This window comes from Pseudomonas sp. ADAK13 (assembly GCF_012935715.1).
GTDB lineage: Bacteria > Pseudomonadota > Gammaproteobacteria > Pseudomonadales > Pseudomonadaceae > Aquipseudomonas.
Genome location: NZ_CP052860.1, coordinates 6272501 through 6327870 on the forward strand (window position 1 = coordinate 6272501; position 55370 = coordinate 6327870).

Genomic DNA, 55370 nt, shown 5'->3' on the forward strand with positions numbered 1-55370 from the left:
AACAGTGACTGGGACGCCCAGGGTGACCGGCAAATCGAGTTCAAGATCCACTCTGCGATTTGCTATGACGAAAGCGGCGTCCGGATGGATCTTGAGCGGCACCTGCTTTACCTGCTGGCCCGACAGTACGGCTCGCAAATCGAGAGCGCACTGTGGATCGAGATCGACGCGCTAAAGCGCCGGCAACGGTGGGCTGCATGAGCGAACACCACGACGTGGCAATCGGAATGCTTGAAGGGTACCTCAGGGCGATGAGTGATCCGCTTTGCAACCCTTCCGCAGTCAAGGCTTCGTCCAGCACCGCGATTCTGATCCTGCGCACGCTGGGCATCATCAGCGCGCAGGAAGACGCCAACTACACCGAGTGCCTGCGCCGTGATTACGAGCGCCGGCAAGGGAGAGCCGCATGACCACCGCACCGGTTAAATCACTGATCGACGAGCAGCTCGACGACGTTGAGTCCAAGCTGATCATGCTGGGCTTCGGCCTCCCCTTCAATGAAGTGATCGGCCAGCCGCGCGAGCGTGCTGTGGCCACCCTGCCAAAGCGCCTTGCAGCAACCATGAAGGGCGGGCGGATCGCGGTGCGGGTTCGGCCGTGACCACCCACCAGCGCACCCGGCGCCTACTCATCTGGCGCGGCTCTTTCTCTGCCCTCTCCGTCTGTACCTTCCTGATGTTGCTCAGCGCCCTCGCTGATCGAATCACTCAATAACCAGCACCTCACAGCGCCCCGCAAGGATGGCGCGGGAGTATCGCCATGCTCGCAGCAATTGCAGATCGCATCCGTTCCAAGTCCTACGAACTTCCGCTCTCCCGCGACTACGTCCGCCACTGGGGTCTGAAAGAGGCTATCCGGGAGCTGGTACAGAACGCCCTGGACAGTGAATCGCCTTTCGAATACGCCTTTGCCGAAGGTCAACTGTTCATCACCAGCCGCTTCGCAAGGCTGGAAGCCAGCACGCTGGTGCTGGGCAGCACGTCCAAGGCCGACCGATCCGACGCCATCGGCAGCTTCGGCGAAGGCTACAAGATCGCCCTGCTGGTGCTGACCCGCAACGGCTACGACGTGAAGGTTTGGAACGGAAACAAGCAGTGGGTACCTGAGTTCCGGCATAGCGACCAGTTCGACGCAGAGGTGCTGTGCATCAACGAGACGCCGGCGCATCGGCAGAATCAGGGCGTTGAGTTCGTTGTCTCCGGCCTCACCGAGGAAGATGAAACCGAAATCCGCAGCATGTGCCTGCGCATGCAGCCGCCTATGAGCGACGTGATCGGCACCAAGTACGGCCATATCCTGCCATCCCGGCCCGGAAAGCTTTACGTCGGCACGCTGTTTGTTTGCGACACCGACCTGACCTATGGCTACGACATCCTCCCCGAATACCTGCAGCTTGAGCGTGACCGCCAGACGGTCAGCGGTTGGGACTTGAAACAGGTATCCAAAAACGCCTGGATCGACACCGGGCGGCTGGATGAGGTGGCGGAGAAGATCGAGGCAGGAATTCCCGACGTTGAATACGTCGAGTACGGCAGCACCGAACTGGTGAGAGAGGCCTGCTACAGGCTGTTCCAGCAGAAGCACCCGGGCGCCATTGCCGTTCAATCCCAGGAAGAGCTGAACACCCTGGTCAAGCAGGGAATGACCAACACCGTAGTGGTGAGCCGGACATTCCACTCGCAAGTGGCCAACTCGACCTCATACAAACAGCAGGTCGCCCACGTCGTGGCTATCCAGACGCCTAAAGCTGCACTGGAAGAATGGTACCGCGACAACAAAAAATACATGAGCAGGCTGCCAGCGGCTTCCTTCAAGGAGCTGGTCAAGCGTGCTGACGGTTGGAGGAATAAGTGATGTCTGAGAACACGCGAATTTGGGACCAGGTCAACACAACAGACCCTGACGCTACCAAAAAATACACTGGGGCAGGTGGCTTTAAGGGCACCGCGATCAGGCCAACCTACCTCATGCGTAAGGCAACAGAAATTTTCGGACCATGCGGTGAGGGTTGGGGCTGGAATGTCCTTGAGGATCGATTTGACGAAGGTGCACCACTTCAGGCGCCCACAAAAGAGTGGCCAGAAGCTCCAATGATCTGCGCGAAGCTGCACACCGTAAAAATCGAACTTTGGTACCTGGGCAACGCCGGGCAAAAATGCACGGTTCAGCACTACGGCCATACGCCATTTATCTACCTGCAGCAGGGAAAAATTCTTACTGACTGGGACGCAGCGAAAAAATCGCTGACGGACGCCATCGGTAAATGCCTGCAGCCGTTGGGGTTCGCCGCCGACATCTACATGGGCATGTTCGACGATCCGACCTACGTCGACACCATCACCGAAGAGTTCAAGCTTGAAAAAGCCGAGGACAAGGACGCCGAGATACTTCGCCAGAAACAAGAGCGTGTCGACTGGCTCGCCTCAGCGGTCGAAACCATCGGCAAGGCCGTCACGACTCACGAACTCAAGCTTCTGAACGTGAAATACATCCGCGAGGCAACTCGTCGCAACGAACCCACCTTCATCGCGCGAATCACTCGAGCATTCGAGGAGCGCAAAGCTGTGCTTGAGAAAGGCACGGAGGCCGCAGCATGACTCAACTCTACGCACTCACCGGTAAGCTCGCCGAACTCCAGGCCATGGCCGACACCGATGACGAGGGCTTGAAAGAGGCCCTGCAGTACGCCATGGACGAGATCCAGGGCGACTTCAACATCAAGGCCGACAACATCGTCATGCTGCGCCGGAATATCGAGAGCGACGTCACTGCTATCGACAACGAGATTGAGCGCCTGGCCGAACTGAAGCGAGTCAAATCCAACAGCGTCTCGCAGATCAGTGACTACCTGCGCCGCAACATGGAAGCCGCCAACATCAAGTCGATCAAGCGCCCGTTGTTCACCATCACCTTGGCCATGGGCAGTGAGCGGGTGATCGTTGATAACGAAGACGCAGTTCCGGACGAATTGACCTCTGTGAAATCAAGTATTACGCCAGACAAAAAGGCCATCGCCGCCAAGCTCAAGGAAATCCGCGATCATAACGAGGCGGTGCGTAAGCGAATGGCCGCCGGCGAGGACGCCGAACACGAACTGCTCGAAGAGCCCAAATGGGCGCACCTTGAACGCGGTGATAGCTCGATACGGATCAAGTGAGGCCATCATGATCAGCAACCACCTCAGCCTGGTCGAGGTACTTCGCCCGGCCTCGGATGAACTGGCGGCCCAGGTCGCCCAGTTCCTGGCCGGCGGCGGCCAGATCGAAGAAGCGGCACCCATCGGCTACAAACCGAAGCCCATCACCTACAGCAATCAGATGCCGCCGGCGCCGAAGCCTTTTGTTCGGCGGCGGGTTGAAGCGGCTCCCCTGCCCCTGCACTCGAAAGATATTCGCCAGCAGGAACGCGACGAACTCGCTGAGCGCATCCGGGAACTGGGAGCCACTCACACGCAGACGGAAGCATCGGTTGCCCTGGGCCTGAGCCGGCGCACCCTCTACAGCTTCGCGAAGGAGTACGGCATCACCTTCAAGAAGCCAACCCGGGGCGGCGCCAACGGCGCAGTTCGAAGCGAACAGGTTCAGGCCCGCGACGCGAAGTACGCCGAGCGGATTCGCGCCTTCCTGGTACTGGGCATCACCCGGCGCCAGTGCTGCGGCAAACTGGCGATCGGCAACAAGGCCTTCGAGCGGATCATCGCCGCCCACGGCATCGACTACCCCAAAGCGCAACGTGGCAGCACTTCATGCGCCGCGTAGCCCGCATCCAACAACGTAAACGTCAAACCTGGCTCGCACTGCCGGCCAGCGGAATAGAAGAGGTAGGCCATGGCCAAGAGTGGACAAGAGCGATCGGCGAAGGCCGCCGAGAAGCGGATCGAGTACGACGAGAAGGAACTGCGGCACCGGGTCAGGCTCGGCACCCGGAAGAAGCTTGAAGAACTGATGGCTTGGAACGGCATCACGGAAATCAACGAGGCTGTACAGAACCTGATTCTGAACGCTCACGCGCTCGGCCCCACCCTTTCCTACCAAGCAATGGAAAGTCCGCGCCACAAAGTGCAGATAAGTGAAAACGTGGCGCGGATGTTTCGGGAAGCAAGTGTGGCAGCGTTGAGGCGCGAACCTGGAGACGAAAACATTACGTCTATTATTTTTCAGGGAACACCGTAGCGGCCATTTTTGGGTGTATATAAACGCTATCGAGCAAATTATCTACGACATCCATTGCCAGATTCAGTTGCTCGGATGTGCTAGGCCTAGCTTCATGAGCTGAATCGTTACCCATTGAGCGAAGTTTGTGGAGAATATCGGAGCCCGCAGGCGCTAACACTCCCATGCGTACTAGGTCGTCAATTTTCTTATAAAGATTCCCGCCTTCAGCATTCTTATCTTTGCATATCATCTCTATGAGGACACGGACCCCGAGACCGGCCAATATTTTCTGCCCTCCGTTGAGTGCTTGAATCAACTCTTCGTAAGCAGCACGAACCTTGACAGGTAAATGTTGTATACCTTTAAGTCTAAACCTACCTGCAGTTCTGCTCGGATACACATCGATTACACTGTAATAAACAACCTCATCTATTTCAGGATCATAATCCGCCGAATTAGAATCTGTGTACTCTTTCCTAAACGATAAGTCATCGCAATTCAAACACTGAACAATTTCATATTCTGTAAGTGCCGTGTCGTAATCGTCTTCAACTTTTCTACGAACAGATTGAACGACATTATGTTTTTGCTCAATCTTGCAAACTTCACAGATTAGGCGAACCGTTGCTCCTTTGGTTTCACCTTCAATATACGTTCTCTTGTACATATCTGATCTCGATCTGTTATCCGGCTCCATGCCGGCTCCCAGTAATACCCCACCCCAAACCAAATTGCCACCATCCGGTAACGGAGGGCGGCGCCTGACTGGAGATAATCCATGGACGACCAGTTCTATCTGCAAGACAGTCGCAGTCACGTCGGTGATGGCCTTACCTTCCACGGGAAAGCTCACCGCGGCTACTACACCGATCTGGACAAGTGCGAGCTGTACACCAAAGAGAAGGCCTGCGGCCACCGTGACACTGACATCCCATGGCCGAAGCAGTACATCGACGAACGTGCCCACTATGGCGTCGACTGCCAGTTGATGGACGAGCAAGCCAGCAATGCCATGCTGGAGCCAGGGTGCCGCGTCTATATGCAAGTGCCAGGCAGTTGGAACGGCAATGACGTCTACTGGATGGGCTGGAACAAGGGTCAAGTCACTGCGGACCTAGGCCGCGCCTGCAACCTCAACTTGGAGCAGTCGCGGATTGAGTTCGCTGCTGAACTGTCGGCCGGAACGCAAAAGCTCTGGTCCGCTGACTACATCGAATCCATACGCCGCCGACTGGTTTGGCGCCAGGACGTTGATCTCAAACAGGCACTGCGCGGCACCGGTATAAAGTTGCCTAAACCGAAAAAACCACGGGAAGAGGTTTTCAACTGTGGCGGTTGCGGCCGGTTCATCAGCTACATGCAGCGCTACCGGGAAGATTGCCAGAACTGCGACAAGAACAACGCACCTTAAAAATTGTTACCACCTTATCCCAGCGGATGAACGAGGCCACTTTTAGGTGGATTTTGCATTGCGATAAGCGCTGCCAGCGCCTGCTCCATACGGTTTAGAGAGCCCTCAATAGGATGAACTGCTCCCTCATTCACTACAAATCCCTTCGTGAGCAGCAGGACGGCATGAATAGCCACTTCTACACCTGTACCTGCCAAGAAAACTTGGGTGTAAATATCGGCGTCAAAGTTTTGGCTAGCTAGAACTTGCTTAATATTCTGCTGACACAGAACAAGATCTCCGCTCATCGCAGCGACTAATTCAGCGTCCGTTTTACTTGACTCAAATAATTCATGTACTGATCTAACCCTTTCAGTGGAATCATTCAGAACAGCAATTGCACGCACAAGCGCGCCACGACGCATCTCGAAACCATCTCTTCTTCTAATTCTCGAGTCACGGCTTGCGATAAGTATCGCGACAAATATTGCTGCGATAGATCCAGCAGCCTGTACCCAAGAGGCTAGGCCTGGGTGACTTTCAATCCAGCAAGAAACAGCTTCCCAACTCATAACCCACTCCCCTGTAGATCCCGGAACTATACCGGCGAGGAGCCATCATGCCCATTACCTATGGAAGCGTGTGCAGTGGCATCGAAGCCGCGACACAGGCCTGGCACCCGCTGGGCATGCGCGCCGCCTGGTTCGCCGAGATTGAGCCGTTCCCATCGGCTGTCCTGGCCCACCACTACCCCGACGTGCCGAACCACGGCGACATGACCAAGCTGGCCGCCCTGGTGCTGGCCGGCAAGATCCCAGCGCCGGATGTGCTGGTCGGCGGCACACCATGCCAGGCCTTCTCGGTCGCCGGTATGCGCGAAGGGCTCACCGACCCGCGCGGCGCCCTCACCATCAAATACGTGGAGCTTGCAGATGCAGTTGACTATGTTCGCGCCGGCCAGCGAAAGCCCGCCAGCGTCATCGTCTGGGAGAACGTCCCAGGCGTCCTCAGCGACAAAGGGAACGCCTTCGGATGCTTTCTTGGCGCGCTTGCTGGGGAAGACTGCGAGCTGCAGCCTCCAGGGAAGAAATGGCAGGACGCTGGTTGTGTGTATGGACCCAAAAGAACAATCGCGTGGCGGGTTCTGGACGCCCAATATTTCGGCCTGGCCCAACGACGCCGTCGTGTGTTCGTTATCGCAAGTGCTCGAGACGGGTTCGATCCCGCCGAGGTACTTTTTGAGCGAGAAGGCGTGCGCCGGGATACTCCGCCGCGCCGAGGCCAGGGGCAGGACGTTACCGGAACAGCTCCTTTCGGCCCTGCGCTCCAGTGCGGATGTGGATCCATCTTCGCTGAATCACTAGGCCAGTACGACTGCCCGAACTGCGAAGGCGATGAAGGGCCGGCGGTATCAATGTTCGGAGGGATACCGACGTTCGCCGGTCACGGTCTGGAAGGATCAGTTGAGCGATCCGCCACGCTTACGGCGAAGGACAGCCGACTTGATATTGAAAGCGAGACGTTCTTCGTACACGGCGTCGATGTTCGCAACGGCGCGCTGACTGGCGAGCTCACCCACACGCTCCAAGCGGGCTACCACGCACCAGATCCGGGAGGCACACCACATATCCTCTCGGGCTCCAGGATTCGGCGCTCTACTCCTCGCGAGTGCGAACGCCTGCAGGGCATGGCCGACGACTACACCCTGATCCCATGGCGCGGCAAGCCTGCCAGCGAGTGCCCGGACGGTCCCCGCTACAAGGCGATCGGCAACAGCAAGGCTGTCACCGTGGTTCGCTGGATCGGCAGGCGCATCCTCATGCTGATTCAGCCGTAGATCGCTGTTGATGTCGTGATTCTTGGTACTGGATCGGTAACTCGGTTCACAGCCAGCCACTGCCTCGTTTTCTGCACATCAAACTTCTGGCCCTTGTTTTCCATGGTCACAAACAGAGTGTCAGCTACGCGGTAACGCCCACAACCATCCGCACAGTTTCTTTCGTGAAAGTCGCCGATTGGCTGAACGGTTTCAGCCGCGGCGCCGCAAATCAAACAAGCCATTTTCTGATCCTCCTTGTGAATGACCAACCAACTTTAGCTGGTCTCTCCAGATCCACCACTCCACCGCCCGGGCATGGCCCGGCAAGGACTCCCTATGCCTACAGAAAACAAAGTCGTCGCGCCGCTGCAGGTTGAGCGCTCGACAGTCACGAAGCTGGTCATCACCGGTGCACCGAATCTCGACCCGATCACCGTCTTCCTCGAGGACCTGGCCCCACGCAAGGGCAAGATCACCGTCAGTTGCTGGGGCGAGAGCTGGACGGCCTACTGGGGCGGCATGTGGGACGGCCTCACCATCGGGCAGTTCTTTTGCCGCCTTGATGAGGGCTACATCATCGGTTACTTCCAGCCAATGCTCGGGTCTCAGAGATTTTCCAATGACGCGCTACTGGCCTTGGCCAAGAAATCTGTTATCGACCGGCGCCGGGCACGCAGTGGGTATTGGGAGTTTGGCGATCGCTTGGATCAGGATGATGCACGCGATCTTTTCGACCAGATCGACGAACTGCGCTGTGTTGAGTCGATTTCGGTAGGGCACCAACAGGGCGAGCTTTTGACCGACTTGTTCGGATCAGAGTGGTGGCACCTGGTTGACGATAAAGCCGTCGAGCCGAATCCCGACTGGAATTACCTGTGCCGAATTATCGCAGCGGTGCAGCAGGCCCTCGGACAGGAACAGCAGCAGGTGGCCGCATAAAGCCCAGCTAGCTCATCGCCCCTATGATCGGAATGCCCAGCATCAAGGTAAGGTAAACCCTCCAGAGCGGTGCTATTGAAGATAGAGCTTTCACACCCGATGATCTGAATCAAACGTCTAATAGCCTGTTTAATCCGCTGTGCCCGGATTGGTCAGGTCAGTCCTTGGACGTTTTTGCGGCACATGGTCCGGGTGACTCGCATCAGAACTTTTATTTATTTTATTAAATACGTTAATTATTGAATTTGTTGACACCATGACGAGCGTAATCTGAGTGTAGAAGCGCTGGCTATTGGCATATGCAATCCGATCATTCATATTTTCACAATCGACAAGCCACTTTTGAATATCGAACATCGAATCCCTGATAGTGCAAACTGAGTCAATCAGTGCTGGCTCAGGCAAATCTAATATACTGATATCTTCGAAACTTTTTCTCAGGCCCGGCACAAGACTTGCACCTGTCAGTTCTTGTTCTTGCGGATTGTAATTGATCATCCCTTCACAAATACGAAACGCTCTTTCTGAAAGCACCTGCAAAGCTTTAACGGCCACCACGTCTTTTCTGTGAGCAGCAGCCTGCTGTTGTCTCGCTTGACTACTTGCAATTCTGACTGCTACTAAAATGGCAAGAACAGAACCAACGGCCTGAACCCAAGATGGCCAATCTGGACTGAACCCACGATCAAGATAGACAAGAAACAACGCAACGACAGCACCAAGTAAGTAATTGATTATTGATGCTAAAAACTTAAAAACACTTGACCCCACTTCGCCCTCCAGAATTCCCGTTCAGCAATCATGCTCCAAAAACAATTATACCCGATAAAACAAAATCGTTTTTCAACGCAACGTTCACAACGCTCATATCAAAGGAGAAGTCGATGCATGAGGTAAAAGAACGCCCAATTCTGTTCTCGGCACCGATGGTACGCGCCATCCTGGAGGGCCGGAAGACGGTCACGCGGCGGGCAGTTAAAGGCTCCGGCCTAAACTTCCTCGCCGACTTCACGCCTGAATACGTCGCCCTGCCAGAGAATCACTTCTGCCCCCACGGCAAGCCCGGCGACCGGCTGTGGGTGCGAGAAGCGTGGGCGCGGGTCGGTATTGCCCAGGCACCGGATCAGCAGTGGGTGGTTTATCGCGAGAGCGACAACCGAACCGACTACGGCGGTCCATGGACACCCAGCATCCACATGCCCCGCTGGGCCAGCCGCATCCTGCTGGAGATCACCGACGTACGCGTCGAGCGGTTGCAGGACATCAGCGAAGCCCAGGCACTGGCCGAGGGAATCTACAGCGACCCGGCGGTGAACGGGATGTACACCGCCGACGGCGACAACTACACCAGCAAGCAAGATGGGCCGGGTCGGGCGTTCGCGGATCTGTGGAAGTCCACCGGCGGCGACTGGGTCGCCAACCCATGGGTCTGGGTTGTCGAGTTCAAGCGGGTGACGCCATGATCGCCACCCTCGGTGACTGGCGGACGACGTTACGGAAGCTGACTATCAACCCAGCGCTCTGCCGCTGACATTGCTTCGTCCAGGGCGGCCGGGTAATCAGCCCACGGCCCTGCCAGCTCAGCCGCGACTTCACCCATTCCGTGCGTGTCCGCGGGCTCGATGATTGTCGCCGATGCAGGCACCCGGTCGTTAGGTCTTTTCCAGACGAACTTGAGGAAGACCGTGTGACCTCGGTACTCATGAGCGATCGGCACATCCAGATTATGTGACACGCGTCCTCCCACAGGCGCAACGAATTGAACACCTGTTGTACACCCATCCAAAGGGTCGAGATACCCGAGCAAAAAGCCATTACTCCATTCCCCTACATGCCTGCCGGTGAGCGGCGGGCGAGGTATCGACATGCCTGCAAACAGCGAATACAGCATGACCCGCAGTGATGCCACGGACCTGGCAGGCATTGCCCAGTTCGACCTGGCAATGCGGCGAGAGGCGCTGACCAGCTATCTCCAGCGCAATGGCTCGCAGCGCCTTGTTGAGCTCACGGCCCAACTGATCGGCATGGCCAATTCGGTCGCGGAGAACTGCGCTGAGATGAGCGACCAGGTGCTGATCGTGGAATGCGGCGTTCACCCTGACAAATTCACCAGCGTGAACCTGCCCACCATCATCGGCGCCTGCCAAGGCGTAATGATCGCCAGCAAGTGCGACCCGGCGGGTGCGTGCCATGGGTGCGCGTACCGCTTGGGATCTATCGCCAACCAGTCACCCATCACCACATGCGATGCGGAGTTCATGGCGCACGACCGGAAAGGCTTCATGTGCCATGCCCACCTGGACGCTGAAGGCGAACCCATCAAGGTGTGCGTCGGGCACGCAAGAGCAGCAAAACCCTAACCAACCTTCTGCCGCCCAGCGCGGCAAGGACACCACATGTTCGCAATCAAACTCACCCTCATACTGCTGGGCGCTTTGCTGTACCTGGTCGGTAGCGGCTGCTGGTTCTTCTGGATCGCTCCTCGCCTTCTGGCGGACGGCGAAACGGCCGACATCCTCTACGCCTTCGCCGGCACCTGCGGCTGGATGCTGATCACCTTCGGCTTGGTCATTCACATCATCAAGACAGCGCGGCCCACGGCGGCCGGCGGGAGGTAGCTATGGACGGAATTCACTTCCTGTCGCATGACGAGGTTTGCACGCTCACCGGCGCGAAAACGAAAGCTGGCCAAGTGCAAGTTCTCAAAAGAAACGGCATTCGCCACACCATCAAACGCAGCGGGTGGCCTTGCGTCATCGCATCGGCACTCACCGGTGAAGCTACAGGTGTAATAGAAAAGCCGAAATGGCAACCGCGGCTGGTGGGGTAAATGGGACGAAAACCTACCCGGCCGGGGAGTATTCCCCGGCTACGCGAAAGGAAGCGCGGCGACACGACGTATTACCTTTACGACACAGGCGGGACGCCACGCAAAGAAATACCATTGGGCAAGGACTATGGGCTGGCAATTTTGGAGTATGCAAAGCTTGAAAAGAGCCGCGTGTCCCAGGCCATGGCGCAGGACGTACTTACTTTCGCCTATGTCGCTGAAAAATACATGCTGGAAGTTGTTCCAACAAAAGCGCCGGCGACGCAGAAAGACAACGCCAGAGAGCTGAAGCAGTTACTTGCCTTTTTCAATGACCCACCTGCCCCGCTGGAAGCTATTGAGCCCCAGCACGTTGCCCAATACTTGAGACATCGAGGAAAGACCGCACCTGTTCGTGCAAATCGCGAGAAAGCGTTGCTCAGCTCGATCTGGAACTTCGCCAGGACCAGCGGCTACACGTCCTTGGCCAATCCCTGCGCCGGTGTTAAAGGCAATAAGGAAAGCGGACGTGACATCTACGTCGAAGATGAAATGCTCGCGATGGTGTATTTGCACGCAGACCAGCCGCTAAAAGACGCGCTCGATCTGTTCTACCTGACAGGTCAGCGTATCGCTGACACCCTCAAAATGGATGAGCGCGATATCAGGGAAGATCGCCTGGCTGTGCAGCAAGGAAAAACCAAAGCCAAGCGACGAATTGAAATCGTTGGGGAGTTGAAGGTTGTGATCGACCGAATACTGGCCAGGAAAGACAGCCATAAAATCCGTTCCAGCAAGCTCATCGTAATGGACAACGGGCAGCCCATGACCAGCAGTATGTTACGGGGGAGATTTGATGCTGCGAGAGAAGCTGCCGGCGTAAAAAAGGCAGACTTTCAAATGAGGGACCTGCGCGCAAAGGCTGGTACCGATAAGGCGGAATCAAGCGGGGATATTCTGCAAGCCAGAGATCAGCTTGGGCACACAACCGTGGTGATGACAGAGAACTACATCCGCAAACGCATCGGCAAAAAAGTTACGCCGACGAAGTGAATTGCGGAAAGGAGAAGAATATTGCGGAAAAAAACAAAGAGCCAGCCAAGTCCTAAAACCCCGCAAACCCTTGAATATGATGGTGCCCGAAGCCGGAATCGAACCGGCACGCCCTTACGAGCGGGGGATTTTAAGTCCCATGCGTCTACCAGTTTCGCCATTCGGGCGGTAGCGCTATACAGCGTGCCAAGCAGCGTCTAAAGCCGCTGAGCGTTGCAGCAGGCTAGGGAATATATAGATCCAGCCCCCTCGATGCAAGGTCGGGGGCGGCCTTTTTCAAACAAACAAGCTGCACCCCGGCAAACAAAAAAGCTCGCCAGATCAGTGATCTACAGATTTAGTCGGCGGTAGCGGGCAATGGTGAGGCGCACCGGTTCGCCACGTCCGGCACTCGCCCCCAGGCGTACTACGAAAAATAAGTCATTACCGCAATAACCACCGAAACCCAAACCAGGGTCATCAAAAACGACAGCGCAGCCAACGTTTTGCCCATTTGCCTACTCGCCCCGATGAAAATTGCTTCAGTGAGTCGCCCTTATACCTTCCCCGGGTACTCCGTGGTGCTATCCAGCGCCGCGTGAGAATAGCCAAACCTGGCACGTTCTGCCTAAGCAAACTCAACCAGCCCGCAAGGCCGCCAGTTTCAGCCCGAAGCCGATCAGGAAGACGCCCGCCAACTTTTGCAGCCCTTGGGAGACCTTGGCATTGGCGCGCAGTTTCGCCGCGAAAAAGCCGGTCAGCGTTACCACAATCAGGCCGTACAGCAAGGTCAACGTCGCCACCGTGGCGCCCATCAAGGCGAAGGTCTGAAGGCCAGGGTTGGCCGCCGGGTCAATGAACAACGGGAAAAAAGCCATGTAGAACACGATGGTTTTCGGGTTGAGCAGCGCGATGGTTGCGCCCTGGCGCAGGTAGTGCCGCGGCTTGATGTCGAGGATCGGTGCCGCGCCAGGCTTGGCGAACAGCAAGCTCACACCCAGCCACATCAGGTACGCCGCCCCCAGCCATTGCACGGCGTGAAACGCTACCGGGTGGGTCTGCAGAATCGCCGCCACGCCGGCCACAGCCAGCCACATCAGTACCTGGTCGCCGAGGATCACGCCAAAGGTCGCCGCCATACCGGCGCGGAATCCGCCCTTGCCCGTCGACGTAATCAGCGCCAGGTTTCCCGGGCCCGGAATCAGCAACAGGATGATAAAAGCGAGCACAAACGAGCCGTAATCAGTCACACCCAACATGGGATTACCTCAATGGAAAAATGAACGGGATAGGCCCGCACCCTCTTTCATAACGCCACTGAGCCGCTGTTTATTCCCTGATACCCGAAAATCGCCCTCCCCGGCTTTACAGCTCCTGCGGCTCCCGGAGCCATCTGATACGCTTTTTTCTTGTGCATCTGCCCCTGTATCGAAATTCTCCCAGCCCTGACAATACTCCCACTCCCGACACGCCCGTGGAGCCCGACAGGAAACGTCCTGCCGGCCCGTTCATTTCGGAGGCCTTATGGCTAAGATGGCATTTTTCCTGTTCGGTTTTCTTGCACTGACCATCGCGATTGGTCTGCTTGCCACCATCTCACCGGTCTAGGGTTCACCGTCAGCGTACTCAGCGAAACGTAACCATCTCAAAGTCCGCTGACGTTCCCGCCGACTGCCTTGCCAGTTCACTGATCGCTATCGTGCGTACCTGTGCCCCTTCGTTCCACGGGTTGGTGTAGCTCAGCATGCCCGTCGCCGGGTTGATCTGGATGATCGCAAAGGCGTGCCCGTCGCCTCTGGACCAATCCCCATTGCGCGCCGGCTTGCCGCCGAACACCACCGCCGCCTGGCTGCCCACGGCACTGGCGTTTTTCAGCAGGAAGTCGGTGATGCCCTGGGGGGTGTTTTCGGCATCGGCCAGGCGCTGGTGATCGCCGTATTGGCCCGCCAGCAGTTCCATGACTTTATTGGTGGGCAATGCGCCCTTGGCCGGGTCGAGCTTGAAGTACTGGAACATCGCGCCGACCACTGCAGCGGCAGGTGGATCGCCCTTGCCGTATTGGTCCAGGTCGCCCGCCTGTAAATGGTAGACCGTGGTGGGGTCGCCCGGCAGGCTGACATTGAAGCTGCCATCGGCGTTTCTGGTAACGCCCTTGTGCAGGATCGCCGCCCCCGTGCGCGTATTGGCGAACGCCCTGACTACCGAGATGCCGACGCAATCACCTTCGCTGGTCTGATTCAGGTGGGTGCCGACCGGCTCTGCGATCAACGCCCCGCCCTGCGTTGGCTTCCACGGGCCGGCGTCGATCACGCTGCCCTTGGCATCGCGGCGCAGTGCATTGATGCTGCCATCGGCGCTGTAGCTGCCGTCACTCAGGGACACGACGATGTTTTTTACATCAGTACGCAGGTTCTCCCGCGCGCCGCCGTCCCGCTTCATCGCGTCCTGAAACGCCTGTGCTGCAACGATGATGCGCTGGCGTGTGGCGTCGTCCGGTCGGGCGCCACGGCTTTGGTCCAGGGCCTCGAGCAGTTGATGGTAGGTGGTTTCAATAGCGCGAATGCCAACCTGGGGAGCGGCAACGGCTGTGCCGGCAGACGCCATCGCGAGGGCAAACGTGAGGAACGAAAAACGCAGGTGTTTCTGATAACGACCAGGGATTGGGAGCACGGTCGGGCATCTCGGATAAGGAAGTTTGGAAGCGATACGTCGAACCACCCTCCCGTTCAATCGCTTCGTGCCACAACGTCCCGTAGCAGGCCTGAAAACAACGGCGAGCATGCAATAAGCCGCCAAAAAACGTCAATGGCGGCCTGTGGCTATGCCCGGCAGTGCTTCAGCCGGCAAAAAACATCGGATACAACGACAGCACCAACAACCCCGCCATGGACCAATTGAACAGCCTCAACCAGCGTGGCTCGCGCAGCACATTGCGCAAGCCGCTGCCGCACCCGGCCCATACACAAACGCTGGGCAGGTTCACCAGGGCAAACACCGCTGCAATCAACAGCACGTTGGTGACATAACCCTCGGCAGGCGTGTAGGTGGTGATCGCGCCCAACGCCATGACCCAGGCCTTGGGGTTGACCCACTGGAACGCCGCTGCGCCGAGAAAGGTCATGGGTTTGCGCTTGTCATCGGTGTCATCGGACATCGCGCTGGAGGTCGCAATCTTCCAGGCCAGGTACAGCAAATACGCCGCCCCCACATAACGCAATACGGTATAGGCCCAAGGCAGCGCCTTGAACACTTCGCCGAGCCCAAGGCCCACGGCGATCACCAACAACATGAAGCCAATACTGATGCCCAGTGCATGGGGAATCGAACGGATAAAACCGAAGTTCACCCCGGACGCCAACAACATCGTGTTATTGGGACCGGGCGTGATCGAGGAAACGAAGGCGAACAGCGCAAAGGCTGACAACAGGCTTGAAGACATGAACATGGCGCGACATCCAAACGAAATACAGTGGCCACGACAGTAGAACGTTGCGCCTGTGTGCGCCCCGTACAGCTACGGGGAGATACAGGCATACACTTTTTGTCAGGCCTGAGCGTTCAAAAACTCCCGATAGCGCGCCACCGTTTGCGCAGTTTGCTCGACCATCGGCAAGTGGCCCACACCGTCCATACATTCCAGCCGGGCATGGGCAATGCCCTGGGTCCACGTTTGAGCACTGGCGATTGGCGCCATCCGGTCCTCGCGGCCCCACAGCAGCAAGGTGGGAACCTGCACATCCTTGAGCCAGGGTTCCAGTCGCGGGCTGCCGGAAAAATCCGAGAAAATTTCCGCAAGCGCATCGCGTCGCTCGATATAGGCCTGTGCTTCAGCGGCCAGCAGCACTTCCGGTATCCACGGCGCAGATGCCATGGTCATCGAGAAAAACCGGTCGAATTGTGCCCGCGAGTGAATCAGGAAAGGGTTGTCGCCCTGGTTCACCAACTCTTCCACTTCATTGGGCTGGGGCAAGAGCACGCCGACCGGGCCGATCAACGCCAGTGACACCACACGCTCGGGGTGATGTGCGGCCAGCCAGGTGGCGACATAACCGCCCATCGAGCTGCCGACCACATGGACGGCATCGATCCGGCAAGCATCCAACAGTTCGATCAACCTCTGCGCCTGGGCCGCGATGCTGTAGTCCGCGCCGTGCTCGAAAGGGTTTTTGCCATGCCCGGCAAGGTCAGGGATGACAACGCGATAGTCAGCGGTGAAGTGCCGGGCAAAGCCGAACCACACGCCTTTGTCGGCGCTGAAACCGTGGATCAATAACAGCGGCGGCGCACTGACAGGGCCACCTTGATAGGTTGCCAACGTCATACGCTGAATGGACACCAGCACCTCTTTCAGCCGAGCACGCCTCGCTTCCACCGTCGCAATGAGCGTAAACAACAGGTTCCCGACCCGTGGGTAGGTCCACCACACCCACACTGCAGCCACCACCAGCAAGACGACGATCACGAGCATCAAAGCTTCTCCGAACATGGAAACGACATACACGATTCCAGACTGCGTACGACGAGAAGAATTACAGCATGCCTATGAATACCTTCCAACAAACGGTCGATGGTTCGTGTTTCGTCGACCGGTGACCGCCCCGCCGCCGTTAACTGTCAGACAACGAGGAAGTGATTTGCGCAATCGCGTCCTGATCCATCTGGTCCAACGTGCGGTAGTGGTTGATGATCAACGTTTCCTTGTCGCTCAAGTCGTCCTGGCTGATAACCGCCCGTTCCCCCGTCAGCACGTAAAGCACGTCCACGCCCTTGCCCCGGATGGCGATCAGGTAATCGGACTTGGGCAGCCGCGCACCACTTTCATAGTGCACCTGGGCATTGGCGGCGACACCGCCAATCGCGCCGAATTCCTGCTGGGAGAGCCCGAGCGCCTTGCGTTCTTCTTTCAGGCGGGCGCCGAGCCGATCGTCCATGGTGGGTACCTCAATAAGCGTGTTTAACACCCACCATACGCTTATGTGCAGGAGCAGGGTCCATTCATTCGGATAGGAGCCTATAAGGCCTCCCCTTGCATCGCTCTGCCTCATTCCTCAGGATAGTGTTCTTGAGCTCAACATCGGCAAGGAAGCAGCAGGTTACCGAGGCCGAACCCACATGACGCTCCATGAAGATAATCCGTTGGAGATACAGGCGTGCGCGCGCCAGAAGCATCTATGGTTCTGGGTGCCTGTCGGTTTTTTAATTGTTTTTTTAACGATTACATCGATGATTTTTCTGGGGGCAAACCCACCTGAGTGGATGTTTGTTGCGCTCAGCTTTGGCTGGGTGATCGTTGCGTTGACGCTGCTGATGAAACTATCGGGTGCGCGCTGCGCCAAGTAAGGTGCGCCATCACTCAACCTGGGGCCGGAACCCACAACGTGAAACAACGCACATTTATGGAATTCCAATATTGAAGGTCAAAAATTGACCAAATAATATCGGGCTCCACCCGAGCGCTCACTTCTATACGGATATTGTTCTGCGCCTGCTCGGGCTCCCACACGTGCGCAGGCAATTAAACATTGAGGTTTGCCATGCGTCTTTCCACACTCGCGCCAGCCACCGCCCTGCTCAGCCTGCTCACCCTGCCCGTCCATGCCGCCGATCTGTCTGCCCTCACGGGAGCCCTGTCGTCTGCCTTGGGTGGCGCCAGTAACAGCAACATCAACACCGTCAACGCCAATACCGCCTCCTGCCAGCAACAGGTCCGTGATCTGCAGGCCAATATCAATGCGGCCAATGCCAAGGGCGACACCTTGCGCGCGACGGCCTTTCAGGCGGCGCTGACACAAACTAACAAAAGCTGCAGCAACAGCACCTACAACACTCAGGCGCAAGTGAACACCAACCCCCAACACCAGCAAAACGTGAACAAGGCAGCGGATGCGATCAACGCCATTGGCGGCCTGTTCAAGTAAGTCGCAATGCCCGGTGAGAAAGGCCCGCGATCGCGGGCTTTTTATCGCCAATCGAAACGTCGCGGTGTGTAAGACTTCGTCTGGTGAAGTCATGTCGACCGGCGATGCACAGGGCATTTAAGACAGATCAAACTTGGGAAGCGCCTGCGCCGCCTGAGCCAAGCGCTGCGTGGCGATGCGGATTTCCTCCTGGTTGAGCGAGGCGAATCCCAAACGCAGGGCATTCTCTGGGTGATCAAAGGGTGAAAACAGCCGACCACCGCGCACCACCAGGTCCAGCTCCAGCGCTTTTTCAGCCAGTTGATCGACGTCGATTGAGTCGGCAAACCTTACCCACAGCGCCAGCCCGCCTTCCGGTTCCTGCACGGAGATCTGCTCGCCAAAAGCCTCCAGCAGGCAATCGAGCAGGGTTTCCCGACGCCGACGGTATTCTTTGGAAACCCGACGCAGGTGCTTCTTCAGCTCGCCATCGTTGATCAAGTCCGCGAGCATCCGTTGCATGACTGCATCGCCCTGCCCCAGGCTCACCGCCGCCTTGCGCTCGAGCACTTCGATGACATTCGACGGTGCAACGATGTAGCTGCAACGGAAGGTGCTGCCCAGGGATTTGGACAGCGAACCGATGTAGATCACATGACGCTGCGCGCTGTCGCTGGCCAGAGGCAAATAGGGCCGTCCGGCAAAGTGGTACTCGTGGTCGTAATCTTCCTCGATGATGCAGAAGTCATGCTGCCGGGCCAATTCCAGAAGTTGCTGCCGACGCCCGGCACGCAGGCTGACGGTGGTCGGAAACTGATGATGGGGCGTGACATACATCATGCGGACGTTGTGTACCCGGCACAGCTCGGCGAGTTGATCGACCCGGCAACCTTCGTCGTCCAGGTCGACGGTGACCAGTTGCGCGCCCAACTGGCGGAAAATCTCCCAGGCTGGCGGGTAACTCAGGCGTTCGACCACCACCACATCACCGGGTTTGATCAGCACGCTGGCCGCCAGGTACAGCGACATCTGGACACCTTGGGTCAGGCAAATCTGGTCCGCGTCGACCATCAGGCCGCGATTATGGCGCAACATTTCGGCCAGGGCGTTGCGCAGGTATTGACCGCTGCCCTCGCTGCCATGGCGCACGGTGTTGGTGGTAAAGCTGTAGCGCAAGGCATTGCGGTAGTAGCGGTGCAGGACGGCTTGCGGCAGTAAACGATGGTCACAGGCGCCATTGTCGAAGAACAGCGCGCCCGGCCGCTGTTGCAGCGCAGTCACCTGCTCCCCCGGCGTGAAATAGACCGCCGCCGGCGCCTCCCGCAGCGTCAGGGCAAATGCCTTTGGTGCGCGGGGGGCAGCCACCGTGCCTGTCGCCAGTTGCGTACTGACGAACGTGCCACGCCGCTGAATGCTGACCAGCCAGCCCTTGGTCACGCCCTCCTCGTAGGCCAGGATCACCGTCTTGCGGTTGACGTCCAGCAGTTGCGCCATTTCCCGCGTGCCGGGCAACAGCGTTCCAGGGCGCAGGCGGCCCTCGGCAATCGCGCTCACCAGGCCCTCAATGATTTTTCGATACGACGCCTGCGACTGCGCCCCGTCGAGCTTGAGCAGAGGGCGCCATTTACGAAGCTGGACCATGTGAATTATCCAAAACTGGAGGTTCTTATGGTCCTAGTCTACCGCAATAATCGAACCTCAATTGCCCCGAGGTATTTATGCATAACCGCCATGTCGTTGAATTGTTGCCCTCGGGCAAGTCCTTCGAAGCCGCCGATCAATTGCTGCTCGACGCCATGCTGGCCAGCGGTCTCGCCGTGCCCTTTTCCTGCCGGCGCGGCGCCTGCGGGTCGTGCAAGGTCAAGGTGGTGTCAGGCGAGTATCGAGAAAAGACGCGCACACCAGACACCCCGGCGCCCTCTTACCCGCTCGCGGCTGACGAGATGTTGCTGTGCCAGAGCCATGCCTGCAGCGACATGCGCCTGGAAATTCCCGGCTGGTCATTGGACACGCCCGCGCTGGAAGTCAGCGCACAGGTGATCGGCAAGCGCGCACTGAGCGGCGATATCGTCGAGCTGGTGTTGCAGACGGCCCAGCCACTGGAAGTGCGGCCCGGGCAGTACCTCAGGTTTCGCCTCGACGATGGCGACAGCCGCTGTTTCTCCGTGGCCAATCTGCCCGCGCAGGAGCACGGCCGGCTGGTGTTTCATATTCGCCAGGTCAGCGGCGGCGTGTTTTCCGAACGCATCCTGTCGACCCTGCAAGCGGGCGATGCGTTGAAACTCGAAGGCCCCGTGGGCGCCTGCACCTGGCAACACGAAGATGAGCGCCCTGTGGTGCTGTTCGCGACCGGCACCGGCTATGCCGGCGTCAAACCGTTGTTGCTGACAGCCCTGGCCCGCCAAGCCGAGGTCACCCTGTACTGGGGTAACTCGGCACCGGCGGACTTCTACGACGCCGAGTTTCTCGAATGGGCCAGCGAGGCCCATCCACGCTTTAACTGGCATCGCGTCCAGGCGGCAGACGCCCGCGTGCAACAGGTCGCACTGGCACAGCCCCATAACTGGGCCGATAGCCAAATCTATGCCTGCGGCAATAGCACGATGATCAACCAGGTCCGCGAAACCTGCCTGGCAGCGGGTGCGCAGGCGCATCGGTTTGTCGCCGAAGCCTTCGTCCCCAGCGGTGCGTTGACCCTGGCGTCGTCACTCAAGACGCTGGACCCGGTGCTGGAAAAAGTCGGCCCGCGTTACTCGCTGGACGGCATGCTCGCGGCCCGCGAGCAAACGGTGAGAGCCCTGGCCGCCATCGCCGACCAATTGAAAGTCGGCATGACCACTGCGCAAGCGCTGCAAATGGCCAGCCAGACATTGCAGGACATGGGCGCGTCTCACACCTGGCACCCCACCTATATACGTTTTGGCGACGACACCGTCCGTACTCCGCGCCAGGGCGTCGACCTGCTACGCGAGCTGCGTGCCACCGATATCGCCGTGGTCGACCTGGGCCCGGTGTGGGACGGCTATGAAGGCGACTATGGCGACACCTTCGTGTTCGGCGAACACCCGCTGCATGACGCTTGCGTGAAGGCACTGCACCAAGTGTTCGACGAAACCCGCGACGCCTGGCACCGCGGGCTGACCGGGCGCGAGCTCTATGACTTCGCCGAGCACAGTGCCCTCTCCAAAGGCTGGCGCCTTGAACGCAACCTGGCCGGGCACCGCATCGCCGACTTCCCGCATGCGCTGTTCGGGCAGGACAAGTTGGCTGAAGTGGAGATCGTACCGAGCGAGATGGTTTGGGTGCTGGAGATACAGCTGTGCCACCCCACACTGCCGATCGGGGCGTTCTTCGAGGACATCCTGATTGGCGAGGCCAACCGGGCCTAGTCGGGGCGGCGGCGGTTGGTAGCCTGAAACCGCCCGTTTTTTCTGCCAGCCTACCGGTGATAAGCCTTTCGGTAGGTGGTGGGACTCACGCCCACGATCGACAAGAAGTGTTGACGCAAAGAGAGGCTTGTACCAAACCCGCAGGCGTCAGCGATTACCTCAACGCTATGGTCGGTGGTTTCGAGGTGCAGTTGAACGGCTTTGATTCGCTCGTTGGTGAGCCACTGCCCAAACGTCGAGCCGGTCAGTTGCTTGAAGTGCCGGGTGAAACTGCGTCGACTCATCGCCAGCCTCTGCGCGACGTGATCGATTGACAACGGTTGGCCCAGATTGGCCCGAAGCCAGTCGAGCAACTGGCCGAGACGCTGGTCGCTGGCGCCTTGAGGCACCGGCTGGCTGATGAACTGGGCCTGGCCGCCGTCGCGATGAGGCGAGACGAGCAGCTGACGCGCCAACGCGTTGGCAACCCCCCGCCCGTAGAGACGCCTGACGATGTGGATGCAGCAATCGAGCCCCGCTGCCACGCCCGCCGAGGTCAGTACCTGTTCTGCTTCGACATACAGCACTTTGGGGTCCACTTCGATGCGCGGGAAATCTCGCGCCAGATGCGCCGCCCAGGCCCAATGCGTGGTTGCCCGCTTGTCGCACAGCAGGCCCGCGTGGGCAAGTACGAACGCCCCCAGGCACAGCCCCACCACCAACGCGCCGCTTGCATGAGCGGCCTTAAGGGTTTCGACCAGTGCATGCGGCGGCGCTTCGGCGACATCACGCCAGCTGGGGACGATGACAATATCGGCCCCGACGACCTGATCCAGACCATGGTCGCACTGGACGGCAAAACCGGCGTTGGTCATCAGCACCCCATCCTCGCCAGCACAGACCACCAGTTCAAACCAGGGTGAATCCCCTACCCGGCGGTCTTTACCAAACACCAGGCAGGGAACGGAAAGGTGAAAGGGACTGATTCGGTTAAAGGCGATGACCGCCACTTTCACACTTTTTTTCACGGAGACGGACCTGATCAAGATTGGCCCGATTCTAATGAAAAATGGTCATTGGGCCAATGGTGTCGATACTGAGATACGTCCACTCTGACCTCAGCTGCATTTCACCGGGAAATGCGCAATTCAGAGCTCAGGCCTCAATGAATATCGCGACTTTTTGCACACTGGGAGTACTTATGACGACGCTGTCGATGACCCAACCGGCGCAAGCGGCCGGACCTGTGCCTTCCCTCCCCTATACCAGCGAGTCCACTGCCTATCACTGGTCCAGCGTGGACGGCGTGAAGGTGTTCTATCGTGAGGCCGGCCCCAGGGACGCGCCGACCCTTGTGCTGCTGCACGGCTACCCTTCGTCGTCGCGCATGTGGGACTCACTGATACCGCTGCTTGCCGATCGGTATCACGTGATCGCCCCCGACTACCCCGGGTTCGGCAGAAGCGACGCGCCCTCCGCTGCGACCTACGCCTACACCTTCGACCATCTGGCCGAGACCATGAGCCAGTTGCTGGCGCAACTGAAAATCGATGAGTACACCCTGTTCATGCAGGATTACGGCGGCCCGGTAGGCTTTCGGATGATCCTCAACGCCCCGCAAAAACTGCACGGCATCATCATCCAGAACGCCAATGCCTATAACGAAGGCCTGGGTGCCAAATGGGCAAACATCGCGAAGTATTGGAAGGCCCCTTCCGAACATCCCGAGCAAGTCGATGCGTTCACGGGGTACGACGGCACGAAGCAGCGTCACCTGGGCACCAGCCCCCATCCCGAGCGCTATAACCCGGATGCCTGGGAAGACGAGTTTGCTGCCTTATCCCGTCCGGGCCAGCGGGCCATCCAGTCGGCTTTGTTGCTGGACTACCAGAACAACGTCGCTTCTTACCCTAAATGGCAGCAATGGTTGAAAGACAACCAACCGCCCATGCTGGTCATGTGGGGAAAATACGACCCGTCGTTCATTGTGCCGGGGGCCCTGCGCTACAAGGATGACGTGCCGGGTGCCGAGGTGCATATCCTGGAGGCGGGCCATTTCGCACTCGATGAAAAAATCGAACAGATCGCCAGCCTGACGCGCCTGTTCATGGCGCGCATTACTGGTCGACCTAACGCGCCGTGAATGAACGCTTTATGGCCAACTCAACCTTATTGCGAAACTCATCCAGCGCCGCTCGCTCTTCGGCGCTGTACTCCTTGGCCTCTTCGTGCAAGGCGCAGACGGTGCCATACACCTCGCCGTCAGGGCCACGCACTGGATAGCCTAAATAGTTGCTCAACCCAAATTCCACCTCATCTTCATTGCCAGCCCAGTCGGCCTCCAGGCGAGAGTCCTTGACATAGAGCGGCTGGTCGGTGTCCACAACCCGCTCACAATAAAGTGCCTGGCCGTTGTGGGCCAGGCTGCTTTTCTTGCCCTGAGCGCCGATGGGATAGGTATCCTCATGATGCCCGCCAGAAGCCTCTACTTGCATGTGCTGGGGCAGTGATCGCATGACAAGGACCGAACTGACACCGAGTTGTTTCGCTAACGCGTCGATATCCTCGCGTAGCGAGTCGAATACTGAGCTGGATTTGGCCACAAAAAGGTCCGGACTATGGGTTGGAAAAGTCCAACTATAGGACGCCGGATCAAAGATCCTAAATACTCAATGGGCATTAGATTAGAAGCGTCTGCCGCGCAGGATCCCTCGGGCTCAGACCACTATTCCCGACATCATCCCCCTGCACCTGATACTTTCCCGCGCCCAATAAAAAACCCCGTAGACGTTAATCTACGGGGCTTTTAAGAGTGGAGGCCGAGGTCGGAATCGAACCGGCGTAGGCGGATTTGCAATCCGCTGCATAACCATTTTGCTACTCGGCCTCAAACGATCAATGCCTTACAACCGACATTCACCGCATACAAACTTGAGTGGGCTATGTGAAGCTTGCCTCTACTCTATCTCATTGAAAACATTGAAGTTTTTAATGCTTCAGTGCGTTCGATGGGCGCAATTATGTACTCATTTGCCAGGGCTTGCAACCCCTTGATTTCAAAAAATATTCTCTCAAGGGGCGGCCATTGCCGGTGGCCTACCCTACCGTCCGGCTTCTTCCTTGTCACGGACAACCTGCAATTGGTACTGCGGATCAGCCTTGATCTGCTGTTCGGTAAACGGCAGCGGCCCGAGTTTTTTCTCGGAGAACGCCTGGGTCTGGTCCTTGAAGTATTTCGACGCCGGGTCGCTGGACAAGGAGAACGCCAGTACGCCAACCGCTTGCGGCCCCTTCTCGTCGAACGTGACGATTTGCAAGTAGCTGCTGCCGCTGACCACTTCGCGCTTGCCATCCGCCCGGGGCACGCTTTGCATGGCGTTGTACACGCCCAGTTCCTGCGGGCCGCCATGGATCGGTGTTTGTCCCGAGACCTGGATATCACCCCAATGGCTGTCGGCGGTCAGCCCGCGCTTGGCCACGTCGGCGGCGGACGTCAGCATCGCCTCGCGCAGTGCCTTGGCCACCCCTGCCCGCTCAATGGCCAGCCCGCGCGGTGTGGTCAAGGGGTGTGCCGGGTCGAAGCCGACCTTCCACGCGTCAGGCGCTTGGGCCAGTTGTTCCGCCAGGTTGATGAAGTGCACCAGGCCCAGGCCGCTGTCTAGGTTGGCGCGCTGGTCCCAGTTTTTCAGGCTGTCGCACACCGACTTCACGCTGGCATCGGCACCCGCGCAGAATTTCAGCAAGTCCGGCATGACCTGGCTCGCGAGGTACACCTGGTTGTCCATGACCATGTTCTGCAAGTCGACGACCTTGATCGGCTGCTTGTCGAGTTCCTGCAAGCGTTGCAAGGCGAAACGGGCACGTGGGCCCAGGCCGATGTTCTCCTGGCTGATCACCGGCGAGAAGCCGGTCAACGGGGCCTTGGGGTTGACCATCCATGCCGAGTCGTTGGAGTGCTGCACGTAGTCGGTGCGCTCAAGTTGCGGCTGTTGATCGGCCGGGAAGATCCCGGCCTGAGCGGCACGCGGGTCCACGTCCCAGGCGCAGGCGCTGCGGGAGCCGTCGAGCATGATGAACTGCAGGCCCACGCGCGGGTCACTGCACTGCGCGAGTTTTTGCGCGCTGACGTTGGGCACCACCGACAGGTTCATGTACAGGCTCTGGCCCTGGTCGTCCGCCGCCAGGGTGTTGACCCACGGGATGCCTTGCAGGGTGTGCACCGAGGTTTGCAGTTCCTTGAGGTTCGCGGCGCGGTTCATCGCGTACCACTGTTGCAGCACCCGGTCGTTGCCCAGGTTGGCGTCCCGCAGGCTGAAGGCATATTTTTTATCCCAGTCCAGCTTGCCCGGCCATTGCACCATCGGGCCGAACTGCGAGCTGTAGACGGTGCGCGACTCTTCCCGGGTACTGCCGTCGGCGGCTTTCACCGTCACCTTGAGGTTGGTTTTATCCATGGGCACGGATTTGCCGTCCAGCAGATAACGGGTCGGGTCCTTCGGGTCCAGGGTCAGGCGGTACAGGGTGAAGTGTTTGGAGGTATCAACCGTATGGGTCCAGGCCACGTGCTGGTTGAAGCCAATGTTGATCACCGGCAGGCCCGGCAAGGCGGCGCCCATGACATCCAGTTGGCCAGGAATGGTCAGGTGCATCTCGTAGAAGCGCATGCCGCCAACCCACGGGAAATGCGGGTTGGCCAGCAACATGCCACGGCCGTTGATTGATCGGTCGCGGCCCACTGCAACGGCGTTGCTGCCACGGTCCAGGGCGAAACGCTGCTGGTTGGCAGCGGCGACCTCAAATGCCTTGGCATCCCGTTGAGCGACAGCATTCGGCGGCGCGGCGCCCACCAAGGCCTCGGCAAACTGCCCGACGCCGCCTTCCACCAGCAAACGACGGGTCAGCTTGACCAGGTCTTGCGGCGTGATGGGCCGTACCCATGCGGCCTGGCACTGCGCCGGCAAGCCTTGGGCGGTACGCTCCTTGAGGTAACGGTTGTAGCCGGCCACATAGCCTTCAATGCGCTGCTGCATCGCCGGGGTTTGTGCCTTCCAGAACGCCGCAACCGCCTCGGGCGTGTTGAGCCAGGTGAAGAACACGTCGTTGGCGAGGTTGTTGCGCCCTTCCAGGGTCGCCTGCTCGGGGCCAAAGTACCTGGCGCGCTCACCGTTGACCGTCACCACCTCATTGGCCAGCAGGCACAGGTTGTCCTGGGCATAGGCATAGCCGATACCAAACCCCAGCCCGCGCTCGTCGCTGGCCCGGATATGGGGGACACCAAAACCGGTGCGGCGGATCTCGGCCGTGGCCTGCTGCTCCTGCACCCGCGCCGTGGCCGAAAGACTCAGCCCCAGCAACGCACCCGCCACGCACACCCTGAACAACCCGTTGGTAATAATCACGCAGACTCCACAGCCAAATTAAACACCGTGACGAGGGACAGCTTCGCCAACACCTCAGTTAAGACGTAAAAACCGGGAATAATTTAGCAGCCGCAGGCGTTTATTCAGACATGTCGGTATGTCTCCGGGATGTTACCGACAAAATTTCTACATCCCGCGCTTCATGATTTCGGCTGCTCGTACGTCTTATTAGTTAAGAGCACCATCATTTTCCTGATCAGGCTCTGATAAGGAGTTTCTGCATGTACAACTCGCAACTGCCCACGGAAGGACACTCATCCATGCACGACGGCGCTTTTGGCTCCGGCAACCAGGCGTTCGGCAAGGCGCCGGAACATGGCAACCAGCGCATTCGTCATTTGCTCAAGTGCTTTGGCCTGCGCACCAGCCTGATCCGGCTGAAGGTCATCGACGCCCTGCTGACCGCTGCCGACAACCAGCGCACCCTCGGCGTGCGCGGTGTGCACAGCCATTTGCTGGAGCTGGGCATCCCGTTGTCGTTTCTCAGCGTGCGCGAGGTGCTCAAGCGCCTGTGCACCGAAGGCGTGATCACCCTGAACGCCGACAAGAGCTACAGCCTGCACGAGCAGGCTGCCAAAGTCCTGGAAGGCCGGGCCTGACTCAGAGGTTAGGCTTGACCTTGCGGCGCATCACACCGTTGATCACCACCACGGTCACCGCCACGGCAATGGCGATGTACTGGAACGTTTTTTCGCTGATGACCCCGTTGTTCTGCAGGTAGGACAGGCCAAACATCGTCCCCAGCACCACCAGGGAGATCAGAATCGAGTATTTCAAACGTTGCTTTTGGGTCATGACGGGTTCCTGAAGCTGAAAAATTGTATCCACTTTGTATCGACTGCCACACCAAGCGCATACCCTTTGGCGGGGATGGAATGGGGTCGGCGGGGTCTCATGTTACAGGCGATGAAAAACTTTGGCTTGTCCAACGCCTGATTGAACCTGTGAGTACCCTAGAGGATCTGGAAATGCTTCGTCGAATCACACTGCTGATTCCCTTGCTGATCATGCTGAGCATGAGCGGCTGCATTATTTTCCCCCACGGCGGTGGCGGGTGGCATGACCATCGCTACTACGACGGCGGACCGGGGTATTACCATCGCTGATCACGCTGCATAAACAACAAACCCGACATCCAGTCGGGTTTGTTTTGAAGGGCCAGGCCTAACTGTTGGCGCCATGCACCCAACGCTGGTGCAACCACCGCGCAAACGCATCCAGAGCAAAGCCCAGCAAGCCGATCAGCAGCACCATCGCCATCAGCTCCGAGTAAGCCAGCCGGTCACGGGTGTCGAGGATGTAGTAACCCAGCCCCGCACTGACCCCGAGCATCTCGCACGGCACCAGCACGATCCACAGAATGCCGATGGCCAGGCGCACGCCGGTCAGCACGTGCCCCATGACCCCGGGAATAATTACCCGGCGCAAGGTTTCCCAGCGCGTGGCGCTCAGGCTTTTGCTCAGTTGCAGCCAGCGCGGGTCAAGCTGACGCACACCCGCCGCGGTATTCAACAGAATCGGCCACACCGCCGCGAACGCCAGCAGGAAGTAGATCGGCTGGTCGCCCACGCCCATCAACATCACCACGATGGGCATCCACGACAGCGGCGAGATCATCCGCAAAAACTGGAAGGCCGGCGTGGTCGCCGCTTCCAGCTTGCGCGAACTGCCCACCAGCAAGCCCAACGGCACACCTATCAGCAACGCCAGGAACAGCCCGACAAAGATTCGCTTGAGGCTCACGGCGATGTTCAGGTACAGCTCGCTGCGCCCCAGCAATTCCCACAGGCTGGCGAAGGTCGCCGACAGCGAGAACCGCGCAGACAAACCGTCTGTACTGCCAAATACCTTCACCCCCAGCCACCAGAGCAACAACAACCCTGCCAGCCCGCTCAAGCCGAGCAACCAGCCCGGCAGTCCCAAGGTTTTGCCGTGATTCAAACGCCAATCTCCTCGTTTCGCTCGAAGCCTTCCGGCAGGCCGAAGGTTTTCATACCGCCGACCGCCGCGATGGCGTTGCGTACGAAGCGGTCGTCCACCAGGTCTTTGGCGACGAAGGCAGGATCCAGGTCGGCGAGGAATTTCTTGTCGCCCTCGATCAGCGTGTCCTTCAAGCGGCGCACCAGTTCCTCGGTGTAGCTGGGGAATGGATACGGTTGGAAGTCAATGCGGTGCTCGTCCCAGTTGGCGTGCTGGATCGCACCATCGGCCAGGTACGCGGCACGGTCGCTGGCCGCCGGCGCGAGGACTTTGCGCAGCACCGGCTCGGCGTGCGGGGTGTAGCGGTTTTCGCCGTCCTTGGACAGTAGCTTTACTGCCTCTTCGCGGTTGTCACGGGTCCAGACCTGGGCCTTGACGATGGCATTCACCACCTTCTGCGACCATTCCGGGCGGTTGGTCAGGTCGTGCTCGTGCATGAACACCACGCAGCACGCGTGGTTGCGCCACACGTCGCCGGTAAAGCGCTGCACCCGGCCCACGTTGAGGTTTTCGGCCAGGGCGTTGAACGGCTCGGCGACGATGTAGCCGTCGATGCGCTTGCTGGCCAGCGCCGGCGGCATGTCCGAGGGCGGCAACACGATCAGGTTGACTTCATTGGCGGCAATCGCGCTGCCAGCGGCACGCGCCACCGGGGTCAGGCCGTTGTCGCGGAACAACTGCTGCACCACCACGTTGTGGATCGAGTACCAGAACGGAATCGCCACCGACTTGCCGCCCAGTTGCTTCACGTCGGTAATGCCCGGGGACACGGTCAAACCCGAGCCGCCCACGTGGTTCCAGGCCACGACCTTGGCCGGGACCTTGCTGCCGTAACGCGCCCACACCGTCATCGGCGACAGCAGGTGAATCACGTTGACCTGGCCCGAGATAAACGCCTCGATCACCTGCGCCCAACTGCGCAACAGCACCGGGCGCTCGGCCTTGATGCCCTCGGCTTCGAACAGGCCATTGTTGTGGGCCACCAACAACGGCGTGGCGTCGGTGATCGGCAAGTAGCCGATACGTACCGGTGCGTCCGGCTCACTGGCCGCCCGAGCCTGCAAACTGCTGAGCAGTGGCAAGGCACCGGCGGCACTGAGCACGGCCGAGAGTTTGAGAAAGTCACGGCGCGAGTGAGTGAGGTCATCCAGACACATGGCAAGGCTCCAGCAGTTCAGTGGGTTGGGGGTTAGTGCGGCTCGCCTGCCGTAGGGTTTTGAGAATCTCGATGCGCAGGATGCCGATGGCTTCTACCTGTTCTTCCCGCGGTTGCGGCAGGTCGATGCGCCATTCACCGAGGGTCCGCGCCGGGCGGTTACCCAGTAGCAGAATCCGGTCGGACAGCAGCAGCGCTTCGTCGATGTCGTGGGTGATCAGCACCGCCGCCGAGCCTTGCTCGCGGTTGACCTTGAGCAGCAGGTGCTGCATGTCGGCACGGGTCACTTCATCCAGGGCGCCGAAGGGTTCGTCCAGCAGCAACACCTGCGGCTGGCGCGCCAGGCAACGCGCCAACGCGGTGCGCTGGGCCATGCCGCCGGACAACGCCGCCGGGAATTGCTGCCGGGCGTGTTCCAGGCCTACGGCGTTGATTGCGTGGTCGACCCGCTGGCGGCGCTCTTCAGGACTCAGGTGCGGTTGGCGGGCAAAGTCCAGGCCGAAGGCGACGTTCTTTTCCAGGCTCAGCCACGGCAGCAGGCTGGGGTCCTGGAACGCCACCGCCACCCGTGGATGCGGGCCGTTCAATGGCTCGCCCAGCAGGCTGATGCTGCCGCCCTGGGGCGCCTGCAAACCGGCGAGCACCCGCAGCAGGCTGGACTTGCCAACACCGCTGGGGCCCAGGATCGACACCACTTCACCCGGCTGCAGCTGCAGGTCGAAACCCTCCAGCACCGAATTGCCCGCGTACCCCAGGCAAATCCCCTGGGCGTGCAATACCGCCTGGCTCATAGATTGGCCTGACGGTTCAGCTCGGTGCGCAACTGCACCAGGCTCGGGGTCACGATCGGCACAAACGCCGACTCGCGCCAGCGCCGGGCAAAACCGCTGCCGTGGGCGGTCAGGTAGGCCTTGCCGCCGCTGGCTTGCAACTCAAGCTGAACAGCGCTGGCAGCAATTTCGGCGAGGGCAATGCGCAGGCGAAACAACGGCACCGGCTCGGTACCGAAGCGGCCACTCAGCAGGCCTTTCTTGAGGTCGTTGACCGCCTGTTCCAGCGAGGTACGCAGCACTTCCAGTTCTTCGCGCAATACGGTGCGGCTGGAGCCCAAGTGATTGGCCACCTCAGCCAGCGAACGCCGGGCCAGGCCGATGGACATGCCGCACTGCAAACCGAGAAACGCCGGGCGCACCGCCGGCAGGAACTTGCGCGCATCGTCATGCAGCAGCCAGTCGCGGCTCAGCTCCACGGCTTCAAAGCCGAGGGCGGCGGTATTGCTTGATTGCAGGCCCAACAGCTCCAGGTCACGGGACCGTTGCAAGCCGCTCACCGAATCGGGAATCGCCAGGATAAACGGCGCGCCGCCCTGGGCATGCTCGATGGCAGCTGCCACCACAAACCCGTTCTTACGCAGGTTGGTCACCCAGTGCAGGCGGCCATTGAGGTTCCAGCCGTGATCCGTCGGCTCGGCGCTGATTTGCAGCGTCTCGATGCCAGACAAAAACTTCATCGCGTTGGATAGCCCGGTCGCCCCGGCGAGCTTGCCGCTCAGCAGGTCCGGCAGCAGTTGCTCGCGCAGCCGCTGGTTCGGGCTTTGCAGCAGGTACTCGATAAACGAGCGTTGGCCCCAGCAGACAAACGCCGACGCCAGGGAATGGCTGGCCACGTCGGCAATGGCTTCCACTGCGCCCGTGACATCGCCGCCCAGGCCACCGAGGTCCTTGGGCACACCGATACGTAATACATTGGCCTCTGCCAGCCGTGGCAGCACTTCCTGCGGATCGCAACTGCCCACATCCAGGGCCTGCGCTTGAACATCGAGCCAACGGCTCAAGATTGGGTCAAGCATTCATGTTTCTCCTTGTTACAGCATGTTTACCATCGCGAACGCTTGCGCGCCTTCAGCTTGCCGGTTTTTCCCAACGGTATTGCGCCAGCTCCGGGTTCAGCGGGGTACGGGCGAACACGTTGGCGAAGTTGCACAGGGTCGCCAGGCTCACGCCCAGGATAACCTCCAGCGCATGACCGTCCGTGTAACCCGCCTCACGGAACGCGGCATAACCGGCGTCGCTGACATCACCGCGGGTGGCGATCACTTCGCGGGTGAACTCGGCGAGTGTCTCATAACGCTCGTTGGGCAATTCACCGCGCTGGCGCAAGGCGTCGATCACGTCTTCCGGCAGCTTGGCCTTGTTGCGCGCTACGGCAGTGTGCCCGGCGACGCAGAAATCGCAACCGTGGGTCGTGGCGGCAATCAACTGCACCACTTCACGGTCGGCCAGGCTCAGGTCCGACTTGGCGTTCAGGCCGGACACGGTGATGTAGGTTTCCAGTGCCGCCGGGGCATTGGCCAGCACCGCCAGCAGATTGGGGATGAACCCGGAACCCTTCAGGGCATTTTCCAGAAAGGGCTTGGCCGCTTCAGGGGCGGTTTCCAGGGTTAGCATCGGTACGCGGGACATGGAGTGGTCTCCTCATGGATTCGTGTACCAAGTCTGTTGGTTATAAAAAATCCGCTCAATAGTCTAAAGTAGCGATTACTTGCTCTTGAGTCTTTCCATTAGATGAATTCGTCCAGTTCACTCGTCGATTGGTTATTAGATAGCCTCGAACTCAACACCAGTCTGTTTCACGTCGGGCGTTACTGCGGCGACTGGCGTGCCAGCACCCACGGCCTGGCGAGCGCGAGCTTTCATCTGGTGGTGCAGGGGCACTGCTGGATGCACATCGATGGCGACTCCACCCCTTACCCGCTGAACAACGGCGACGCGGTGTTCCTGCTGCGGGACCTGGCGTATCGCTTGTCCAGCGATGGCACCGCCGACGGCGCCCAGGAATGCCCGCGCAAGCCAATGCTGCCGCTGGACAGCCAGGCAAGCGACGGCGTAGGCCTGGTGTGCGGGTTCTTTCATTTTCAATCCGGGCTGTCGGCGATGATTGTCGACACCCTGCCCGCCTGGATCATTCTGCGGGCGGGCGACCCTTCGCTGACGGCCGCACGCAACCTGTTCGAACTGATCCTGCAGGAATGCGAGCGCACACCCGCGCCCTCACCCGCCTTGCTGGAGCGCCTGTGCCACCTGCTGTTTCTGTATGTGCTGCGCCAACAGGTACTGGACAACACCGAACTCGGCGGCCTCGCGGCGCTGGCCCGGCAACCGGCATTCGCGCGCCTGCTGGAACAACTCATCGCACGGCCGGCGGATCCCTGGACCCTGGAAAGCATGGCGGCCTGCACCGGCTTGTCGCGCTCGGCGTTCTTCAAGCGCTTCAATGAACTGTGCGGCCAGTCGCCGGGGCAAGTGCTGTTGATGATGCGCGTGCGCCATGCCTGCCAATTGTTCAAGCAGGACCAGACCGTGGCAGACGTATCCCTGGCCGTGGGCTATCAATCGGTGGCCGCCTTCACCCGCGCCTTCCATAAGGTCACCGGCTTTCAGCCCGGCGCCTATCGCAAAGCTCAAGGCTGACGCTGCAACCCGTTGCCCGGCCGGGCGCAAAGTTCCACCAGCCAATCGACAAATACCCGCACCCGCTGCGACAACTGGCGGTGCGGCGGGTACAGCGCGGTCAATGGCAACTTCGGTGGTTGCAGGTCCGCCAGCACCTCCACCAGGGTGCCCGCTTCCAACTGGCGAACCGCGTGATAGTAAGGCGTCTGCACCAAGCCATAACCCGCTTCACAGGCCGCCAGGTAACCGTCGGCGCTGTTTACGGCGACTTGCTTGGGCAGGTCCACCAACCGTATGTCATTGCCCAACTGGAACTCCAGGCCATAGCGCTTGCCGCTGGTGCTGGAGAAGTACTCGACCACCCGGTGGCCGGCCAAATCATCCAGTGTCGACGGCAGGCCGAACTGCTGCACGTAGCCGGGACTGGCGCAGGTCACCTGATCCATCATTGCCAGCGGCCGGGCCACCAGTGACTCGTCCAGCGCCAGGCCACCGCGCAACACGCAATCCACGCCTTCGCGAATCAGGTCCACAGGGCGGTCGTTAAGGCCGATTTCCAGGTCGATCTGCGGGTAGCGGGTGGTGAACTCGGGCAGCGCCGGAATCACCAGGAAACGCCCGATCCCCGACGGCATATCAATGCGCAACGTGCCGCGCGGGTTACGCCGGCTGGTGGAGAATACCGCTTCGGTTTCCTCAAGGTCGGCCAACAGCCGCACACAGCGCTGGTAGTAGGCGGCACCGTCCAGGGTCGAGCTGACCTGGCGCGTGGTGCGCTGCAACAGTTGCACCCCAAGGTGGGCTTCCAGTTGCTTGATCAGAATCGTCACCGAAGCGCGCGGCAGCTGCAGGCTGTCGGCGGCCTTGGCAAAGCCGCCCAGTTCGACGATCCGCACAAACACACGCATGGCGTTAAAACGGTCCACTGGCGGGTTTCCTTCGAGGATTGTTTAGAATTTCATAATAGTGATAGTGGTTTTAGCCGGTTTATCCCGCTTTTGTCGAGGGCAACAATGGAGCCCTTCCCCACACAGGAGCTGGACCCATGCACACTCGTCAACTCGGCAAAAACGGTCCCCAGGTTTCCGCCATCGGCCTCGGCTGCATGGGCATGACCGATTTCTACACCACGGGCACCGACACCGCCGAAGCCATTTCCACCCTGCATCGCGCCCTGGAACTGGGGATCAACCTGCTGGACACCGCCGACATGTACGGCCCCCACACCAACGAAGCGCTGATCGGCAAGGCCATCGCCGGCAAGCGCGACCAGGTGTTCCTTGCCAGCAAATTCGGCATCGTGCGCGACCCGTCGAACCCCACGATACGCGGCGTGAATGGCCGCCCGGAATACATTCGGGATGCCATCGACGGCACCTTGAAACGCCTGGGCGTGGAAACCCTCGACCTGTACTACCAGCACCGCATCGACCCCGACGTGGCGATTGAAGAAACCGTGGGCGCCATGGCCGAGCTGGTCAAGCAAGGCAAGGTGCGTTACCTGGGCTTGAGCGAGGCGTCGGCCGCCACCCTGGAGCGCGCGCACAAGGTTCATCCCATCAGCGCCCTGCAAAGCGAATATTCGTTGTGGAGCCGCGACCAGGAAGACAACGGCTGCCTGGCAGCCTGCCAGCGCCTGGGCATTGCGTTTGTGCCGTACAGCCCGCTGGGCCGGGGCTTCCTCACCGGCGCCCTGAAAAGCCCGGACGATTTTGCAGCGGATGACTACCGCCGCTTCAGCCCGCGTTTTCAGGGCGAGAACTTTGCGAAGAACCTGTTGCTGGTGGAACAGGTGCAGGCACTGGCCGCCGATAAGGGCGTGACCGCCGGGCAGCTGGCGTTGGCCTGGGTATTGGCGCAAGGGGATTACCTGATCCCGATCCCCGGCACCAAGCAACGCAAGTACCTCGAAGAGAACGTCGCCGCACTGGAGGTCAAGCTGAGCCCGGCCGAGCTGGCGGCGCTGGAAGCGATCTTCCCGGCCAATGCAACCGCCGGATTGCGTTACCCGGAAGCCGTCATGCAGATGCTCGACAAATAACCCCCCTCAAGGGTGCTTGCGAAAGTCCGACAGGATGAAGGGCGTGTGGGCTCTCAGCCAGGTATCAACCTCGTCCAGCGAAGGCAACCGCTCGCTGTGGAACTCCACACTGTTGCGCGTGATGCTGACGGTATAGCCGTCGGCGTCCTGTCGCAGGGTGCCCGTGCACTTGACCGGTAGGCCGTCTTCCTCGGTAAACGAGGTGGCGGTCAATGGCGCAGTGGTTAACGCCTCAGTGGCGCGTGCCTTGAGGGCCTTGCGCTTGGCGGCAAGCTCCCTGGCGACTACCACGCCGCCAATTGTGACGGCCAGGTATAAAAGCGCCAGGTAGTTGTTGGTGGTGCCTCTGCGCGTGTGGTGTTCAATGCTCAGCCAATTCACCACCTGATAGATGATTTCGTCCATGTTTTACCGGGGGATCCGTCGCAGATTCAAGCCCGCATCAAACACCCCGGCCACCCAAAATAGAAGCCTCCTACAGGTTTTATTTATTCGTACTACTTTCTTGCACCATAGTACCTAAAGCTCCTCCCTCCCAAGCCGATAGCCCTTCGAAGCTCTAACAAAGCCGCGTCGCACAATAAACGCTTCGTAAGGACGACCCCATGCCCTCATTGCGCTCTATCCAAGCCCGTTACACCCTGTTTCTGGTGCTGTTCGTCCTGTTGTTATTCGTATTGACGGTGGTGGGCATCGGACAGTTGGTGGCCCCCAAGCTGCGCCACACCGAAGAACAGGTGGCCCTCAATCGCATTGCCGAAGTGGCCGAGCAGATCCAGGGCGAGCTGAACAAGGTTCAGGCCCAGCAACGCAGCATCACCCAAACCATCCCACTGCTGGACAGCGACGCCATCGACAAGGTGCTGCCCGGCCTGGTGGACCAGTACGGCGAACTGAAAGTGTTCGGCGGCGGCATCTGGCCCCTGCCCAACCAGCGCACGCCGGGGCGTAACAAACACAGCACCTTCTGGCACCGCGATGCCTCGGGCAAGCTGGCCGTGAATACCTTCTGGAACAGCGACGCGGCCCCCAATTATTACGACCAGAGCTGGTACAAGGGCGGGCTCGCCTCACCCCGTGGCCAGTGCGCCTGGGCGGCAGCCTACAAGGATGACGCCAGCCAGGAGCCTCGCACCAACTGCGCGATGGCGATCCAGCGTGACGGCGCGGCGTACGGCGTCGCCACCATCGACGTGACCCTGGGCTTCTTCAACGACCTGGTGGCCAGCAAGGAAAAAGACCTCGGCGGACAAATGCTGATCGTCGAAGGCGACGGCAAGATCATCAGCAACAGCACGCGCCTCAGCAGCCCGGTGGTGTTGAAAAACATCAGCGAACTGGTCGGCACCTCAGCCTTTGCCGCCCAGGTCAGCGCCGGCCTGGCCCATCGCGATCAAACCCTGCAGCGCAGTGAGTTCGACAACCAGGGCGTGGCCAGCACCTTCTTCATGCGCCCGATCGAAGGCACGCCGTGGTTCCTGGCCACGGCACTCCCGACTTCGCTGATCACCGCCCAGCGGGATGACGTGTTGGGCACCCTGGCGATGCTGCAAATCCCGATGATTCTGCTGCTGGTGCTGTTGCAGGTGTATGCCATCCGCCAGTTGATAAAACGGATGACCGCGCTGAAGACCAACATCGACGCGCTGTCCAACGGCGATGCCGACCTGACACGACGCATTACCATTCGCGCCGAGGACGAACTGGGGGCGATCGGGCATTCGGTGAACCGCTTTATCGTCTACCTGCAGAACATGATCGGTGAAGTGACCCAGGCCACCGGCGCCATGTCGTCGAGCCTGGCGCAGTTGCAGCAGACATCCGCCCAGACCAACCAGATCCTGGTGCGCCATGCCTCGGAAACCGACCAGACCGTCACCGCCATCACCGAGATGAGCTCCACCGCCGACACCGTGGCCGAGAACGCCGCCGAAACCGCCGCGTTCACCCAGCGCGCCAACGAGCACGCCGACCGTTCGCGGGTGGTGGTCGGGGAAGCTTCGCGCAGCGTCAGCGCGTTGATCGGTGAGGTTTCCAGCGCCACTCACACCGTGGAAAACATGCGCCAGGACGCCGCCCGCATCACCGAAACCCTCGGCGTAATCGGCGCCATCGCCGGCCAGACCAACCTGCTGGCACTCAATGCGGCCATCGAAGCCGCCCGCGCCGGCGAACAGGGGCGGGGGTTTGCAGTGGTCGCCGACGAAGTCCGTGCCCTTGCCGCCCGCACCCAGGCCAGCACCTCGCAGATCAACGAAATGCTCGCGCGCCTGACCACCGGGGTGAGCTCTTCGGTGACCGCCATGGAAGCCACCCAGGCCAGTTGCCAGTCCGCCGCGGACGCTACCGCACGGGTTAACACGGGCCTGGACGAGATGGCCGGCTCTGTCAGCCATATCAACAACCTCAGCACCCAGATCGCCACGGCTGCCGAACAGCAAAGCGCGGTGACCGAGGAAATCAACCGCAGCATGGTGCACATCCGCCACATGGTCGAAGAACTGGTGCAAAGCGGCCACGCCACGGAACACAACACCCAGAGCCTGCTGGATGCGAATGGCCGGGTAATTGCGTTGATGGGACGCTTCAAGGTGCGTTGAAAAATAGCCTGCCGACTCCCGTGCAATGTGCGGGAGCCGGACTATTCTGACAGCTCAAAGTGCTTAGTCTCGCCACACAGGAGGTGTGTCATGCACGCAGTTGAGCACCCGATCCGCACTGAGCAGATCAGTCAGGAACGCTTTATCCAAGTCCCTATCGAAGCGGTTTACGACTACGTCACCCAACCGGATCGCTGGCATGAATGGCATCCGACATCCCTGGGTGCCGACACCGGCATCACCGGCTCGTTACCCAGCGGCCACCGTTTTACCGAAACCATCGACCTGCTGGGTGTGCGGGTGCCGATGAGCTATCGCGTGCAGATTGCGCAGCGACCGCGGGAGTTCAAGACCGCATTCACGTCCCTGGCCGTCGACGGCTGTATCCATTACCTGCTGCAAACACGGGGCAGCGGCACGCTGTTCAAGCGCATCCTGACCTATGAAACCGAACTGCAACTGATCACCCTGCATGAACGCATGGTCGCGCTGTCCAACCAGGCCCTTGATCAACTCAAGCAGCGCCTGGAATCCTCGATTACCTGACAAAACCGTCATCTCCCCCTCAGTTTTCCGACAGCACCAGGCCGTTATTCTGGTGCTGTCGGTTTTTCGTAAAACCTCGTAACACTCCCGGAAAACCCTTTGCTGAAAAGCAGGGAGAATGCCCGGCGTTGCCCTTTACCTGATGAGATGACGATGAAAACCACCCTGCGACTGGCCGCGCTGTCGGCCCTGCTCATGAGCCCCCTGGCCCAGGCCGCCGAGCTGATCCCGATTGATGTGCACCGCGATGCCAACTGCGGTTGCTGCAAAAAGTGGATTGCCCACCTGGAAAGCAACGGGTTCAAGGTCAACGACCATGTGGAAGCCAACATGAGTGAGGTCAAGCAACGCCTGGGCGTGGCGCCGCGCCTGGCGTCGTGCCACACCGGGGTGATCGACGGCAAGTTCGTCGAAGGCCATGTGCCTGCCGATCAGGTGCTGGCCCTGCGCAAGCGCGACGATTTGCTGGGCATTGCGGCGCCGGGCATGCCGCTGGGCTCGCCGGGCATGGAGATGGACGGCAGCAGCGATGCCTACCAGGTGATCGGCCTGACCCGTGAAGGCAAAGATGTCGTCGTGGCTGACTACCCGGCCCGCTGATTGATGCTCGCCGGTTACCTGGGGCTGTTTTTCGCCGCCTTCGGCGCTGCCACGCTGTTGCCGATGCAGTCGGAGGCGGTGCTGGTGGGGCTGTTGATCAGCGGGCATTACAGCCTGTGGCTGCTGCTTGGGGTTGCAACACTGGGCAACGTATTGGGCTCGCTGGTCAATTGGTTGCTGGGGCGTTCGGTTGAACGGTTCAAGGAACGACGCTGGTTTCCGGTGAGCCCGAAACACCTGGAAAAGGCCCGTACCCACTATCAACGCTGGGGCCACTGGTCATTGTTGCTCAGTTGGGTGCCGATCATCGGTGACCCCCTGACGCTGGTGGCCGGGGTGATGCGCGAACCGTTCTGGCGTTTCCTGCTGCTGGTGACCCTGGCCAAAGGTGCGCGCTACGGGGTATTGGCCCTGCTGACCCTGCACTGGATTTAATCTCCCGTTAATCCCCTCGCCACAGCATCCGGGCACTGTTCCCGGAGCCTGTCCCCATGCCCAACATCCGCTCACTCTGCGTCGCCGGCCTGCTGCTCGGCAGCGCCCTTCCCGCCTTCGCCGCCACCGAGGGCCCGACCTACGGCCCCGAACTGCAAGGCTTCCAATACCCTTATCCGGTGGAGCACTTCACCTTCCAGTCCCAGGGCAAATCCTTGCAAATGGGCTACATGGACGTGCCGGCCAAGGGCAAAGCCAATGGCCGCAGCATCGTGCTGATGCATGGCAAGAACTTCTGCGGCGCCACCTGGGATGCCTCGATCAAGGCCCTGAGCGACGCCGGTTACCGGGTGATCGCCCCCGACCAGGTCGGTTTCTGCACCTCCAGCAAGCCGGACAATTACCAGTACAGCTTCCAGCAATTGGCGATCAACACCCACCAACTCCTGGAAAAACTCGGCATTCAAAAGGCCACGCTTCTCGGCCATTCCACCGGTGGCATGCTTGCCACGCGCTACGCCCTGCTCTATCCGGAACAAACCGAACAGCTTGCGTTGGTGAACCCTATCGGCCTGGAAGACTGGAAAGCCATTGGCGTGCCCTATCGCAGCGTTGACCAATGGTACGAGCGCGAGCTGAAACTGACCGCCGACGGCATCCGCAATTATGAGCGCGACACCTACTACGCCGGCCACTGGAAGCCCGAATACGAGCGCTGGGTGCAGATGCTCGCCGGCATGAACAAGGGCCCCGGCCACACCCAGGTGGCATGGAACTCGGCGCTGATTTACGACATGATTTTCACCCAGCCGGTGTACTACGAGTTCAAGGACCTGCAGATGCCCACCCTGCTGCTGATCGGCACCGCCGACAACACCGCCATTGGCAAAGACATCGCGCCACCGGCGGTCAAGGCGAAGATCGGCAACTACGCCGTGTTAGGCAAGCAAGTGGCCAAGCTGATCCCCCACGCCACCCTGGTGGAATTCCCGGGCCTGGGCCATGCGCCGCAAATGGAAGAGCCGGCACAGTTTCACAAGGCACTGTTGCAAGGGCTGAATGCCCTCTAATCCAACCTTTTTCGAGGCACGCGTGAATGTCGGTACAGATCGCAGTGATTGATGATTGGCAGAATGTGGCCAGTGGCGTGGTGGACTGGTCAGTCCTGGCGTCGGTGGGCCAGGTGCACTTCCTCCACGACTACCCGGCGGACACCGCCACCTTGATCGAGCGTTTGCAGGGTTTTGAGGTGATTTGCGTGATGCGCGAACGCACCACCTTCGATCAGGCACTGCTGCAAGGTTTGCCCCGGCTCAAGTTGCTGGTGACCGGCGGCATGCGCAATGCGGCCCTCGACATTCCCGCCGCCAAGGCCCTGGGCATCCAGGTGTGCGGCACCGACAGTTACAAGCACGCCGCCCCGGAACTGACCTGGGCGCTGATCATGGCCTCCACCCGCAACCTGCTGGCCGAAGCCAATTCCCTGCGGGCAGGCGGTTGGCAAGTGGGCCTGGGTGGCGATCTGTACGGCAAGACCCTGGGGATCCTCGGGCTGGGCAGCATCGGCCAGAAGATCGCCAAATACGGCCAGGCATTTGGCATGCGGGTGATTGCCTGGAGCGAAAACCTCACGCCGGAACGCGCCGCCGAAGCCGGCGTAACCTGGGTCAGCAAGCGCGAGCTGTTTGAACAGGCGGATGTACTGTCGATTCACCTGGTACTCAGTGACCGCAGCCGCGGGCTGGTGGACGCCGAGGCGCTGGGCTGGATGAAACCTGCTGCGCACCTGGTGAACACGTCCCGCGGTCCGATTGTCGATGAGGCGGCCCTGATTGACGCCTTGACCCATGGCCGGCTGGCAGGCGCTGCCCTGGATGTGTACGCCCAGGAGCCGTTGCCGGACGGGCACCCGTTCCGCCAGTTGCCGAATGTCTTGGCCACGCCACACGTCGGTTATGTCAGCGAGCAGAATTACCGCCAGTTCTACGAACAGATGATTGAAGACATTCAAGCGTGGGCCAAAGGGGTGCCCGTTCGCCCGCTGTCCTGATCACTCCACGCACCAATTAAGAGCGCCCGCTTCCTGGTGGCCAGGAAGTGGGCGCTTTTGTACATGAAAAAAAATTTGTCCTACAAAATCCCCCACAGACCCCGCAGGCTCCGGGATCTTGTCCTAGACTCATGACCGATGGGTCCGTTCCAAAACAAAAACCCCGCAAAAAATCGAAACTTTCGAACTCTGCCGCAGGTCAGGTTTAAGGTAAGGCGAGCGCTGACGGTTCACACCAAACGCCCGTCCATCCACTCTATTTAAGACTCCAACACAACTGGCATAAGCCTTGCCAGTCTGTGTAGCGCTTGTGCGCCTGGCCGCAGGATGCGGTCAACCTTCGCTGATTGCCATATGCCATCAGCCGACCAACACATGGGAGAGAACTATGATCAGTGCCGCTGTAGATACTCAGGGAGAGCGTTTTAGTCAGCCGGTTGGCGGGCCGACCTCATTGGCCGACCTGCCCAACACGCTGCGGCCGGTCCCAAGTCAGAATCCCAATCGCAAGAAAGTATTGTTCGTGACGTCCGAGCTGGCTGACCTGGTGAAAACCGGCGGCCTGGGTGACGTGTCCGCCGCCCTGCCCCGTGCCATGGCGCACCTGCACGATGTGCGCGTGCTGATCCCTGGTTACCCGCAGGTGCTTGATAGCGACAACCCCATTCATATCATCGGTGAGCTGGGCGGCCACGCTGCGTTGCCACCGTGCAAGATCGGGCGCATGGACCTCAAGGATGGCCTGGTCATCTATGTGCTGATCTGCCCCGAGTTGTATGAGCGCGAAGGCACGCCCTACGGCGCCAACAACGGCCGCGACTGGCCCGACAACCATATTCGCTTCGCCCGCCTGGGCCTGGCCGCCGCCGATATTGCCGCCAACCTGGCACAGATCCACTGGTGCCCGGACCTGGTGCACGCCCATGACTGGCCCGCTGGCCTGGCACCGGCCTATATGCACTGGCGCGGGTCACGTACCCCGACCCTGTTCACCATTCATAACCTCGCCTACCAGGGCGTGGTCAGCCTGGCCTCGTGCCCGGAACTGGGAATTCCCGAACACGCCTTGCAACAAGAAGGCATGGAGTTCTACGGCAAGCTGTCATTCCTGAAGGCTGGCATGGCGTATTCCAGCCATATCACCACGGTCAGCGCGACCTACGCCCAGGAAATCACCACCCCCGAATTCGGCTGCGGTCTGGACGGTTTCCTCGCCAGCAAGACCCAGCAAGGCCTGCTCAGCGGCATTCCCAACGGCATCGACGAAAGCTGGGAAGCCTCCACTGACCCGCACCTGACCCACCCCTTCAACATCGGTGACTGGGAAGGCAAGGCGCTGAACGCCGCCCATGTACGCAACCTGTTCGGCCTGGAAGAGTCCACCGGCCCACTGTTTGCCGTGGTGTCGCGCCTGGTCTACCAAAAAGGCCTGGACCTCACCGAAGCGGTCGCCAGCTTTATCGTCGAACATGGCGGCCAGATCGCCATCATCGGTCGCGGCGAGCCTGAAGAAGAACAAGCCATGCGCGCCCTGGCCCTGCGCTTTCCAGGCCAGATTGGCGTGCGCATCGGCTTCAACGAGACCGATGCCCGGCGCATGTTCGCCGGCAGCGACTTCCTGCTGATGCCGTCCCGTTATGAACCCTGCGGCCTGAGCCAGATGTACGCCCAGCGCTTCGGTTCCCTACCCGTTGCCCGCAACACCGGCGGCCTGGCCGACACCATCGAGGATGGCGTTACCGGTTTCCTGTTCAACGAATCCACCGTCGAGAGCTACGAAGCGGCCCTGAGCCGTGCGTTCAAGGTCTTCGCCTTTCCCGGCCTGCTCAACGCCATGCGTTGCCGGGCCATGGCCGCACCGTTCAACTGGTGCAAGGCGGTGGAACCCTACGCCGAACTTTACGAACAACTGGTGGCGAAATCACTGGGAAGATCGGGGAAAAATTAAAAAAGAGGTCTTCATAGATGCCGTCAAGGACTCTGGAAACATGGCCCCACGGCGCGATCATGCTGGATGCGGAACACACCCGTTTCGCCTTGTGGGCACCCGACGCGTTTTATGTCAGCGTTGAATTTGAAGAAGGTAAATCGGTAGCGATGCTGCCCCAGGCCGATGGCTGGTTTGTGGTGCAGCTGCAATGTCCCGCCGGGACACGCTACCGCTACAGCATCGACGGTGAACAGGACGTTCCCGACCCGGCTTCCCGGGCGCAGGCCACGGACGTTCACGGCTTCAGCGTGGTCGTCGACCCTCTGGCCTATCAGTGGCGCCACGGCCACTGGCAAGGCCGGCCCTGGCACGAAGCCGTGATCTACGAGCTGCACGTGGGCGTGCTGGGGGGCTACGCCGAGGTCGAGAAACAACTGCCACGCCTTGCGGAGCTGGGTGTCACCGCCATTGAGCTGATGCCCATCGCCCAGTTCCCCGGCGAACGCAACTGGGGCTACGACGGGGTCCTGCCCTACGCACCACAATCTTCCTACGGTTCGCCCGAACAGTTGAAACAGCTGATCGACAGCGCCCACCACCACGGCCTCGCGGTGATTCTGGATGTGGTCTACAACCACTTCGGTCCCGACGGCAATTACCTCGGCAGCTACGCCAAAGGTTTCTTCCGCGAAGACGTGCACACGCCCTGGGGCGCCGGCATTGACTTTGATCGCCGGGAAGTTCGGGATTTCTTCATCGACAACGCCCTGATGTGGCTACTGGAGTACCGCTTCGACGGCCTGCGCCTGGACGCGGTACATGCCATCAACGACCCCGAATTCCTGGAAGAACTGGCCGAACGCGTGCGCCAGCAAGTCGACGCGGGGCGCCATGTGTGGCTGGTACTGGAAAACGAATTCAACCAGGCCAGCCTGCTGGAGCGCGGTTTCGATGCGCAGTGGAACGACGACGGCCACAACGCCCTGCACGTGCTGCTCACCGGCGAAACCGACGCCTACTACACCGACTTTGCCGAAGACCCCACCGGCAAGCTGGCCCGCTGCCTGAGCGAAGGGTTCATCTACCAGGGCCACACCACCCGCCACGGCCACTCACGCGGTGAGCCCAGTGGCCACCTGCCGCCCAGTGCCTTTGTGCTGTTCCTGCAGAACCACGACCAGATCGGCAACCGCGCCCTGGGCGAACGCCTGCATCAACTGTGCTCGCCCCAGGCCTTGAGCGCTGCGACGACCTTGCTGCTGATGTCGCCGATGATCCCGTTGATGTTCATGGGCGACGAAGTCAACGCCGAAGAGCCGTTCCTGTTCTTCACCGACCACCACGGCGAACTGGCCGAGGCGGTACGCGAAGGCCGGCGCAACGAGTTTGCCGACTTTGCCGCATTCAGCGACCCGGAACGCCGCGAACGAATTCCCGACCCCAATTCCCTGCAAACCTTCCGCCGCTCGGCACCCGCCCTCGCCGACTGCGACGACTCACAGCTCTATCGCCAACTGCTGAGCCTGCGCCACCAACATATCGTGCCGCACCTGCCGGGCAGCGTGGCCCTGGGTGCGCACGTACTGGCGGTGGGCGCGGTCACGGCGCGCTGGCGCCTGGGCAATGGCAGCCTGCTGCAGATCGACCTCAACCTGAGCGCCGATTCTCTGAACTACCCAGCGGCCGAGCACCTCCTATTTGTGACGCAGGCCAGCGGGGCCCAACAACTGGCCCCGTTCAGTGCCCGCGTCAGCCTCACCCATTCCCCTGTTGGAGAGCACCCTTGAGCGACGCGCAATTGGAAATACTCGCCAGCCGAGCGGGCCTGGCCGTCGATTGGATCGACGCGAATGGCCGCCCGCAACATGTCAAACCCGACGCCCTGCGCGCCGTGCTCAAAGGCCTGGGTCACCCGGCCGACAGCGATGCCGCCATCGAAGCCAGCCTGCTGGACCTGGAACGCGTGCAGCAAGACAAGCACCTGCCACCGCTGATGACCGTCGACAGCGGTGCCGGCCTGGACCTGGCGCGCTACTTCGCCCCCGGCACGCCGTGCCAGATTCACCTCGAAGACGCCGGCGTGCTCGACCTGAAGCTGGACGATGACGCGGTGCTGCCCGGGTCGATTCCGGTCGGCTATCAGCAGGTGCATATCGCCGACCAGCATTTCACCCTGGCCGTGGCACCGACCCACTGCTACACCGTCGCTGAAGCGGTCGACACCCAAACCGCCAGGGCCTGGGGCCTGAGCGCCCAACTGTATTCCCTGCGCCGCAGCGGCGACGGTGGTTTTGGTGACACCCAGGCACTGGAGCAACTGGCCCGTTCCGCCGCCGAACGTGGCGCCGATGCCCTGGCCATCAGCCCGATGCACGCGATGTTCAGTGCCGACACCGACCGCTTCAGCCCGTATTCCCCGTCCAGCCGGCTGTTCCTCAACAGTTTGTACGCCTCCCCCGGCTGCATCCTCGGCGAACGTGCGGTGCAAACCGCCATCGAAACCAGCGGCCTGGCCGACGAACTGCACGACCTTGAGCAGCAAAGCCTGATCGACTGGCCGGCCGCCGCCAAAGCCAAGCAGCGCCTGTTGCACACCCTGTATGAAGACTTTCGCCAGGGCGACCACCCGCAGCACGCCGACTTCCTGAGCTTCCGCCAGGCCGGCGGCGAAGCCCTGGAAAACCACTGCCGCTTTGAAGCTGTGCAAGCCGAGCGTGCAGCCAATGGCGAGAGCCTCGACTGGCGTCACTGGCCCGAGGACTGGCACAGCCCGCAAAGCCAGGCGCTGGCGCAATTCGCCGAAACCCATCGGGATGAAATCGGCTTCTATGCGTTCAACCAATGGCTGATCGCCCGCTGCCTGGAGCGTGCGCAACAAGCGGCGCGCGGCAGTGGCATGGGCGTCGGCCTGATCGCCGACCTCGCGGTGGGCGCGGACGGCGGCGGCAGCCAGGCCTGGAGCCGCCAGGATGAACTGTTGGCAGATCTCACCGTGGGTGCGCCACCCGACATTCTCAACCGTGCCGGCCAGGGCTGGGGCATCTCCGCGTTTTCCCCGGAAGGCCTCAAGCGCAACGGCTTTCGTGCGTTTATCGAAATGCTGCGGGCCAACTTTGCCCATGCCGGCGGCCTGCGTATCGACCATGTGATGGGTTTGCAACGCCTGTGGGTGATCCCGATGGATGCCTCGCCGCGGGACGGGGCTTATCTGTATTACCCGGTGGATGACCTGCTGCGGCTCCTGGCGCTGGAGTCGAGCCGCCATCAGGCGATCGTCCTCGGTGAAGACCTCGGCACCGTACCCGACGGCCTGCGGGAAAAACTGATCGCCCGCTCGATCCTTGGCATGCGCGTGCTACTGTTCGAGCAAGACCACGACGGCCAGTTCAAGCCGATTCTGGATTGGCCGGACAACGCGCTGGCCACCACCAGCACCCACGACCTGCCAACCCTGAACGGCTGGTGGCACAGCCGCGATATCGACTGGAATATCCAGTTGGGGCTGATCGATGCTCCCACCGTCGAACAATGGAGCGACCACCGTCTGCGGGAACGCCAAGCGCTGCGCCAGGCCTTGAGCCAGGACCCGCAGAACTTCACCGATGAAGTGCGCAACGAAACCGACCACGTTATCGACGCCAGCGTGCGCTACCTGGGCCACACCCGTGCGCCGTTGGTGCTGCTGCCCCTGGAAGATGCCCTGGGCGTGGAGGAGCAAGCCAACCTGCCCGGCACCACCGACACCCACCCGAATTGGCGGCGCCGCCTGGCGGGCGATGCAGCCACCCTGCTCGACGATGAAAACGCCGCCCGCCGCCTTGAGCTGCTGGCCGTGGCGCGCCTCCAGGCCCACGAGCGTGACCGATGAAGCCATTGACCCTGCGGGCTACCCAACGCCTGCAATTTCACAAGGGCTTCACCCTCGACGACGCCGTGCCGCTGGTGCCGTACTTCGCCGGACTGGGCATCAGCCACCTTTACGCCTCGCCGCTGCTGAGCGCCCGCACCGGCTCGATGCACGGCTATGACGTGGTCGACCCGACCACCGTCAATCCCGAGCTCGGCGGCGAACCAGCGCTGCGCCGTCTGGTAGCCGCACTGCGCGAGCATGAGATGGGGCTGCTCCTCGATATCGTCTCCAACCACATGGCCGTCGGCGGTGCCGATAATCCATGGTGGCTGGACCTGCTGGAATGGGGCCGACTGAGCCCCTACAGCGAATTCTTCGACATTCAATGGCACTCGCCGGACCCGCTGCTCAAAGGCCAACTGCTGATGCCGTTTCTCGGCAGCGACTACGGCGAAGCCCTGCAATCCGGCGCCCTGCCCCTGCGCTTCGACCCACAGCAGGGCAGCTTCTACGTGGAGCATTACGAACACCGTTTTCCGATCTGCCCGCGGGAATACGGCGACCTGGTGCCCATCAAGGCCCTGGCCGACCGTTTCAGCAGCCTGGCCTACCAGCCGGACGCCTACCCTCAGGCGGTCGCGCTGAAACGGGAGCTGGCTGAGGCGGCCCGCAATCCCGAGACCCTGAAGGCTATCGAAGACAACCTCGGCCTCTACGACGCGCGCCAGCCCGACGGTTTTGCCCGCCTGCATACCCTGCTGGAACAACAAAGCTATCGCCTGGCCAGTTGGCGCACGGCGGCGGACGATATCAACTGGCGGCGCTTCTTCGACGTCAACGAGCTGGGCGGCCTGCGGGTTGAACGCAGCGCGGTGTTCGAAGCCACCCACGGCAAGATCTTCCAACTGATCAGCGAAGGCCAGATCGACGGCCTGCGCATCGACCATATCGACGGCCTCGCCGACCCGCGTGGTTACTGCCGCAAACTGCGGCGCCGGGTGGATTCCCTGGCGGGTGGGCGGCACCTGCCGATCTTCGTCGAGAAGATCCTCGGCGAAGGCGAAACCCTGCGCGAAGACTGGCGCGTGGATGGCACCACCGGCTACGAATTCATGAACCAGTTGTCATTGCTGCAACACGACCCCAAAGGCTTCGAGCCTCTGGCTGAGTTATGGACTCGCCACACCGAACGCCCCTCTTCGTTTATCGAAGAGGCCTGGCTCGCCCGTCAGCAGATCCTCAACGGCTCCCTCGCCGGCGACTTTGAAAGCGTGGCCCAGGCCTTGCTGCAAGTGGCCCGGGACGATGTGATGAGCCGCGACCTGACCCTGGGTGCGATTCGCCGGGCGTTGCAGGAACTGATCGTGCACTTCCCGGTGTACCGCACCTACATCAGCGCCCGGGGCCGCAGCGAACTGGATGACGTGTTTTTCCTGCAAGCCCTGGCCGGTGCCCGCAGCACCTTGAGCGAAGCCGACTGGCCAGTGCTCGACTACCTGGAAAAATGGCTCGGCGGCCAACCCTGGCGCGATCGCCCATTGGGCCGTGAACGCAAAATGCTCAAGCACGCCTGCGTACGCTTCCAGCAACTGACCTCGCCGGCGGCGGCCAAGGCCGTGGAAGACACCGCGTTCTATCGCTCGGGCGTGTTGCTGTCGCGCAATGACGTGGGCTTCAGCACCGAGCAATTCAGCGCACCGCTGGACGACTTTCATGCCGTGAATCAGCAACGCCTGCGCACGTTCCCCGACAACCTGCTGGCCACCGCCACCCACGACCACAAGCGCGGCGAAGACACCCGCGCGCGCCTGGCCGTACTCAGCGAATGCGCCGAGTGGTACGCCGAACAGGTGGAGCAATGGCGCCCCCTCGCCGCCCGCCTGCGCAGTGATGGGCAGACGCCTTCGGCGGGTGACGAACTGATCCTCTATCAGGTGCTGCTGGGCAGTTGGCCCCTGGACCTGCACCGCGACGATGCCGAGGGCCTGGCGGACTATCACCGGCGTCTCTGGCAGTGGCAGCAGAAAGCCTTGCGTGAAGCCAAGTTGAACAGCAGCTGGAGCGCACCCAACGAGCTGTATGAACAAGGTGTCGAAGCGTTCCTGTCACGGCTGCTGCTGGAGGACTCCGGCAAGGCCCTGCGCGACGCCATCGGCGACGCCGCCCAGGCCATCGCCCCGGCGGGTGCGCTCAACGGGCTGGCGCAATCCTTGCTTCGCCTCACGGTGCCGGGGGTGCCGGATCTGTATCAGGGCGATGAGTTCTGGGACTTCACCCTGGTAGACCCGGATAACCGCCGGCCCGTGGACTTTCACGCACGGCAACAGGGGCTGCACACACCGCCGGACATCGGCGAGTTGCTGTTCAACTGGCATGACGGGCGTATAAAACAGGCGGTGATCAGCCAGGTCCTGACGTTGCGCAAGGCGCATGCGCAACTGTTTCGCCAGGGCAGCTACGAGCCGCTGGAAGTGGTCGGCGAACACGCTGAACGGGTGGTCGCCTTCTACCGCGAATACCAGGGCAAACAGCTGCTGGTGGTGGTGCCACGCTGGCCGCACCGTCTGCTTGAAAACGGTGTGTACCCCCTGATCAACGCGCAGATTTGGGGCGATACCCGGGTCAGATTACCGTTCGCCGCCCCAACCCAAAATTGGAAGGGACTTTTCCGAACAGGCGCAGTCACACCAAACAAGGAGCTCATGATCAGCGCTGCCCTGGGGGATTTCCCGGTCAATGTCTTTATCAATCCTGATGGTCAAGAAAGCTGAAAATTTTCTGCGAGGAGCATTGTGATGAGTACTGAAGACAAACGCATACGCGAATTAGCGCATCAGATCTGGGAGTCTGAAGGTAAACCCCACGGCGAGGACGCGCGACACTGGGAGATGGCGCGCAAACTGGCAGAAGCCGAAGCGCTGACGCCATCCAAGACGCCAAAGGCCGCCGCCAAGGCCAAGCCAAAAGCCAAGCCGGCAGCGGCTGCCGCGGCCAAGCCGGCCGCCGCACCCAAGCCAGGCGCGGCACCGGCGCCGAAAAAACCCGCTGCGGCGAAGAAGCCCAAGGCCCCCTGAGCCAAAGCCCCTCCTGCGGCTGCGCCCGCACCGCAGGAGGCTATCCAGACACCGATATTTAACTGGCTTCACGCCGGAACGGCCTCGTTCGGCCCGGAAAATCTACTTGCAGGAGCATCTCAATGAGCAAACCCAACAAGCCCAACTCGACGCCGGAAAACGAGCCGTCGCGGATTCGTGAAGGTTTGCCCTTCCCCCTCGGCGCGACCTGGGACGGTCTGGGTGTCAACTTTGCACTGTTCTCGGCCAACGCCATCAAAGTCGAACTGTGCATTTTCGACGACAGCGGTGAAGTCGAGCTGGAACGCATCGAACTGCCGGAATACACCGACGAGACCTTCCACGGCTACCTGCCCGACGCCCATCCAGGGCTGATTTACGGCTATCGCGTGTACGGTCCTTATGACCCGGCCAACGGTCATCGCTTCAACCACAACAAATTGCTGATCGACCCCTACGCCAAACAACTGGTGGGCGAGCTCAAATGGTCCGAGGCGCTGTTCGGCTACACCATCGGGCATCCGGACGCCGACCTGAGTTTCGACGAGCGCGACAGCGCGCCCTTCGTGCCCAAGTGCAAAGTCATCGACCCGGCCCACACCTGGGGCAACGACCAGCCGGTGCGCACGCCGTGGGATCGCACGATCATTTATGAAACCCACCTGCGCGGCATCACCATGCGCCACCCTTCGGTGCCTGAAGAAGTGCGCGGTACCTGCGCCGGGCTGATGGTCGATGACGTGCTCAAGCACATTCGCCAGTTGGGCGTGTCGTCGGTAGAACTGCTGCCCGTGCATGCCTTCGTCAACGACCAGCACCTGCTGCAAAAAGGCATGACCAACTACTGGGGCTACAACAGCATTGCCTTCTTCGCGCCAGACCCGCGCTACCTGGCCAGCGGCAAGATTGCCGAGTTCAAGGAAATGGTCGCGCACCTGCATGAAGCCAAGCTGGAAGTGATTCTGGACGTGGTCTACAACCACACCGCCGAAGGCAACGAGCAAGGCCCGACCCTGTCCATGCGCGGCATCGACAACGCCTCGTACTACCGCCTGATGCCGGATGACAAGCGCTTCTACATCAACGATTCCGGTACCGGCAACACCCTCGACCTGAGTCACCCGTGCGTGCTGCAAATGGTCACCGACTCGCTGCGCTACTGGGCCACCGAGATGCATGTCGACGGTTTCCGCTTCGACCTGGCAACCATCCTCGGCCGCTACCGCGACGGTTTCGACGAGCGCCACAGCTTCCTCGTGGCCTGCCGCCAGGACCCGGTGCTGCGCCAGGTGAAAATGATCGCCGAGCCCTGGGACTGTGGCCCCGGTGGGTATCAGGTTGGCGGCTTCCCGCCGGGCTGGGTGGAGTGGAACGACCGTTTCCGCGACACCGTGCGCTCGTTCTGGAAAGGCGACGACGGCCAACTGGCCGACTTCGCCGGGCGCATGACCGCCTCGGGCGAGATGTTCAACCAGCGTGGCCGGCGCCCGTACAGCTCGGTGAACTTCATCACCGCCCATGACGGTTTCACGCTGCACGACCTGGTGTCCTACAACGACAAGCACAACGAAGCCAACGACGAGAACAACCAGGACGGCAGCAACAACAACCTGTCGTGGAACCACGGTGTCGAAGGTCCCACCGACGACCCGGAAATCAACGCACTGCGCCTGCGCCAGATGCGCAATTTCTTCGCCACCCTTCTGCTGGCCCAGGGCACGCCGATGCTGGTGGCCGGTGACGAATTTGCCCGCACCCAGCACGGTAATAACAACGCCTACTGCCAGGACAGCGAGATCGGCTGGATCAACTGGGAACTGGATGAAGACGGCAAGGCCCTGCTCAAGTTCGTCAAGCGCCTGATCAAGTTGCGCCTGGCGTACCCGATCCTGCGTCGCGGGCGCTTCCTGGTAGGCGACTACAACGAAGACATCGGCGTCAAGGACGTGACCTGGCTGGCGCCAAGCGGCGATGAAATGACCACCGAACAATGGCAGGACAGCCATGGCCGCTGCCTGGGCATGTTGATGGATGGCCGCGCCCAGGAAACCGGGATTCGTCGCCCCGGGGCCGATGCCACCTTGTTGCTGGTGGTCAACGCCCACCACGACATGGTCAATTTCCGCCTGCCACCGGTACCGGATGGCGGCTTCTGGACCTGCATGCTCGACACCAACCAGCCGTCGGTGCGTGGCCAGGAGCGCTTTGATTTCGACCACGAATACGCGGTCACCGGGCGGTCGCTGTTGCTGTTTGAACTACAGCATGAGGACGAGGTGTGAAATGGATTTACACGATTTCCTGCAACATACCCCAGGCTACCCGGACACGGCGGCACTGGGCCGAGCACTAAGCACGCTGGTGGAGACCGGGCTGGACCAACTGCCCCGGCCCGGCAGCGGCGATACCCTGCAACGGTTCAGTCGCCTGGCCCAGGTGGCGGGCCATGACCTGGGCCTGTGCAAACTGTTCGAGGGGCATACTGACGCCCTCGCTATCATCGCCGAATTGGGCAGCGAGCTCCCGCCCATCGGCAGTACGTGGGGCATGTGGGCGGCCGAGCCGCCCACGGCCCGGGTGCGGGTGCGGCGCGACGGCCATCGGCTCGTACTGGAAGGCCGCAAGGCCTGGTGCTCCGGCGCGGCGGTGGTCAGCCATGGTTTGCTGACAGCCTGGGATGACGAGGATCGCCAGCAGTTGGTGGCGGTGCAGATGGACCAGCCTGGGGTGACCGTCACCGATGACGGCTGGCAGGCTGTGGGCATGGCGGCGACGGGCAGTGTCGAGGTTATTTTCGATCGGGCCACCGGGCTGGCCGTGGGCGGCCCCGGGGATTATCTGGCGCGGCCCGGCTTCTGGCAGGGCGGGATCGGTATCGCGGCGTGCTGGTACGGCGCCGCCCAACGCTTGGCAGAAGCCTTGCGCGAACACTGTGCCCGCAGCAAGGAGCCCCACGCGCTGGCCCATTTGGGCGCGGTCGACAGTGCCCTGCACAGCGCCGCCTGCGTGCTGCGCAACAGTGCGGTACAGATCGACCGGCAACCCAAGGCCAATGCGCAACTGCTGGCTCAGCAGGCGCGGGCCTGTATCGAAGACTCGGTCGACCAGGTGGTGCGCCACGTCGGCCGTGCGCTGGGCGCCGGTCCTTACTGCAAGGACCCGCACTTTGCCCAACTGATGGCGGACTTGCCGGTGTACATCCGCCAAAGCCACGCCGAGCGTGACCTGGGCGCCCTCGGCCAACAAATCGCTGAACAAACCACAGGGCAGTGGCAACTATGAAAACCAACCCTATCGTCGGCCAGGGCACACCGTTGCACCTGTGGCAAAGCTCCTCGCGGCTGGCCGAACTGGCCTGTGTCGAGATTGCCGAGCTGGTGCCCGAGGGCAGCCGCGCGGTGATCATTGCGCCTCATCCGGACGATGAAGTGCTCGGTTGCGGCGGCCTGCTGCAAGGCCTTGCCGCCCTGGACCGGCCCATGCTGTTGATCTCCGTCACCGACGGCAGCGCCAGCCATCCGGGCTCGCGTCGCTGGCCGGTGGAACGCCTGAGCGTGGTGCGGCCGCAGGAATCGGCCCAGGCGCTGCATCGACTGGGGTTGCCGTTGCACAGCCTGAAGTGGCTGCGGGCCGGTTTTTCTGACAGCCAGGTCGCGGCTGGCGAAGAGGACCTTGGGCAATTCATCCAACGCTACCTCAAGCCCGGCGACGTGGTCTTCACCACCTGGCGCGAAGACGGCCATTGCGACCATGAAGCCGTGGGCCGTGCCAGTGCCAAGGCGGCCCGGGCCGTGGGCGCGACCTTGCTGGAACTGCCGGTCTGGACCTGGCACTGGGCAACCCCCGAAGACAGCCAGGTGCCCTGGCACCGCGCGCGCAAAATTCTCCTGACGCCTGAAGCCGTGGCCCGCAAACGCCATGCGATCCACGCGTTTGCCAGCCAGCTGGAAGGTGACCCGCAGATCGGCCTGCCGCCGGTGCTCGCACCCTACGTGCTGGAGCGCCTGCTGCAGCCCTTTGAAGTGGTGTTTGTATGAGCGTCGCCACGCCCTACTTCGATGAGCTGTTTGCCGGCAACGACGACCCCTGGGCGTTTCGCCAACGCTGGTACGAACGCCGCAAGCGGGCACTGACCCTTGCAGCGCTGACCCGGCCGCGCTACGCCTCGATCTTTGAACCCGGCTGCGCCAACGGTGAGCTGAGCTTCGAGCTGGCCACGCGCTGCGACCGCCTGCTGTGCTGTGACACCGCGCAGGCCGCCGTCAGCCTGGCACAGGCACGGTTGCTCGGTTTCAGCCATGCCACGGTGCAGCAGAGCCGCTTGCCGGACCAGTGGCCCAGCGAGACGTTCGAGCTGATTGTGCTCAGCGAGCTGTGCTACTACCTCGACCCGAAGGACTTCGACGGGCTGATCGATCGCGCCCTCGCCTCGCTGACGCCTGACGGACAGATCCTCGCCTGCCACTGGCGACCGCCCATCGAAGGCTGCCCGCAAACGGCGGAACAGGTGCATGCGCGCCTCGGACAACGCCTGGGCATGCCGCCTTTGATACAGCATCACGAAAGCGATTTTCTACTGGACCTGTGGAGCCGTGACGGCACCACGGTTGCAACCTTGGAGGGACTGCGATGATCGGCATCCTGATACCCGTGCACAACGAAGAAACACTACTGCCTGAATGCCTGAAAGCCGCGATGGTCGCGGCCAGTCATCCGGGCCTGCTGGGTGAAGAGGTGCAGATTCTGGCGGTGCTCGACAGCTGCAGCGATCGCAGCGCCCTCATCGCCCGCGAATACCAGGTGCACAGCCTTGAAGTGCAGGCGCGGA

The 55370-nt window shown here is 60.8% G+C and carries 61 protein-coding genes and 2 tRNA genes (2 of these 63 running past the window's edge); 40 read left to right on the forward strand and 23 right to left on the reverse strand.

Annotated features, from left to right (window positions below):
- The 8 genes from HKK54_RS28915 to HKK54_RS28950 all read left to right on the forward strand — a co-directional run.
- Positions 1–201, forward strand: the 3' portion of a protein-coding gene (locus HKK54_RS28915; protein ID WP_237151016.1) for a hypothetical protein. The gene continues 132 nt to the left of window position 1, outside the view; the window shows 201 of its 333 coding nt (coding positions 133–333); its start codon lies off the left edge, out of view; its stop codon occupies positions 199–201.
- Entirely contained in the window at positions 198–410 is a 213-nt protein-coding gene (locus HKK54_RS28920) for a hypothetical protein (protein WP_169388693.1), read from the forward strand. Before HKK54_RS28915 ends, HKK54_RS28920 begins: the two co-directional genes overlap by 4 nt.
- Positions 407–601 carry a hypothetical protein gene (locus tag HKK54_RS28925; protein WP_124378401.1) on the forward strand — a complete coding sequence of 65 codons (195 nt, stop codon included), beginning with the start codon at positions 407–409 and terminating at the stop codon, positions 599–601. Before HKK54_RS28920 ends, HKK54_RS28925 begins: the two co-directional genes overlap by 4 nt.
- 158 nt (positions 602–759) lie before the next feature.
- The gene (locus tag HKK54_RS28930; RefSeq protein ID WP_169388694.1) at positions 760–1854 is read left to right on the forward strand and encodes a hypothetical protein; all 1095 of its coding nucleotides are present in this window, start codon (positions 760–762) and stop codon (positions 1852–1854) included.
- Positions 1854–2597 carry a hypothetical protein gene (locus tag HKK54_RS28935; RefSeq protein WP_169388695.1) on the forward strand — a complete coding sequence of 248 codons (744 nt, stop codon included), beginning with the start codon at positions 1854–1856 and terminating at the stop codon, positions 2595–2597. Before HKK54_RS28930 ends, HKK54_RS28935 begins: the two co-directional genes overlap by 1 nt.
- On the forward strand, positions 2594–3157 hold the full coding sequence (locus HKK54_RS28940; RefSeq protein WP_169388696.1) for a siphovirus Gp157 family protein: 564 nt from the start codon (positions 2594–2596) through the stop codon (positions 3155–3157). The genes HKK54_RS28935 and HKK54_RS28940 overlap by 4 nt, the downstream gene beginning before the upstream one ends.
- Before the next feature lie 7 nt (positions 3158–3164).
- Positions 3165–3758 (forward strand): hypothetical protein, encoded by a 594-nt coding sequence (locus HKK54_RS28945; protein WP_169388697.1) that lies wholly within the window; start codon positions 3165–3167, stop codon positions 3756–3758.
- Positions 3759–3827: 69 nt separating this feature from the next.
- Positions 3828–4172: a hypothetical protein gene (locus tag HKK54_RS28950; protein ID WP_169388698.1), complete on the forward strand. Its 345-nt coding sequence runs from the start codon at positions 3828–3830 to the stop codon at positions 4170–4172.
- Here HKK54_RS28950 and HKK54_RS28955 read toward each other — a convergent pair.
- Entirely contained in the window at positions 4150–4821 is a 672-nt protein-coding gene (locus tag HKK54_RS28955) for a DUF4145 domain-containing protein (protein ID WP_169388699.1), read from the reverse strand. The genes HKK54_RS28950 and HKK54_RS28955 overlap by 23 nt on opposite strands.
- Positions 4822–4932: 111 nt before the next feature.
- Here HKK54_RS28955 and HKK54_RS28960 point away from each other — a divergent pair, with 111 nt between their 5' ends.
- A complete protein-coding gene (locus HKK54_RS28960) occupies positions 4933–5565 on the forward strand; it encodes a hypothetical protein (RefSeq protein WP_169388700.1) in 633 nt (210 codons plus the stop codon).
- A 14-nt stretch (positions 5566–5579) separates the two neighbouring features.
- Here HKK54_RS28960 and HKK54_RS28965 read toward each other — a convergent pair whose 3' ends face one another.
- Positions 5580–6116 (reverse strand): hypothetical protein, encoded by a 537-nt coding sequence (locus HKK54_RS28965; protein WP_169388701.1) that lies wholly within the window; start codon positions 6114–6116, stop codon positions 5580–5582.
- Between the two features lie 47 nt (positions 6117–6163).
- Here HKK54_RS28965 and HKK54_RS28970 point away from each other — a divergent pair, with 47 nt between their 5' ends.
- A complete protein-coding gene (locus HKK54_RS28970) occupies positions 6164–7381 on the forward strand; it encodes a DNA cytosine methyltransferase (protein ID WP_169388702.1) in 1218 nt (405 codons plus the stop codon).
- On the opposite strand, the gene HKK54_RS28975 is transcribed toward HKK54_RS28970, so the two are convergent.
- Positions 7372–7605 (reverse strand): hypothetical protein, encoded by a 234-nt coding sequence (locus HKK54_RS28975; protein WP_169388703.1) that lies wholly within the window; start codon positions 7603–7605, stop codon positions 7372–7374. The genes HKK54_RS28970 and HKK54_RS28975 overlap by 10 nt on opposite strands.
- 94 nt (positions 7606–7699) lie before the next feature.
- Here HKK54_RS28975 and HKK54_RS28980 point away from each other — a divergent pair, with 94 nt between their 5' ends.
- Positions 7700–8302 carry a hypothetical protein gene (locus HKK54_RS28980; RefSeq protein WP_169388704.1) on the forward strand — a complete coding sequence of 201 codons (603 nt, stop codon included), beginning with the start codon at positions 7700–7702 and terminating at the stop codon, positions 8300–8302.
- 129 nt (positions 8303–8431) lie between these two features.
- Here the strand turns inward: HKK54_RS28980 and HKK54_RS28985 are convergent, their stop codons facing one another.
- Positions 8432–9073, reverse strand: coding sequence for a hypothetical protein (locus HKK54_RS28985; RefSeq protein WP_169388705.1), 642 nt, complete (start codon positions 9071–9073; stop codon positions 8432–8434).
- 113 nt (positions 9074–9186) lie between these two features.
- Here HKK54_RS28985 and HKK54_RS28990 point away from each other — a divergent pair, with 113 nt between their 5' ends.
- The 5 genes from HKK54_RS28990 (at position 9187) to HKK54_RS29010 (ending at position 12164) form a co-directional block, all read left to right on the forward strand.
- Positions 9187–9765 carry a hypothetical protein gene (locus tag HKK54_RS28990; protein ID WP_169388706.1) on the forward strand — a complete coding sequence of 193 codons (579 nt, stop codon included), beginning with the start codon at positions 9187–9189 and terminating at the stop codon, positions 9763–9765.
- A gap of 402 nt (positions 9766–10167) precedes the next feature.
- Positions 10168–10662, forward strand: a complete 495-nt coding sequence (locus tag HKK54_RS28995) for a hypothetical protein (protein ID WP_169388707.1) — start codon at positions 10168–10170, stop codon at positions 10660–10662.
- Positions 10663–10698: 36 nt separating this feature from the next.
- Positions 10699–10920, forward strand: coding sequence for a hypothetical protein (locus HKK54_RS29000; protein WP_169388708.1), 222 nt, complete (start codon positions 10699–10701; stop codon positions 10918–10920).
- A gap of 2 nt (positions 10921–10922) precedes the next feature.
- A complete protein-coding gene (locus HKK54_RS29005) occupies positions 10923–11132 on the forward strand; it encodes a DUF4224 domain-containing protein (RefSeq protein ID WP_169388709.1) in 210 nt (69 codons plus the stop codon).
- Complete coding sequence (locus HKK54_RS29010) at positions 11133–12164, forward strand: site-specific integrase (RefSeq protein ID WP_102368912.1); 1032 nt, start codon at positions 11133–11135, stop codon at positions 12162–12164.
- An 80-nt stretch (positions 12165–12244) separates the two neighbouring features.
- Here the strand turns inward: HKK54_RS29010 and HKK54_RS29015 are convergent.
- From HKK54_RS29015 to HKK54_RS29040, 6 genes are all read right to left on the reverse strand, one after another.
- Positions 12245–12331 (reverse strand) — tRNA-Leu (locus HKK54_RS29015).
- A gap of 450 nt (positions 12332–12781) precedes the next feature.
- Positions 12782–13402: a LysE family transporter gene (locus HKK54_RS29020; protein ID WP_169388710.1), complete on the reverse strand. Its 621-nt coding sequence runs from the start codon at positions 13400–13402 to the stop codon at positions 12782–12784.
- A 367-nt stretch (positions 13403–13769) separates the two neighbouring features.
- Positions 13770–14813, reverse strand: a complete 1044-nt coding sequence (locus HKK54_RS29025) for a hypothetical protein (protein ID WP_237151017.1) — start codon at positions 14811–14813, stop codon at positions 13770–13772.
- A gap of 166 nt (positions 14814–14979) precedes the next feature.
- A complete protein-coding gene (locus HKK54_RS29030; protein WP_010171515.1) occupies positions 14980–15588 on the reverse strand; it encodes a LysE family translocator in 609 nt (202 codons plus the stop codon).
- A gap of 99 nt (positions 15589–15687) precedes the next feature.
- Positions 15688–16611, reverse strand: a complete 924-nt coding sequence (locus tag HKK54_RS29035; protein ID WP_169388711.1) for an alpha/beta fold hydrolase — start codon at positions 16609–16611, stop codon at positions 15688–15690.
- 139 nt (positions 16612–16750) lie between these two features.
- A complete protein-coding gene (locus HKK54_RS29040) occupies positions 16751–17074 on the reverse strand; it encodes a helix-turn-helix domain-containing protein (protein WP_169388712.1) in 324 nt (107 codons plus the stop codon).
- Between the two features lie 181 nt (positions 17075–17255).
- On the opposite strand from HKK54_RS29040, the gene HKK54_RS29045 reads away from it, so the two are divergent.
- A complete protein-coding gene (locus HKK54_RS29045; RefSeq protein WP_010171526.1) occupies positions 17256–17483 on the forward strand; it encodes a hypothetical protein in 228 nt (75 codons plus the stop codon).
- A gap of 194 nt (positions 17484–17677) precedes the next feature.
- Positions 17678–18061 carry a DUF1090 family protein gene (locus HKK54_RS29050; protein WP_010171528.1) on the forward strand — a complete coding sequence of 128 codons (384 nt, stop codon included), beginning with the start codon at positions 17678–17680 and terminating at the stop codon, positions 18059–18061.
- 117 nt (positions 18062–18178) lie between these two features.
- On the opposite strand, the gene pdxR is transcribed toward HKK54_RS29050, so the two are convergent.
- Positions 18179–19681, reverse strand: a complete 1503-nt coding sequence (gene pdxR / locus HKK54_RS29055) for a MocR-like pyridoxine biosynthesis transcription factor PdxR (protein WP_169388713.1) — start codon at positions 19679–19681, stop codon at positions 18179–18181.
- A gap of 77 nt (positions 19682–19758) precedes the next feature.
- On the opposite strand from pdxR, the gene HKK54_RS29060 reads away from it, so the two are divergent.
- On the forward strand, positions 19759–21429 hold the full coding sequence (locus HKK54_RS29060; RefSeq protein WP_169388714.1) for a M24 family metallopeptidase: 1671 nt from the start codon (positions 19759–19761) through the stop codon (positions 21427–21429).
- Positions 21430–21479: 50 nt separating this feature from the next.
- On the opposite strand, the gene HKK54_RS29065 is transcribed toward HKK54_RS29060, so the two are convergent.
- Entirely contained in the window at positions 21480–22424 is a 945-nt protein-coding gene (locus HKK54_RS29065) for a GlxA family transcriptional regulator (protein ID WP_169389383.1), read from the reverse strand.
- Positions 22425–22609: 185 nt separating this feature from the next.
- Here HKK54_RS29065 and HKK54_RS29070 point away from each other — a divergent pair, with 185 nt between their 5' ends.
- A complete protein-coding gene (locus HKK54_RS29070) occupies positions 22610–23551 on the forward strand; it encodes an alpha/beta fold hydrolase (protein ID WP_237151018.1) in 942 nt (313 codons plus the stop codon).
- Here HKK54_RS29070 and HKK54_RS29075 read toward each other — a convergent pair.
- From HKK54_RS29075 to pvdQ, 3 genes are all read right to left on the reverse strand, one after another.
- Positions 23538–24011 carry a GAF domain-containing protein gene (locus tag HKK54_RS29075; protein ID WP_169388715.1) on the reverse strand — a complete coding sequence of 158 codons (474 nt, stop codon included), beginning with the start codon at positions 24009–24011 and terminating at the stop codon, positions 23538–23540. The genes HKK54_RS29070 and HKK54_RS29075 overlap by 14 nt on opposite strands.
- A gap of 210 nt (positions 24012–24221) precedes the next feature.
- Positions 24222–24295, reverse strand: a tRNA-Cys gene (locus tag HKK54_RS29080).
- Positions 24296–24509: 214 nt separating this feature from the next.
- Positions 24510–26807: a bifunctional acylase PvdQ gene (pvdQ, locus tag HKK54_RS29085; RefSeq protein ID WP_169388716.1), complete on the reverse strand. Its 2298-nt coding sequence runs from the start codon at positions 26805–26807 to the stop codon at positions 24510–24512.
- A 242-nt stretch (positions 26808–27049) separates the two neighbouring features.
- Between pvdQ and HKK54_RS29090 the strand changes: the two genes are divergently transcribed.
- Complete coding sequence (locus HKK54_RS29090) at positions 27050–27427, forward strand: hypothetical protein (protein ID WP_010171559.1); 378 nt, start codon at positions 27050–27052, stop codon at positions 27425–27427.
- Between the two features lies 1 nt (position 27428).
- Here HKK54_RS29090 and HKK54_RS29095 read toward each other — a convergent pair whose 3' ends face one another.
- The gene (locus HKK54_RS29095) at positions 27429–27623 is read right to left on the reverse strand and encodes a hypothetical protein (RefSeq protein ID WP_010171562.1); all 195 of its coding nucleotides are present in this window, start codon (positions 27621–27623) and stop codon (positions 27429–27431) included.
- Positions 27624–27796: 173 nt separating this feature from the next.
- Between HKK54_RS29095 and HKK54_RS29100 the strand changes: the two genes are divergently transcribed.
- Entirely contained in the window at positions 27797–27934 is a 138-nt protein-coding gene (locus HKK54_RS29100) for a hypothetical protein (protein ID WP_010171564.1), read from the forward strand.
- A gap of 58 nt (positions 27935–27992) precedes the next feature.
- On the opposite strand, the gene HKK54_RS29105 is transcribed toward HKK54_RS29100, so the two are convergent.
- The 5 genes from HKK54_RS29105 to HKK54_RS29125 are packed head-to-tail and all read right to left on the reverse strand — an operon-like array spanning position 27993 to position 32426.
- The gene (locus HKK54_RS29105) at positions 27993–28751 is read right to left on the reverse strand and encodes an ABC transporter permease (protein ID WP_177325006.1); all 759 of its coding nucleotides are present in this window, start codon (positions 28749–28751) and stop codon (positions 27993–27995) included.
- 14 nt (positions 28752–28765) lie between these two features.
- A complete protein-coding gene (locus HKK54_RS29110) occupies positions 28766–29965 on the reverse strand; it encodes an ABC transporter substrate-binding protein (RefSeq protein WP_010171568.1) in 1200 nt (399 codons plus the stop codon).
- A complete protein-coding gene (locus HKK54_RS29115; protein ID WP_010171570.1) occupies positions 29952–30755 on the reverse strand; it encodes an ABC transporter ATP-binding protein in 804 nt (267 codons plus the stop codon). Before HKK54_RS29115 ends, HKK54_RS29110 begins: the two co-directional genes overlap by 14 nt.
- Positions 30752–31813 (reverse strand): acyl-CoA dehydrogenase family protein, encoded by a 1062-nt coding sequence (locus HKK54_RS29120; RefSeq protein ID WP_169388717.1) that lies wholly within the window; start codon positions 31811–31813, stop codon positions 30752–30754. Before HKK54_RS29120 ends, HKK54_RS29115 begins: the two co-directional genes overlap by 4 nt.
- Positions 31814–31865: 52 nt before the next feature.
- Positions 31866–32426, reverse strand: coding sequence for a carboxymuconolactone decarboxylase family protein (locus HKK54_RS29125; RefSeq protein ID WP_169388718.1), 561 nt, complete (start codon positions 32424–32426; stop codon positions 31866–31868).
- 102 nt (positions 32427–32528) lie between these two features.
- Between HKK54_RS29125 and HKK54_RS29130 the strand changes: the two genes are divergently transcribed.
- A complete protein-coding gene (locus tag HKK54_RS29130; RefSeq protein WP_169388719.1) occupies positions 32529–33434 on the forward strand; it encodes an AraC family transcriptional regulator in 906 nt (301 codons plus the stop codon).
- Here HKK54_RS29130 and HKK54_RS29135 read toward each other — a convergent pair.
- Positions 33425–34342, reverse strand: coding sequence for a LysR family transcriptional regulator (locus HKK54_RS29135; protein WP_169388720.1), 918 nt, complete (start codon positions 34340–34342; stop codon positions 33425–33427). The genes HKK54_RS29130 and HKK54_RS29135 overlap by 10 nt on opposite strands.
- 119 nt (positions 34343–34461) lie before the next feature.
- Here HKK54_RS29135 and HKK54_RS29140 point away from each other — a divergent pair, with 119 nt between their 5' ends.
- Positions 34462–35457 (forward strand): aldo/keto reductase, encoded by a 996-nt coding sequence (locus HKK54_RS29140; protein ID WP_010171580.1) that lies wholly within the window; start codon positions 34462–34464, stop codon positions 35455–35457.
- 6 nt (positions 35458–35463) lie between these two features.
- On the opposite strand, the gene HKK54_RS29145 is transcribed toward HKK54_RS29140, so the two are convergent.
- Positions 35464–35862, reverse strand: coding sequence for a hypothetical protein (locus HKK54_RS29145; RefSeq protein WP_169388721.1), 399 nt, complete (start codon positions 35860–35862; stop codon positions 35464–35466).
- A gap of 200 nt (positions 35863–36062) precedes the next feature.
- Here HKK54_RS29145 and HKK54_RS29150 point away from each other — a divergent pair, with 200 nt between their 5' ends.
- The 16 genes from HKK54_RS29150 to HKK54_RS29225 all read left to right on the forward strand — a co-directional run.
- Complete coding sequence (locus tag HKK54_RS29150) at positions 36063–38057, forward strand: methyl-accepting chemotaxis protein (protein ID WP_169388722.1); 1995 nt, start codon at positions 36063–36065, stop codon at positions 38055–38057.
- Positions 38058–38147: 90 nt separating this feature from the next.
- On the forward strand, positions 38148–38603 hold the full coding sequence (locus tag HKK54_RS29155; protein WP_169388723.1) for an SRPBCC family protein: 456 nt from the start codon (positions 38148–38150) through the stop codon (positions 38601–38603).
- A 153-nt stretch (positions 38604–38756) separates the two neighbouring features.
- Positions 38757–39203 carry a DUF411 domain-containing protein gene (locus HKK54_RS29160; RefSeq protein WP_010171588.1) on the forward strand — a complete coding sequence of 149 codons (447 nt, stop codon included), beginning with the start codon at positions 38757–38759 and terminating at the stop codon, positions 39201–39203.
- A gap of 3 nt (positions 39204–39206) precedes the next feature.
- The gene (locus HKK54_RS29165) at positions 39207–39638 is read left to right on the forward strand and encodes a YqaA family protein (RefSeq protein ID WP_169388724.1); all 432 of its coding nucleotides are present in this window, start codon (positions 39207–39209) and stop codon (positions 39636–39638) included.
- Between the two features lie 56 nt (positions 39639–39694).
- Positions 39695–40708 (forward strand): alpha/beta fold hydrolase, encoded by a 1014-nt coding sequence (locus HKK54_RS29170; RefSeq protein WP_169388725.1) that lies wholly within the window; start codon positions 39695–39697, stop codon positions 40706–40708.
- 26 nt (positions 40709–40734) lie between these two features.
- Positions 40735–41688 (forward strand): D-2-hydroxyacid dehydrogenase family protein, encoded by a 954-nt coding sequence (locus HKK54_RS29175; RefSeq protein ID WP_169388726.1) that lies wholly within the window; start codon positions 40735–40737, stop codon positions 41686–41688.
- Positions 41689–42076: 388 nt separating this feature from the next.
- Entirely contained in the window at positions 42077–43636 is a 1560-nt protein-coding gene (gene glgA / locus HKK54_RS29180; RefSeq protein ID WP_169388727.1) for a glycogen synthase GlgA, read from the forward strand.
- A gap of 17 nt (positions 43637–43653) precedes the next feature.
- Positions 43654–45405, forward strand: coding sequence for a malto-oligosyltrehalose trehalohydrolase (gene treZ, locus HKK54_RS29185; RefSeq protein ID WP_169388728.1), 1752 nt, complete (start codon positions 43654–43656; stop codon positions 45403–45405).
- Complete coding sequence (gene malQ, locus HKK54_RS29190; protein WP_169388729.1) at positions 45402–47486, forward strand: 4-alpha-glucanotransferase; 2085 nt, start codon at positions 45402–45404, stop codon at positions 47484–47486. The genes treZ and malQ overlap by 4 nt, the downstream gene beginning before the upstream one ends.
- Positions 47483–50239, forward strand: coding sequence for a malto-oligosyltrehalose synthase (locus HKK54_RS29195; RefSeq protein ID WP_169388730.1), 2757 nt, complete (start codon positions 47483–47485; stop codon positions 50237–50239). Before malQ ends, HKK54_RS29195 begins: the two co-directional genes overlap by 4 nt.
- Before the next feature lie 24 nt (positions 50240–50263).
- Complete coding sequence (locus HKK54_RS29200; RefSeq protein ID WP_010171604.1) at positions 50264–50542, forward strand: DUF2934 domain-containing protein; 279 nt, start codon at positions 50264–50266, stop codon at positions 50540–50542.
- Between the two features lie 122 nt (positions 50543–50664).
- Positions 50665–52824 (forward strand): glycogen debranching protein GlgX, encoded by a 2160-nt coding sequence (gene glgX, locus HKK54_RS29205; protein WP_169388731.1) that lies wholly within the window; start codon positions 50665–50667, stop codon positions 52822–52824.
- Between the two features lies 1 nt (position 52825).
- Positions 52826–53824 carry an acyl-CoA dehydrogenase family protein gene (locus HKK54_RS29210; protein ID WP_010171608.1) on the forward strand — a complete coding sequence of 333 codons (999 nt, stop codon included), beginning with the start codon at positions 52826–52828 and terminating at the stop codon, positions 53822–53824.
- On the forward strand, positions 53821–54579 hold the full coding sequence (locus tag HKK54_RS29215) for a PIG-L deacetylase family protein (protein ID WP_010171610.1): 759 nt from the start codon (positions 53821–53823) through the stop codon (positions 54577–54579). The genes HKK54_RS29210 and HKK54_RS29215 overlap by 4 nt, the downstream gene beginning before the upstream one ends.
- Positions 54576–55175: an SAM-dependent methyltransferase gene (locus HKK54_RS29220; RefSeq protein ID WP_169388732.1), complete on the forward strand. Its 600-nt coding sequence runs from the start codon at positions 54576–54578 to the stop codon at positions 55173–55175. The genes HKK54_RS29215 and HKK54_RS29220 overlap by 4 nt, the downstream gene beginning before the upstream one ends.
- Positions 55172–55370 carry the 5' end (the start) of a glycosyltransferase gene (locus HKK54_RS29225; RefSeq protein ID WP_169388733.1) on the forward strand. 461 nt of this gene lie beyond the right edge of the window, so only the first 199 of its 660 coding nucleotides appear in the window; its start codon is at positions 55172–55174; the stop codon falls past the right edge of the window. The genes HKK54_RS29220 and HKK54_RS29225 overlap by 4 nt, the downstream gene beginning before the upstream one ends.

Excerpts from the sequence above, each read along its gene's own strand:
- HKK54_RS28920 (WP_169388693.1), top strand. The coding sequence starts at position 198 with ATGAGCGAACACCACGACGTGGCAATCGGAATGCTTGAAGGGTACCTC.
- HKK54_RS28925 (WP_124378401.1), top strand. The coding sequence starts at position 407 with ATGACCACCGCACCGGTTAAATCACTGATCGACGAGCAGCTCGACGAC.
- HKK54_RS28930 (WP_169388694.1), top strand. The coding sequence starts at position 760 with ATGCTCGCAGCAATTGCAGATCGCATCCGTTCCAAGTCCTACGAACTT.
- HKK54_RS28935 (WP_169388695.1), top strand. The coding sequence starts at position 1,854 with ATGTCTGAGAACACGCGAATTTGGGACCAGGTCAACACAACAGACCCT.
- HKK54_RS28940 (WP_169388696.1), top strand. The coding sequence starts at position 2,594 with ATGACTCAACTCTACGCACTCACCGGTAAGCTCGCCGAACTCCAGGCC.
- HKK54_RS28945 (WP_169388697.1), top strand. The coding sequence starts at position 3,165 with ATGATCAGCAACCACCTCAGCCTGGTCGAGGTACTTCGCCCGGCCTCG.
- HKK54_RS28950 (WP_169388698.1), top strand. The coding sequence starts at position 3,828 with ATGGCCAAGAGTGGACAAGAGCGATCGGCGAAGGCCGCCGAGAAGCGG.
- HKK54_RS28955 (WP_169388699.1), bottom strand. The coding sequence starts at position 4,821 with ATGTACAAGAGAACGTATATTGAAGGTGAAACCAAAGGAGCAACGGTT.
- HKK54_RS28960 (WP_169388700.1), top strand. The coding sequence starts at position 4,933 with ATGGACGACCAGTTCTATCTGCAAGACAGTCGCAGTCACGTCGGTGAT.
- HKK54_RS28965 (WP_169388701.1), bottom strand. The coding sequence starts at position 6,116 with ATGAGTTGGGAAGCTGTTTCTTGCTGGATTGAAAGTCACCCAGGCCTA.
- HKK54_RS28970 (WP_169388702.1), top strand. The coding sequence starts at position 6,164 with ATGCCCATTACCTATGGAAGCGTGTGCAGTGGCATCGAAGCCGCGACA.
- HKK54_RS28975 (WP_169388703.1), bottom strand. The coding sequence starts at position 7,605 with ATGGCTTGTTTGATTTGCGGCGCCGCGGCTGAAACCGTTCAGCCAATC.
- HKK54_RS28980 (WP_169388704.1), top strand. The coding sequence starts at position 7,700 with ATGCCTACAGAAAACAAAGTCGTCGCGCCGCTGCAGGTTGAGCGCTCG.
- HKK54_RS28990 (WP_169388706.1), top strand. The coding sequence starts at position 9,187 with ATGCATGAGGTAAAAGAACGCCCAATTCTGTTCTCGGCACCGATGGTA.
- HKK54_RS28995 (WP_169388707.1), top strand. The coding sequence starts at position 10,168 with ATGCCTGCAAACAGCGAATACAGCATGACCCGCAGTGATGCCACGGAC.
- HKK54_RS29000 (WP_169388708.1), top strand. The coding sequence starts at position 10,699 with ATGTTCGCAATCAAACTCACCCTCATACTGCTGGGCGCTTTGCTGTAC.
- HKK54_RS29005 (WP_169388709.1), top strand. The coding sequence starts at position 10,923 with ATGGACGGAATTCACTTCCTGTCGCATGACGAGGTTTGCACGCTCACC.
- HKK54_RS29010 (WP_102368912.1), top strand. The coding sequence starts at position 11,133 with ATGGGACGAAAACCTACCCGGCCGGGGAGTATTCCCCGGCTACGCGAA.
- HKK54_RS29020 (WP_169388710.1), bottom strand. The coding sequence starts at position 13,402 with ATGTTGGGTGTGACTGATTACGGCTCGTTTGTGCTCGCTTTTATCATC.
- HKK54_RS29030 (WP_010171515.1), bottom strand. The coding sequence starts at position 15,588 with ATGTTCATGTCTTCAAGCCTGTTGTCAGCCTTTGCGCTGTTCGCCTTC.
- HKK54_RS29035 (WP_169388711.1), bottom strand. The coding sequence starts at position 16,611 with ATGCTCGTGATCGTCGTCTTGCTGGTGGTGGCTGCAGTGTGGGTGTGG.
- HKK54_RS29040 (WP_169388712.1), bottom strand. The coding sequence starts at position 17,074 with ATGGACGATCGGCTCGGCGCCCGCCTGAAAGAAGAACGCAAGGCGCTC.
- HKK54_RS29045 (WP_010171526.1), top strand. The coding sequence starts at position 17,256 with ATGACGCTCCATGAAGATAATCCGTTGGAGATACAGGCGTGCGCGCGC.
- HKK54_RS29050 (WP_010171528.1), top strand. The coding sequence starts at position 17,678 with ATGCGTCTTTCCACACTCGCGCCAGCCACCGCCCTGCTCAGCCTGCTC.
- pdxR (WP_169388713.1), bottom strand. The coding sequence starts at position 19,681 with ATGGTCCAGCTTCGTAAATGGCGCCCTCTGCTCAAGCTCGACGGGGCG.
- HKK54_RS29060 (WP_169388714.1), top strand. The coding sequence starts at position 19,759 with ATGCATAACCGCCATGTCGTTGAATTGTTGCCCTCGGGCAAGTCCTTC.
- HKK54_RS29070 (WP_237151018.1), top strand. The coding sequence starts at position 22,610 with ATGACGACGCTGTCGATGACCCAACCGGCGCAAGCGGCCGGACCTGTG.
- HKK54_RS29090 (WP_010171559.1), top strand. The coding sequence starts at position 27,050 with ATGTACAACTCGCAACTGCCCACGGAAGGACACTCATCCATGCACGAC.
- HKK54_RS29095 (WP_010171562.1), bottom strand. The coding sequence starts at position 27,623 with ATGACCCAAAAGCAACGTTTGAAATACTCGATTCTGATCTCCCTGGTG.
- HKK54_RS29100 (WP_010171564.1), top strand. The coding sequence starts at position 27,797 with ATGCTTCGTCGAATCACACTGCTGATTCCCTTGCTGATCATGCTGAGC.
- HKK54_RS29110 (WP_010171568.1), bottom strand. The coding sequence starts at position 29,965 with ATGTGTCTGGATGACCTCACTCACTCGCGCCGTGACTTTCTCAAACTC.
- HKK54_RS29115 (WP_010171570.1), bottom strand. The coding sequence starts at position 30,755 with ATGAGCCAGGCGGTATTGCACGCCCAGGGGATTTGCCTGGGGTACGCG.
- HKK54_RS29120 (WP_169388717.1), bottom strand. The coding sequence starts at position 31,813 with ATGCTTGACCCAATCTTGAGCCGTTGGCTCGATGTTCAAGCGCAGGCC.
- HKK54_RS29125 (WP_169388718.1), bottom strand. The coding sequence starts at position 32,426 with ATGTCCCGCGTACCGATGCTAACCCTGGAAACCGCCCCTGAAGCGGCC.
- HKK54_RS29130 (WP_169388719.1), top strand. The coding sequence starts at position 32,529 with ATGAATTCGTCCAGTTCACTCGTCGATTGGTTATTAGATAGCCTCGAA.
- HKK54_RS29140 (WP_010171580.1), top strand. The coding sequence starts at position 34,462 with ATGCACACTCGTCAACTCGGCAAAAACGGTCCCCAGGTTTCCGCCATC.
- HKK54_RS29145 (WP_169388721.1), bottom strand. The coding sequence starts at position 35,862 with ATGGACGAAATCATCTATCAGGTGGTGAATTGGCTGAGCATTGAACAC.
- HKK54_RS29150 (WP_169388722.1), top strand. The coding sequence starts at position 36,063 with ATGCCCTCATTGCGCTCTATCCAAGCCCGTTACACCCTGTTTCTGGTG.
- HKK54_RS29155 (WP_169388723.1), top strand. The coding sequence starts at position 38,148 with ATGCACGCAGTTGAGCACCCGATCCGCACTGAGCAGATCAGTCAGGAA.
- HKK54_RS29160 (WP_010171588.1), top strand. The coding sequence starts at position 38,757 with ATGAAAACCACCCTGCGACTGGCCGCGCTGTCGGCCCTGCTCATGAGC.
- HKK54_RS29165 (WP_169388724.1), top strand. The coding sequence starts at position 39,207 with ATGCTCGCCGGTTACCTGGGGCTGTTTTTCGCCGCCTTCGGCGCTGCC.
- HKK54_RS29170 (WP_169388725.1), top strand. The coding sequence starts at position 39,695 with ATGCCCAACATCCGCTCACTCTGCGTCGCCGGCCTGCTGCTCGGCAGC.
- HKK54_RS29175 (WP_169388726.1), top strand. The coding sequence starts at position 40,735 with ATGTCGGTACAGATCGCAGTGATTGATGATTGGCAGAATGTGGCCAGT.
- glgA (WP_169388727.1), top strand. The coding sequence starts at position 42,077 with ATGATCAGTGCCGCTGTAGATACTCAGGGAGAGCGTTTTAGTCAGCCG.
- treZ (WP_169388728.1), top strand. The coding sequence starts at position 43,654 with ATGCCGTCAAGGACTCTGGAAACATGGCCCCACGGCGCGATCATGCTG.
- HKK54_RS29195 (WP_169388730.1), top strand. The coding sequence starts at position 47,483 with ATGAAGCCATTGACCCTGCGGGCTACCCAACGCCTGCAATTTCACAAG.
- HKK54_RS29200 (WP_010171604.1), top strand. The coding sequence starts at position 50,264 with ATGAGTACTGAAGACAAACGCATACGCGAATTAGCGCATCAGATCTGG.
- glgX (WP_169388731.1), top strand. The coding sequence starts at position 50,665 with ATGAGCAAACCCAACAAGCCCAACTCGACGCCGGAAAACGAGCCGTCG.
- HKK54_RS29210 (WP_010171608.1), top strand. The coding sequence starts at position 52,826 with ATGGATTTACACGATTTCCTGCAACATACCCCAGGCTACCCGGACACG.
- HKK54_RS29215 (WP_010171610.1), top strand. The coding sequence starts at position 53,821 with ATGAAAACCAACCCTATCGTCGGCCAGGGCACACCGTTGCACCTGTGG.
- HKK54_RS29220 (WP_169388732.1), top strand. The coding sequence starts at position 54,576 with ATGAGCGTCGCCACGCCCTACTTCGATGAGCTGTTTGCCGGCAACGAC.